The following is a 54,636-nucleotide window of genomic DNA, read 5'->3' as shown; positions in this document are numbered from 1 at the left end:
AATGCTGCAACTAATGCCTGTGATATGGCAATTGGAATTGGATGTAGTGTTACAATCCTAGAGGTTAATCAAGAAAGAATTGCATATTTAAGAAAGCAATACGCAACAGAAGAAGTAAATATAATTGAATCTAATACTGAAAATCTAGAGCGAACGATTAAAGAAGCAGATTTATTTATTTCAACAATTTTAATACCAGGATCTCGCCCTCCTAAAATTGTTAAAGAGTATATGGTTCAATCTATGAAGCCAGGAAGTGTCATTGTGGATATTGCAATAGATCAAGGTGGTACGGTAGAGACAGTCGATCATTATACAACTCATGATAATCCTATATTTATTAAGCATGATGTAATCCATTATGCAGTACCAAATATGCCTGGTGCTACTCCACGTACTTCAACTATGGCCTTAGCAAATGGAAATATTGAGTATTTACTAGAAATAGCTAAAAATGGATTGGAGAATGCAATCCAAAATAAATCGGCTTTGGCGACGGGGGTAAATATTTACAAGGGTACAATAACTTATGAGAATTTAGGTACAACACTAGAATTAGATTATAAGCCATTGAAAGAAGTGTTAATATGAGTAATGAGATTTTACCACTTAACATTGGGAATATAAAAAAAGCACAAGAAATTTTAGATGGAAATGCTAGAAAAACGCCTTTGGTTAAATCTTTCTATTTAACCAGTAAAACCGGTGGAGAAATTTATTTGAAGTTAGAAAACATGCAGTTAACGGGTTCATTCAAGTTTCGTGGTGCATTTAATAAAATTTCCCAACTAACAAATGAAGAAAAAGAACGTGGTGTAATCGCTTGTTCAGCTGGAAATCATGCACAGGGTGTTGCATTATCTTCTCATTTACTCAAAATTAAAAGCAAAATTGTGATGCCAACCTCTGCACCGCAAGCTAAAGTGGATGCGACGAGAGGATATGGTTCTGAAGTTATTTTATACGGTGATACATTTGATGATGCAAAAGCGAAATGTGAAGAAATTATAAAAGAAACAGGCGAAACATACCTACATCCATATGATGATGTAGAAGTAATGGCTGGCCAAGGGACAATTGGCTTAGATATTCTAGATGATATGTGGGATGTTGATACTGTTATTGTTCCTATTGGTGGAGGAGGAATTATTTCAGGAATTGCTGTAGCACTGAAATCATTTAATCCTTCCATTAATATTATTGGGGTTCAAGCAGATAATGTTCATGGAATGAAAGCTTCTTATGATGCTGGAAAAATTGTAGAACACTATGAAGCACCAACAATAGCGGATGGTTGTGCAGTTAAAATACCAGGGAATTTAACCTTTGAAATTGTAAAAAACCTAGTAGATGAAATTGTAACTGTATCGGAAGAAGAATTAGAAGTAGCGATGAAAGACTTATTGCAACGCGGAAAGGCTGTTGTAGAAGGTGCGGGAGCATTAGCAACAGCCGCTCTTCTTGCAGGCAAAGTTGATAAATATGTACAGGGTAAAAAAGTAGTAGCGGTTATTTCAGGTGGCAATGTGGATTTAAAACGTATTTCAAGTGTATGTGAGCATTTCTTTGTTGCCAATGAAGTAAAATAACGATTGATGAATGTATATAATAAGTTGATATTGCTAAAAAAGAGCTAGGATGAAACATCTTAGTTCTTTTTTGTAATATCAGGATACTATTGAGACAGAGTTTGTTTAAAAACAAACTCTTATACAAGGGGTACCGCCACACATCCATCAACTTAAGGATTTGGTGCAGGTTTAAAATAAAGTTTGGTTAAAAAATCATTCTAAACCCATAATTTCAATGCATATAAAAAGCCATTGTTTTAAACAGTAATTGAACAAAACGATGGCTCTCTTTTATTTTCCAGAACTGTTTTTTATAAAAAGTCTGATTAATTTAATTTTCCTTATACCACTAACGCTCCATTTAGTTTAATAAGAATGAATGGATTTAAACTTTCTTCCAATAAAGTTAGCAGGTACGGGGTTGAGTTCTACTTCTCTTGACCAAACAGAGAGTTGACCAATGTGGTGAATCTCATGAGCAATTATATGGTGTAATATTTCCTCAACAGTATATTTATCTTCATCCCAAGCAACACATACAGCTTTCTCTTTTAATTCATCTAAATTTTTTTTGAGAAATTCAGCTATTTTATTCTGGAATCTATCTGAAAGAGATTTAACCCTCTCAAGTGTATCATAATCAGCAAATTCAACTACTATGTCTTCTTTACCTTGAATACCACGAACCCAACTATATTCAACATCAATAATGTGAAAAAGGGTATATAAAATACTTCCTACTCCTCCAGTTCGCTCTTTTATCAACTCTTCATTTGATAGTTGATTACACCATTCAAACCATTCGTCTCTTACTTGCCAGTTATATTTAAAAAAATTTATCAATGTAAACACTCCCCTATATAATTGTTTATAGCAATAAGAATTAGCTTTTGTCACTAAAACCCCTCTTTTTATTGAAGTAACCTGCCCTGTTAGTTCAATAAAACAAGCTCTAGATAAGTAATCTCGAGCAAAAGCGTTGCACCTTATTAAAACAACACGTCTTTTTTAAACTTCGTGACTTTATTCCAAATCCGTATATAGACTATTTTTGGAGTTAAAAGCACGTTACTATTCTCTTATATTAATGAGAAAGGGTGACGTACTTTTTATGAATATCCACCAAAAACAAGAGTTATCTTTATTTGCCGAAGAGTTATATCAATATATGTCTCCCGCTACACTTAATCAATTAGCTATAGAAGCAGGCGGGATGAAACGAAAACGTAAGTGCCATGGGCACCATTTCTTATCTTTGTGTGTATGGTTAAATCAACAAGTCGCTACTACCTCTCTTACTCAACTTTGTAGTCAGTTAGAAACCTCAACAGGAATTTTATTAAGTCCAGAGGGACTTAATCGACGCTTTAACTCAGCCTCTGTAGCTTTCTTTCGAACTGCATTTACTATACTTCTACAAGCTAAAATTGGAGGTTTATCTAAGATTTCTCATTCTCTTTCAGCTTACTTTGAGCGCATTCGCATCCTTGATTCTACAACCTTCCAAGTTCCAAATCGATTCGCAGCTACTTATCCTGGTGCTGGAGGATGCAGTCATAAAGCTGGTGTGAAAATTCAACTAGAGTATGACTTGTTGAGTGGGGAATTTTCTGATGTGGAAATTGAGCCAGGAAAACGAAGTGATCAGGCATATAGTGCGACTCGAACAGGTATGGCACAAAAGAATGAACTATATATTCGTGACTTAGGATATTTTCGTTTACAAGGCTTTAAGTCTATTCAAGACAAGCAAGGATATTATTTATCACGTCTTAAGTTACCAACTAAAATATACAGAAAAGAGTTCGAAACAGTTGTATTTAAAACAAAGCCCACTCAATTGAGACCGGTATATATACAAATTCATTTGGAAGACATCATGACACAATTACAACCTGGCCAAGTGTATGAATTACATGATGTTTATGTAGGGAGTAAAGACAAACTACCTACTCGCATTGTGGTCTATAGATGTACCGAGGAGCAAAAACAGAAACGCCTACGTGACCGAGCTATTCGCGAAAAGAAAAAAGGAATTACTTATACAGAGCGTACGAAGCTTTTACAAGGTATTACGGTATATATGACAAACATTCCTACGGAATGGGTACCAAAAGAGAAAATCTATGATTTATATTCACTACGTTGGCAAATTGAACTGTTATTTAAAATATGGAAATCTTGGTTTCAAATTCATCGTTGTAAATCTATTAAACAAGAACGATTAGAATGTCACCTTTATGGGTAACTCATTAGTATTCTATTATGTTCTTCTACCATGTTTAAAATGCGAGAACTCCTGTTACGGAAGAAACAGAAAGAGCTAAGTGAATATAAAGCGATGTACATAATTAAGGATTATTTTTCACTTTTTTACCAAGCATTACACAAAAACACCCAAGAATTATCAAAGGTTCTCCTTCGTCTGTTTAACCTCCTACAGCACAACGGACGAAAATCTCATCGATATGAGAAAAAGACAGTCTTTGATATTTTGGGTGTTGTGTATGAGTATACCACTTCTACTCATCATGTAACATAGTAAAAAATTGAAGCCCGTCAGGTTTTATTTGATATGCCCACTTTTATAAAATCTATAAAAGATAATAAAAAGCTATATGGAAAGACCACATTTTGTATAAAAATATACCTTAAATTGATGGATGTGGCGGTACCCCACATCCATCAACTTAAGGATTTAGACTATTTTTGAAGTTAAAAGCACGTTACTATTTTCTTATGTTAATGAGAAAGGGTGACGTGCTTTTTATGAATATGCATCAAAAACAAGAGTTATCTTTATTTGCCGAAGAGCTATATCGATATATGTCTCCCGCTACACTTAATCAATTAGCTATAGAAGCAGGCGGAATGAAACGAAAACGCAAGTGCCACGGGCACCATTTCTTATCTTTGTGTGTATGGTTAAATCAACAAATCGCTACTACCTCTCTTACTCAACTTTGTAGTCAATTAGAAACTTCAACAGGAATTTTATTAAGTCCGGAGGGACTTAATCGACGATTTAATTCGGATTCTGTAGCCTTCTTTCGCACTGTATTTACTACACTTCTACAAGCTAAAATTGGAGGAGTATCTAAGATTTCTCATTCTCTTTCTTCTTATTTTGAGCGGATTCTCGTCCTTGATTCTACAACCTTCCAAGTTCCAGATCGATTCGCAACTACTTATCCTGGTGCCGGAGGGTGTAGTCATACAGCTGGTGTGAAAATCCAACTAGAGTATGACTTGTTGAGTGGAAAATTTTCTGATGTGGAAATTGAACCAGGAAAACGAAGTGATCAGGCATATAGTGCGACTCGAACAGGCATGGCACAAAAGAATGAACTATATATTCGTGACTTAGGATATTTTCGTCTACAAGACTTTAAGTCTATTCAAGATAAGCAAGGATATTATTTATCACGTCTAAAGTTACCCACTAAAATATATAGAAAAGAATTTGAAACAGTAGTATTTAAAACAAAACCCGCTCAATTAAAACCCGTATATATACAAATTCATTTGGAAGACATCATGAAACAATTGCAGCCTGGCCAAGTGTATGAATTACATGATGTATATGTAGGGAGTAAAGACAAACTGCCTACTCGAATTGTAGTTTATAGATGTACCGAGGAGCAAAAACAGAAACGTCTACGTGATCGAGCTATTCGCGAAAAGAAAAAAGGAATTACATATACAGAGCGTACAAAACTTTTACAAGGTATTACGGTATATATGACAAACATTCCTACGGAATGGGTACCAAAAGAGAAAATTTATGATCTATATTCACTGCGTTGGCAAATTGAGCTGTTATTTAAAATATGGAAATCTTGGTTTCAAATTCATCGTTGTAAATCTATTAAACAAGAACGATTAGAATGTCACCTTTATGGACAACTCATTAGTATCCTATTATGTTCTTCTACTATGTTTAAAATGCGAGAACTCCTGTTACGTAAGAAACAGAAAGAGCTAAGTGAATATAAAGCGATGTACATAATTAAGGATTATTTTTTACTTTTTTACCAAGCATTACACAAAAACACCCAAGAATTATCAAAGGTTCTCCTTCGTCTGTTTAACCTCCTACAGCACAACGGACGAAAATCTCATCGATATGAGAAAAAGACAGTCTTTGATATTTTGGGTGTTGTTTATGAGTATACCACTTCTACTCATCAGGTAGCATAGTAAAAAAATTGAAGCCCGTCAGGGTTTATTTGATATGCCTACTTTTATAAAATCTATAAAAGATAATAAAAAACTATATAGAAAGACCGCATTTTGTATAAAAATATACCTTAAGTTGATGGATGTGTGGCGGTACCCCTACAATTAAATTTAAGAAGGTATTGCAAGGTTAATAATTTATCTACAATGAGTTATTAATGTGGATTTAGCCCATTTTTTACATGTAGCGGGTTATTTTTTGATTGTTGTCGTACTTCGATTTGAATTACAGTGAGTAGCATTCATCCAAAAAACACCCCTGATTTCCTATAAATAATGGAGGTCATCAGCGGTGTTTATTGGTGTATAAAACTTCAACATTATTAATAAGTCTTCTTTTAAAATATAAATGGTTAAATATATGAAGAAACTTCGATTGTTATATCATCTTTTATTTTTGAAATACAGGTGCTATTTTATCAATGCGGTTTGTCCAAATTCCACCTGTATAATCGTCAGGAAGACGTTTTATATCTTCAAGCGAGTCAAATCCACTTGAAAATCCAAATCCATTTCCTCCTACAACAATAACTCGAGTATCAGCTTTATCCATTCGATTAAGAAAACGATTTGGCCATCCCCAAAGCCAAGGAGCTACTTTGTCTGGTATATGTAACTCCCCATGTTTCAGGCTTGAAGGCGTGTAACCAGTCCACCCTAACGCCATATAAGTAAGAAGATCCTTTTTCATGGTTGCTTTAGACATTAATCGTAAACTAGGGATGCGCTCTTTTATCGCAGCAATTGGTTTATCGCCAACATATACAGTTAGTTGATTAAGGCGCTTCGCTGGTAATTTCTTGAGGTAAGTAGCCAATTGGATTCCTTCATTTTCATCATCACTTTTAATATGAATAAGAAAAGAACGGTCTGGAAAATGGGTAAGTACTTCATCAAGTGTTGGCATAAGATTATGCCCTTTGCCACGAAACGGGAATGTTTTACCCCCATCAGCTGTATAACCGTAACCAATATCAAGTGCTTGTAGTTCTTTTGTTGTAAAATCTCTTGTAACACCTTTACCATTAGTACGGCAATCAAGAGTCCAGTCATGAAAAATAACAAAATTATTATCTTTAGTTGGTTGAACATCAAACTCTACTAGATTAGCTCCAGCTTTAAATGCCGCTTCCATAGATGGAATTGTATTTTCTAAATAAGAATGTTCAGGTTTATTTATACGTTTAGCTGTACATGTATCACCCTCAATCCCTTCCATGCTAAATGTTTGCGAAAGCCCTCGGTGAGCAAGAAGAAGAGGAGTCCTATCGGCCCTCTCAGCAAAAAAAGAACTATTATTTACATAAACAAATACGAATAGGATAAGAATTATCAAAGTCGTTTTACGTTTTAGTAACCTTTTTATTTTATTCATTGTATGCTCCTCTTAATTATTAGTTGAAATGCTGTAGACAATGTTCGTCATTTAAATACTGGTAGATGTTACAACCTATTTTATTTTACTGCAATGGATAGGATTGGTAATTGAAGGTTAGTAATTATATATCAATATAACTCTTCAGCGAATAAAGATAATTCTTTTTTATCCAGATTCTACATCCTTAAGTTAATGGATGTGTGGTGGGCTCCTATAGGGGCGTAAAGTACTCAAAACTATGAACGTTTCCGCAACATTCCCCTTTTCCTCTTTCGAATAAAATTTATAGGAAGATATAATAAAAGTATAACGATATAAGGGGCGTCTTTTATGAGAAAAGAGAAAAGACAAAGGCTAATTAAACAAGCGGTGAGAGAGTATGAAATAGATACACAAGAAAAGTTAGTAGAGCTGTTAGCAAAAAAGGGGGAAATTGTAACACAAGCTACTATTTCGCGAGATATTCGCGAATTAAATATAATAAAGACAGTTTCTTCAAACGGTTTAACTATATATAAAAACTTCACAGGAGATAATATACAAACTGATATGATGTTAAAGAAAAAGCTGGGAGAAGTTGTCGTAAAGATTGATTATATAAATCAATTAACTATTATTAAAACTTTACCGGGTAATGCACATGTTATAGGGGTGTTATTAGACTCTGTAGACTGGAAAGAAAAAGTAGGGTGTATTTGTGGGAATGATACATGTCTTGTAATTTCAAAATCACAATCAGATAGGGAGATTCTAGAAGAGAGATTAAAATTAATTATGTAGATAAAAAAACTACTAATACAGGATTTTATTTTGGTACAGAAATAAAGCAGCTTTTCCGGAGCCTTGGTAATAAATTAAACTTTTAATTGGGATACTTTACGGTATATTGAAATTAATTGTCTTCTTAGTTGTTGAAGATACTTAATATAGAAATGATGTTGGAGTATCGAGAAAAATAATTAATTCCAAATAAGAATTTTTAACGTAAGTTAGCTAAAATTTGAAAGTGAGTACAATTAATCGAAATTGCTAGTTATAAGAGAGGGTAAAAGTATCTTGTAAAGTAATGCATATAACATAGAAAGATATAAGAGATAGGTGAAATTTATGAATACAAGACAAAAAGAAATTTTATTTCTACTATTATCTGAATCTAACGACTATTCATTAGTACAAGACCTTGCCGATAAGGTGAATTGCTCTGAAAAAACAATTCGTAATGACTTTAAAATAATTGAGGAGCACCTTACGAATTATTCAAGTGCGATTCTTGTTAGGAAACCAGGATTAGGTGTGTACTTAGAGATTGAGGAATATGAAAAGGTGGACTTGTTTAATAAACTTTATTGTATTAATAATCGCACAAAGTATGAATCAGATGAAGAAAGAATTCTACAAATTGCATACAACTTATTAATGAATGTAAAGGCAGTTACTGCACAGGAAATGGCATCCCAACATTTTGTAAGTCGAACGACTATAAAAAAAGATCTAGATAGAATTGAAAAATGGTTACATCATTTTGATTTAACCATTGTTTCAAAACAGCGAGTTGGACTTATTATTGATGGAATTGAAAAGAAAAAAAGAAGAGCATTGGCTAGATTATCAGATTTGATTCGTAATTCTGATCTTACGAATCAATTTATTAAAGAACAATTTCAATATCATGAGGTTGAATTTGTTACGAATGAATTGAAAGCGTTACAAAAGCGAAATGCAGTGTTTTTTACAGATGATACATTTGAAAGTTTATTAGTGCATACATTGCTCATGGTACGGAGAATGAAACTTAAACAACCTATTTTAAATGCTGAAAAGGAAATTAAAATACTGAAAGAAACAAAAGAATATATATGGACATTGGAATTTTTAAAACAGTTGGAATGGGTTTTTTCAGTTCATTTTACAGAAGAAGAAGTTACGTATTTAACAGCCCATATTTTAGGTGGGAAAATCCGTTATAAAGATAAACCAATGCAGGATAGCACACTTACTGAAAGTAATCCAATTCTTTCTATAGTTATACAGCAATTAGTTAAACGTATGTCACAGTTATATGAAATTGATTTCAGTAAAGACAAAATTTTAATTGAAGGGTTAACGATTCATTTATATACCGCATTGAATCGCTTAAGCTATGATCTTTCTGTCTCTAATCCGATGTTACACGATATAAAGAGAATGTATCCCTATGTGTTTAATGTATTGATACAAGTATTAGAAGAGATAAATGAATCTCTAAATATATATATTCCAGAAGAAGAAGCGGCTTATCTTACTCTACACTTCGAAGCATCTGTTGAACGGTTAAATCACCAGGAAAAATCTAAAAATGTAATTATTGTTTGTCATATGGGCATTGGCATGTCGCAGTTGTTACGTACAAAAATTGAGCGTAAATTTCGTCATATCCATGTTATGGACTGTATTTCAAAAGCTGATTTACAAAGTTATATAATGAAACATCGTGATGTGGATCTCGTTATTTCAACTACTAGTCTTTCAAGACTAAACATTCCTCATATAGTAGTATCCCCATTATTAGAGGGGCCAGAAGAAAAGAAGCTAGGGGACTTTATACAAAATTATGATGAGCCAAGTTATAAAGAACAAAAAGATTTTGTTATGTTCAATTATACATCTCCATTTTTAGTGTTTTTACAACAGGATATACAGCACCCATATGAGCTAATTGAAAAGTTAGCGTATGCTTTGCATAGTAAGGGGTATGTAGATAAAGAGTATGCAGAAAATGCAATCATAAGAGAAAAAATGTCAGCAACAACGATTGGGGCAGGAATCGCAATTCCCCATGGCAACCCAAAATTTATTCAAGAATCAGTAATTGCAATTGCTACATTAAAGGAACCAATTGATTGGGGAGAAGAGAAGGTATCACTTGTATTTATGCTAGCAGTTAAAAGTGATGGACAAGAGGTAACGAAACAATTGTTTCAGGAACTATCCTTTATAAGTGAGCAACCATCCTTTATTCAAAAGCTTACGAAAGAAACAAACGTAATGAAATTTTTGTCCTTTTTACATAATTAACCGAAAAGTGGAGAATCAAATAACCCGTTTTTCGCTTGGGTAAAAGGTTTATTTTTCCGGAAGTTACGGTAAAAAATGAAACTTTTGACGTCGTAATATTAATTTATAGTAAGTGTAGGCGCTTAGTAAAAAGTGTGAGGAGGATTAAGAATGAAATTGTTAGCGGTTACATCATGTCCAAATGGGATTGCCCATACTTATATGGCAGCTGAAAATTTGCAAAAAACAGCGGATAAATTAGGAGTCCAAATGAAAATTGAAACCCAAGGTGGAATAGGGGTAGAAAATGAGTTGACGGAACAAGATATTCGCGAAGCAGACGGCATTATTATAGCTGCAGATAGAGTCGTAAATAAAGATAGATTTGTAGGGAAAAAATTGTTGGTTGTTGGGGTACAAGATGGTATTCGTAAACCAGGAGAATTAATTCAGAAAATAATCAGCGGGAATGTACCTCTTTATCATTCACAGTCAAAAATAGTAGAAAGTAACCAACAGGAAAGAAAGCAAAATCCGATATATCGTCATTTAATGAATGGTGTATCTTTTATGGTCCCATTTATCGTAGTCGGGGGATTATTAATTGCAATTGCGTTAACACTTGGGGGAGAAAAAACACCTGGGGGTTTAGTGATTCCGGAGGGTTCTTTCTGGAAAACTATTGAACAAATTGGTGGTGCATCATTTACGTTCATGGTTCCAATACTAGCTGGATATATTTCATATAGTATAGCGGATAAGCCTGGACTTGTTCCTGGTATGATTGGTGGATATATTGCAGCAACAGGAAGCTTTTACGGAAGTGAAAGTGGTGCTGGTTTTCTTGGTGGTATTATCGCTGGTTTCTTAGCTGGTTACATAGCGTTAGGAATCAAAAAATTAAAAGTTCCAAAAGCGATTCAACCAATTATGCCGATTATTATTATTCCGGTATTTACTTCTCTTATTGTAGGTTTAGCATTTGTATTTATTATTGGTGCCCCTGTCGCACAAGTTTTCGTATCATTAACAGCTTGGTTAGCAGGTATGCAAGGGTCAAGTTCAATTCTCTTAGCATTAATTTTAGGGGCAATGATTTCATTTGATATGGGTGGTCCGGTCAATAAAGTAGCATTCTTATTTGGTTCAGCAATGATTGGAGAAGGAAACTATGAAATTATGGGTCCAATTGCTGCAGCAATTTGTATTCCACCAATCGGGATGGGACTTGCTACTTTCATAGGTAAGGGGAAATTCCAAGATTCAGAGAGAGAAATGGGTAAAGCATCATTCACAATGGGGCTATTTGGTATTACGGAAGGTGCGATTCCCTTTGCAGCCCAAGATCCACTTCGTGTTATTCCAAGTATAATGGCGGGTTCAATGACAGGTGCGGCAATTGCTATGATTGGTCATGTAGGAGACAGAGTGGCACATGGTGGTCCGATAGTTGCTGTATTAGGGGCAGTAGATAATGTATTTATGTTTTTTGTGGCTGTAATAGTAGGTTCTGCTGTGACAGCTGTTTTAGTAAATGTACTGAAAAAAGACATTTCAAAGATAGAAAAACAAGAAATTGAACAAATAAAAGAAGTATCAGCAACAATAGAAGTACAACAAATGGAGCAAGAAGCACAAAGCAAAAGTTCACAAGTAGAAAAGATGAAAATTAATAAGCTAACAGATATTATAAATTTAGAATTAATTGAAACGGATTTAAAAGGAGAAACACGAGATGACATTATTGATGAGATGATTCAAAAATTAAAGCATGTAGGTGCATTGCATTCAGTGACAGAATTTAAACAAGCTATTATGAATCGTGAACAAGAAAGTACTACAGGGATTGGTGTAAACATTGCTATTCCGCATGGAAAATCAGATGCGGTTAGGGAACCGAGCGTGGTATTTGGAATTAAACAATCAGGGATAGATTGGAAGAGCCTTGATGGAACTGAAGCGAAATTAATATTTATGATTGCCGTACCAAAAGAAAATGAGGGAAATCAACATTTAAAAATCCTTCAAATGCTTTCTCGAAAACTAATGGATGACAGTTATAGAGAGCGGTTATTATCCATCCAAACAAAAGAAGAAGCATACAAGCTACTAGGTGAAATTATATAGAACGGAGGATTATAATTATGACGGAACCATTATTTTTTGCACCTGTTTTTAAAGAAAGAATTTGGGGTGGAACACATTTAACTTCTTTTGGATATGAGATTCCATCAAATCAAACTGGAGAGTGTTGGGCTTTTGCTGCACATCAACATGGACAAAGTATTGTTAAGAACGGAAAGTATAAAGGACTATCCTTAGGTGAATTGTGGGAAAATCATCGAGATTTATTTGGAAATATGGAGGGGGAACGTTTCCCCCTTCTTACAAAAATTTTGGATGCCAATCAAGACCTATCTGTTCAAGTTCATCCCAACGATGAGTATGCTAGCGTGTATGAGAATGGAGAACTAGGAAAAACAGAGTGCTGGTATGTAATCGATTCCACTAAAGACGCAGAAATTATATATGGGCATCATGCGAAAACAAGAGAAGAATTAATGGCTATGATTGAACAGAAAGAGTGGAACCAACTGTTACATCGTGTGAAGGTGAAACCTGGAGATTTTTTCCATGTGCCGAGTGGAACTGTTCATGCAATTGGTAAAGGGATTTTAGTATTAGAAACACAACAAAACTCTGATACAACCTATAGATTGTATGATTATGATAGAAGAGATTCAGAAGGGAATTTACGTGATCTGCATCTTGAAAAGAGCATTGATGTAATAGAAACTCCATTTATATCAAATCAGTTAATGGTTAAACATGAAAAAGTAGATGATTTGAGTATAACTAGCTTTATCAAATGTCCATATTTTTCAGTGGCAAAATGGGAGTTAGATGGATTAACTAGTTTGGAACAACAAAAAGAATTCCTTCTTGTTAGTGTAATAAAGGGTGAAGGTGAGTTAATTAAAGAAGGGGAACACTATTCCTTTAAAAAAGGAGATCACTTTATAATACCTAATTGCTTTGGAAGATATGATTTGGTAGGTAACTCTATATGTATTGTTTCAGGCATATATTAAATTTTATAATTTTTATATAACTATTAACAAATGTATTGTTTAAACACAAATTAACCAGTTCTTGATTTTGAGGAGCTGGTTAATTTGTGTGAAGAGTATTGATTTTAAAATTTTTTTATTATCTGCAACATTTAGTATTTATTTTCTTGTTCTTTGTTACTTGAGCCATAATTTTTCAAAAAGGGTAAAGTTATGGTTCAAATCGTGACAGATGTATGCTACAACTTACATTTATAGAAAGACGTGAAAATAGGAATTAATTTCATGGCATATAAATATGATTATATAATGTACCTTCCATTGTGACCAATCCTCACCCATTAGTAAATATGAAAAATTAGATGTCAGATATGCATTTATTTAATTGTACATTAGAATATATAAAAATAACGCAAACTCCAAATGAACTTCACACTTGAATACAAAATGCGTTATATAATAACTTTAGAGCTTATTAATGCTACATTAATTTTTAACTATTAATATATATAAAATATAAAATTTTTATGCAGGATACTAGGGTAAATAACTTCTCATAAGTAAATAATAAAGGAGAATAACTATGACAATCACTGTACTGGAATCAGAAAAAACTAATATTACAGAAGAGGATGTTGAAATTTTAAAAATAATGGCGCATCCAATTCGTTTACGTATTGTAAACGAATTAAGCAAACATAATACTTTTAATGTTTCGCAGCTAACAAAAATTTTAGAGATACCCCAATCATCTGTTTCACAACATTTATCGAAAATGAAGGGTAAAGTACTAAAAGCTGAACGTAAAGGCTTAGAAATTTATTATTCCATTCGTAACAACAAAGCAACTCAAATTGTCGGCATACTTGGATATTAAGCCATATATACAATTGCGTAAAGATAGAGTAGTACCTGAAAAGGGTGCTACTCTTTTTGGATTCTATAAACACAACATGACAAATGTTACTTTTTTATAAAAGAACAAGAACAAACTAGGAATTATGTTTTCCTACATTGAATTTAAACGTATATGTCATTAAAAATAGATGCTAGACACTTGGATGCACATTGCTAAACCCAACACATCAAACCACTGGAGGGATACAATGTCTTATAGAACGATTCATACCGATTTTTGAAATGACTATACAAATGCTCGAGATGCCTTGTTAAATGAAGGAATCGTTGAAAGTGGCCATGTTCAATATGAAAGTCAAAAAGGGCTAATCATACGTCCTGCCTACGAAATAGAAGGAGAAATTTATTTTTTCTCGGGAATGAGAGCAGCGGGAAATACGATATACAGTGTACAATTACGCCCTTTTCATAAGCTAAAAGAGGCGGAATACATTCCACTAGAAGAAAAATCTTGTATCACTGTATAAATGAGAGAGATAGCTATCAGCTAGGAAGAGATGGAAGAATCTGAGCGATGTTAATTTTCTTCGTTCGTATGTTGATGGGCATAGGAAAGGATTTCACAAATATAAAATAAGATTGACAACGAAAGATTACAAGTGTAATATTCAGTTAAAGATTACACTTGTAATCCGAGGGAGGTGTAATTTAAATTAATGAAAGAATTACCTAAAATTTCAGAAGCGGAGTTAGAAGTAATGAAAGTACTGTGGTCAAAATCTCCACAAACAGCAAATGAAGTGATTGAAGAGTTGGAGAAGAAAATGGATTGGAAACCCAAAACGATTCGAACACTAATTAATCGATTAGTTCACAAAGAAGCAGTTACTTACCATCAAGATAAAGGGCGTATGTACGCTTATTATCCTTTGGTTTCGCAAGATAGTTATTTACAAGTAGAAACGAAATCTTTACTTAAACGTTTCTATGGTGCAGCATTTAAGCCCTTGCTGGTAAATTTCCTGAAAGAAGAAAAGCTGTCTTCAGAAGACATTAACGAACTTAAACGTATCCTGGATGAGAAGAGTGAGGAAAATCAGAGGAAGGATAGATTATAATGATAGAAATGTTTATTAATGTCTATCTTCCTCATTTTTTCGATTGGTTGATAGAAACCACTATTATGGCGAGCATATTAGTGGGCCTAATCTTATGTATCAAAGTCTTGTTTAGAGATAAGTTAACTCCACGTTGGCAATACATGCTATGGATTATATTAATAATAAGACTTGTATTACCTTGGTCGCCAGATAGTTCCTATAGTATCTATTCTGTTCTTACTTACAAGAATAATGATGCATTCATTTCTAGCCGAACCCCTGTAGCTATTTTTCCTTCAAAAGAACGCATGCAAAAATTGAAAGGTATAGACAATACAAAGGTTCTTACAAAAGAAGATACTTATACCTCAAGTTCAACACAAACTGATCAGGCAAACAAGACACAAACAGACAATAATGAAAAGCAGGATGATGGGACGGTTCCATTCTATACAATCTGTATATACATCTGGCTTACTGGCGTTATTCTTCTAAGCTTTGCTACATTTATTATGAACAGGCGTTTACTACTTTACATAAAAAAACAACCTGATATTACAGATGAGAAAATTATCCGGATTTTTGAAAAATGTAAGCAATCTATGTCTGTTCAACGAGATATCCCTCTACTTGTATCTGGAAAGGTTTCCAGTCCAACAGTGTTCGGATTTATTCGGCCCAAGTTGTTATTGTCAACTGTACATATGAAAGTATTAGATGAACAACAGTTACGATATATTTTCCATCATGAATTGGCTCACATCAAGCGAAGAGATGTCGGTGTGAACTGGCTTATGCATGGTTTACTCATTTTAAATTGGTTTAATCCCATTCTTTGGTATGCCTACTCATGTATGCGGGAAGATCAAGAACTAGCATGCGATGCATTAGCTCTTACATGTATAGATGCAGAGGAACAAATCGCGTATGGACATACTATTATTAGCCTTTTGGAACATTACTCAAGTTATTATCAAGTACCGAGTGTGGCAAATTTCAGTAAAAACAAAAGGATGTTAAAAAGGAGAATTCTAATGATTAAAAAATTCCAAAAAAAAATCGTATCGTTGGTCTGCTCTAGGAGTTGTGGCAATTATTGCAGTATCATCTGTATCCTTATTAAATGCCCGTGCCGATAAGCCGACTAGCCCTGAGAAACAACAAATAGAAGTGAAAAATAATATGAAAGAATTAAAAACACAAACCGATATTCCTATACATCAAATTGTAGAAAAAATGATTGGTACAAAAGAACAGGCAGAAGCAGAATTTTTTGTTTCAGAAGGAGAATATAATACTTTACTTACAGAAGTTGGAGTGGCGCAAAATCTGTTTACGAAAGAAGAATTTAAGCGATTTATTGATTTAGAAACAGAGGCATATACTTTGGGTAAAAAAGTAAAATTAGTAGGAAGTCCTGACAAGTTAGACCCAGAAGAGCAAAAGAAATATGAGAAAAATGATGAAGAAATAGGACCATTTAGACAGAAAATTTATTCACACTTTAATTTGACTAAAAAGGAAGCACAGGAATATCTTGATTTTCAAATTAAGACACCAACGTATGTAGTAAAAGGGTATAAACTAAGTGGAGAAGATGTTCAAACACCGTTGGCTATTAAAAAAATGGATCCCACTATTGTTTATGAATATCGAAATGAAGATTCCGCATATATGGTGTATCAATCTGCAGTTAGAGATCAAGGAGAAGATTCGCTGAAGGGGATAGTAGGGACTAGTGAAAAGATAACTAATTATGAATTAGTCGGGACAAAAATAAGTTTATCTGAAAATACAAAGGATAAATTTAAAGTAATGAAGATGATTGTTCCTGCAAAAGGAAAGAATAATACTTATCAAGTTACAATTCTTGCAGATAATTTAAGTAAAGAAGAATTAGAGAAAATTATGCTTTCCTGTTTAAAATAAAAAATAGAGTCTCAGAATCCCGTTCCTGAGACTCTATTTTTTATTTCAGTTTGGGGTAGCACCACATCACTATCAAGGGTTCTGGTGCAAAAAATATAACACTTGTGCAATGAATCTGTAAATCTTGGACATACTGATACTATTACTCTACAAAAGGGTGTGTGATCAGTATGAAAAAGGAAACTTTGTTTAAATGGAAGCACTATCAGCCAGATATTATTCTATTAACTGTACGTTGGTACCTACGGTACAATCTTAGTTTTCGTGATTTGGTAGAAATGATGGAGGAAAGAGGACTATCCTTGGCTCATACAACGATTATGCGGTGGGTCCATCAATATGGGCCGGAGTTAGATAAGCGAATTCGACGTCATCTCAAACAAACGAATGACTCCTGGAGAGTAGATGAAACGTACATAAAAGTAAAAGGACAATGGATGTACCTATATCGTGCCGTTGATTCTGAAGGGAACACGATTGATTTTTATCTCAGTAAATCTAGAAATCATAAGGCTGCAAAGCGATTCTTCAAGAAGGCTTTGCGGTCTTTTCATGTTTCAAAACCTCGTGCAATTACAGTTGATAAAAATCCCGCCTATCCCATTGCTATCAGCGGGTTGAAGAAAGAGAAAAAAATGCCGTTAGGCATTCAAATCAGGCAGATAAAATATCTAAATAACATCGTAGAGCAAGACCATCGTTTCATTAAAAAACGTATACGCTCTATGTTAGGACTTAAATCTTTTCGCACAGTTACATTTATTCTTGCAGGAGTAGAAGCCATGCATATGATACAAAAAGAACAGATTGATTTACGGGATCAGTCTGTTCAAAATCAAAAACAATTCATTCATCAATGTTTTTTGGAATGTATCCTTTATTTGCACCAGAACCAAAAATAAGGTGTAAGTGTTAAAGATATGTTCTAGTGGAGAAGAAGTAATGGTATGGATTTGGTAGCTAAATCAGTTTGATTTTTAAGGGAGAATAACGAGCTGATCAAAGCTTTTTAATGAATTCAATTTCATTATTTAATAATAATGGACGAGTTAAGTGGGAAGAGTTTTCTTCAACCTGAGTAGAATTTTTTGCACCAGGAATAGCAACTGAAACAGCAGGGTGACTTAAAACATAACGTAAAGCAACTTGCGCTAAACTTCGATTTGATCGTACAAGTGAACGTAATTTCTCTACTTTGTTTAAGCTATCTTTAAACCACTGTTCTTTTGGCCAATCTTTTCTTAAATCATCGTCTGGAAATTGAGTTTCATGATTAAATTTCCCAGTTAAAATTCCCATCTTAAGTGGACCTCTTATCACAGCACCTAAATTATGTTTTTCAATATAAGGAAGGATGTCTTTTTCAGGTTCTTTATTTAAAATACTATAATCAAATTGCACAACATCTAAATCATTATCTTGATTAAAATGTTTGATATAATCTAAATCATTAGCAGAAACACCAACGGCTCTCACTTTTCCAGATTTTTTTAAGGTTTGGAAAGCTTGTAGAAAGGCTTCTGTTTCTTCAGGTTTATCCCACCAAATATGACAAAAGTAAACATCTATATAATCCGTTTTTAGCCGTAGTAAACTAGCCTCAAATGCATCAATGATCTTTTGAGGATCTCCATAAACAGCCGGTTGATTTGGGTCATAATGATGACCAATTAATCCACCTTTTGTAGAAAGAATGATATCCTGTCTGCGATTATTTATAGCTTTTGCAACTAGTGTTTCACTATGACCTAATCCATAAACATCAGCAGTGTCAATAAAATTGACCCCTAGGTCAATTGCTTTCTCAATTGCATCAATGGATTCATTATCTTTTACTGCACCCCATTCATCTCCACCAATTGCCCAAGAACCGAATCCTATCTCTGAAACTATTAATCCCGTGTTACCTAATAATCTATATTCCATTATGTACGGACTCCTCCTTTACAGTTTATGTTATTAGAAGTATATATAGTGACCAGTTGGAATATTCTTGAATTTGTTTTCGGAGAATAAATTAGGCAATTTACTTTAATAAATATATGCAAGAATACTGTATAAAAAGAAATTAGAATTATTAGTGAAATGGTTTTTTATGCTTAAATTGAATAAAAGTATGAATTGATACAGTATAAATATGAGTTTTATTCATAATTTTAATAACTATGCAATAAGTGAAATAAATGTTGAATTTAGTCGTAAAATATAGATTTACAAATTGCAGAATATGTACATATAGTTGTAACTGTAAATATTATCCGTTTTTAAATATTTATAAAAGGAGAAATTCATATGAAAGAAATACAAAAGAAATATGAAATTGTAGAGGAATTGGATGTAACAGTAGGCCAAGAAGCATTATGGATAGCTCATCAAATGGAAATAGAAAAAGGAATGAACAATGAACCGATTATAATAAAGTTAAAAGGAAATCTTCAAATAGAGGTTTTAAAGAAAACGCTTACTACGATAGTGCAATCACATCCTGCGCTACGTACAATATTTAAGAAGAGGGATGAAAAAATAAAACAATTAATTCAAAAGAATGTAGAATTTGATATACCAATTAAGGATTTAACTGCTTTTAAAAACACAGAACAAAAATCTATTTTAAAAAATTTCTTAGAATCTATAGTGAATGAGAAATTTAGTTTAGAAGAGGGGCCTTTGTTTAAATTCCACATAATTAAACTCAGTGAAGATACATTTATTTTACATTTAATGTTTCATCACATTATTTACGATGGATGGAGTTTAGGAGTTTTCATCCGACAATTATCCAATACGTATGGTGAATTACTTCAAGGGAAGTCGAATGTAGAATTTGAATCTCCTTATAAGAACCTCGTAAAGCATGAGGAGAGTTTTATTGATAGTGCAATATATAAAGAGGGATTATCGTATTGGAAAGATTATTTACAAGGTGAATTAACTCCTACAGAGTTTCCTATTGATTTTGATAAAATGAATGAAAAAAGATATACAGATAAAAATATAAGTAAGAATATTAATTCGGATTTATTTTATCAAATACAATGTTTTGCTAAAAAAAATAATATAAGTATTTATCGAGTAATGTTAAGTACTTATTGTACCTTACTTCATCAAATGACAAATGCTGAAGAGATAATCGTTGGTATTCCAATTAATACTAGACCATATACAGAAGAACGAAATACTTTTGGTTACTTTGTTAATACATTACCTATACGTATAACAATAGAAAAGGGAGAGACATTTAAGGGGATACTTAATAAAGTTAATAAATCTATTCATCTAGCTATTACGTATAAATATAATTCTTACTCACATATAGTAAAAGATTTAAATCTAAATACGAATACAAATACAAATCATAATATGGTATATTCCACAGCATTTAATACGATGAAGATACCGGAATTAAAAATTCCTGATATTGAGTCAACAGTTTTAACAGATTGTAAAAGAGTAAATCCTTTTAATATGACTTGGAGAATAATGCGATATGAAGGGGAAACAGAGAATAAAATTGAGGTTGACTATAACTCAGCATTATATAAACCAGAGAGTATTAGTGATTTAGTCGAAAGGTATATATATTTGTTACAAAAATTAATGAAGAATGTAAATGAACCTATTCATTCATTGGATTTGCTTTTAGAAAAAGATCATCGTCTATACAAAGAGATGAACTCAAATGCTCTTACATATCCTAATTTAAAAACATTAGATCAATTAATCGATCTACAAGCATTAAAATCGCCAAATCAAATAGCGATTTCAATGGGTGACAAATCCATTACCTATTATGAATTACAGCAAAGGTCCAATCAAATTGCGAATTATTTACGTGAAAATGATTTGAAAAAAGGACAACGTGTAAGTATTACAATGGAGAGAGAGATTGGTACCATTGTATGGATTCTAGGCATCTTAAAATCAGGTGGAGTTTATGTACCAATTGATCCAAAGTTTCCTGAAAAAAGAATAGAATACATCTTAAAAGATAGCGAAAGTCAAATGATTATTACGAAGAAAGAATATAGGGGATTGGTTGAACGGTTTTCGATTCATACAATTTATCTAGAAGATTTTCATTACGCTAATTCTATAGAAAATATTGCATCTACACATACCATAGAAGATGCAGCTTATATTATCTACACGTCAGGTTCAACAGGTTTGCCAAAAGGAGTCGTTGTACCACATAAAGGTGTAGTTAATTTATCATATTCAGTAATCAATACATTTCATTTAGGAAAAGAAGATGTGTTTTTACAATTTGCAACGATCATTTTTGACGCCTCCATTATGGAAATATTTCCGATTTTGCTATGTGGAGGAAGAATGCATTTAATTTCTGAAATCGAAAAACGTTCAGCAGAGGAATTTATAAATGTAAGTCAAAAGTATGGTATTACAAATGTGGTTTTACCAACTGCGTTTTTTAAATTAATAGCTGATATGCCAAAAGAAATGTTACTTAAATTAAATTCTGTAAAGCGTTTATTTGTGGGAGGGGAAACCTTACCTGCTGAATCAGTTCGTAAATGGCAAAGTAAATTAGGGTTAAAGATTCCAGTTCTTAATGCATATGGTCCTACTGAAACTACTGTATGTGCAACCATGTATGAAGTAAATGGTGAGATACAAAAAGAAATTTCTAATATCCCAATAGGTAAGCCAATTGCTAATAGTGAAGTTTTCGTGGTTAGTCCGTTCAATACATTATGTCCGTCAGGTGTAGTAGGTGAGTTATTTATTGGCGGTGATGGAGTTGCCAACGGATATTTAAATCAAAAGGAAAAAACAGAAGGGGCGTTTATTTCTCTCGATAAATCCTATAATCGTTATAAAAAGATGTATTGTACTGGGGATTTAGTCCGTCTTTTAGCAAATGGAAATTTAGAATTTATCGGAAGGAAAGATAACCAAGTAAAAATACGTGGGTACCGAATTGAGCCTGATGAAATCGAAGGAACATTATTTAAACATCCAGAAGTGAGGGATGCTGTAGTATTCACTTATCAAAACGACAAAATCGTTTGTTTTTATTTATCTAAAGACAATACAGAATTAAAACAAGAGGCATTAAAAACATTCTTAAGTGAAAGTTTACCAGATTTTATGATGCCAAATTATATATTTCACCTTGAAAGTTTTCCTGTATCACCAAGCGGGAAACTAGATAGAAAAAAATTAGAATTACAGATCCCATCTTTACTTGAAAACATGCAGAAACAATATGTTCCACCGATAAGTGAAACAGAAAAAAGATTGGCAAAAACATGGGCAGAGATTTTAAATTTAGGGAAATATAGAATCGGCAGAGATGATGACTTTTTTAAACTTGGGGGACATTCATTGATTGCTGTGCAAGTGTTAAATCAAATTCAAAAAGAGTTTCATCTAAAAATTGAAATTAGAGATATTTTTGAGCATACAACGATTGCTAGTCTATCTGCTTACATCGATAAATTAATGGCAGTAGATCATGATAGGGAAGAACAGGAGATGCAAGTATTAAAAGTTGAAGATAAGGAAAGTTATCAGTTATCAAGTGCTCAAAAAAGAATCTGGTTTTTAAATAAGTATAACGCTATTAATAGAGTATATGATACACCACTACACATATATATTGAGCCGAGTTTAAATAAGGATATTTTACAAGACTCCATAAGATTTTTAGTTGAACGACACGAGATGCTACGAACAGTGTTTATTGAAAGAAATGGAGAGCCTAGACAAGTCATTTTAAACTCAATAGCGATTGACCTGATTCACGATGAGATTGAACATATGTCTAAAAAAGAACAACAAGAATATATACGTACAACAATAAATCAAACGGATCATACACCATTTGATTTAGAAAAGGGCCCTGTTTTTAGGATTAGAATTTTTAATCTGAATAAGAAAAAGTCTTATTTATATATTAATTTACATCACATTATTACAGATGAGTGGAGTGTAAGGAATTTATTAGATGAATTAATGAAGGTATATAGTGCCTTTGCTAAACGTAGGAATCCTGAGTTGCCAACTATTTCTAATCGATATGTAGATTATGCAGAGTGGGAACAGGTGCAGTTAAATTTAGGTCGATGGGATACAGAAAAATCTTATTGGATGGCCGAACTTGCAGCACCTCTTCCTATATTAAATCTTCCTTTAGATTTTAGTAGGAATCGTCAAAGTACAAATAAAGGTACAGTATTTGAAATGAAGTTAGATAATGAAATGAAAGAGTCTTTGAAACAAGTATGTGAACAAGAGAATATTTCTATGTATATGCTATTTTTAGCAGCGTATATTCAATTGTTACATTATCTAACGGATCAAAAAGATATTATTGTAGGTACACCGGTTGTTGGAAGGAATCATCAAGAATTTGAAAAAATACAAGGATTTTTTGTAAATACCTTAGCGATCAGAACACAATTGAATGATGTGAAAAATTTAACACAGCTATTACAAGTAGTGAGAGAGAAATGTTTGAATTCATTCCAAAACCAATCGTACCCATTTGATAAAGTAATTGAGCAAATAAATCCTGATAGAAGCTTTGGGAATAACCCGATCTTTTCTACTATGTTTAGTTATCAGAAAGATATTCTGCAGCAACATGATGCGTATAAGCTTCAGTTGTTACCTAATAAACAAGATATTAGTAAGTTTGACATTTCTTTAGCTGTTGAAGAAGGATTGGATTATGTAGGGATTTCATTTGAGTATGATATTAATCTTTTCAAGGAAGAGTCAATTAACAGGTTTACTCAAAACTTACTTAATATACTGGACGCCTTTATTCATCAACGAACAGTAACATATGAAAATCTTTCATTCCTATCACAGGAAGAAGAATCTTTATATAAAAAGGTAAATCATACAGAAAGACCATATCCTTATTTTCAAAATATACAGGAGCAATTCTATATGCAAGTAGATAGACAACCCGAACGGATTGCTATAGCGACTGCAACGGAATCTTTGACATATAGACAATTAAATATGAGCTCTAATCAAGTAGCTCAACATTTACTCGAAAAAGGTATAAAAAGAGGTGATAAGGTAGCCATATTTTTAGATAGAAGTATGAATAGTATCGTTTCTATGCTTGGAATATTAAAAGCCGGTGCTGCCTATATACCAATTGATGTAAAATACCCTGAGGATAGAATAAATTATATAGTTCGTGACAGTGAGGCATGTAGAATTATAACGAGTAACAAATTTAAAAGTCATTTGAATGTAAGTGATTATAAGGTTTCAATAATAGAGGATATATATCGTACGACTATAAATGATGATGTGAAAATTTTAAATAAACCAGATGACTTGGCCTATGTAATTTATACTTCAGGCTCAACAGGAAAACCAAAAGGTACATTATTAACGCATAAAGGAGTATTAAATTTAGTTGAATGGAGAAATGAAGTATTTCAGATCTCTCCAAATGATAAAGTAACACAGTTTTATTCCCATAGTTTTGATTCTTCAGTATCAGAAATTTTTTCTACCTTGTTAAATGGGGCGGAACTATATGTATTAAGTGATGAACAGCGCTATTCAACTGTCGCATATGCTCAAGCCATTCAAGAAACTCAAGCAACTATTTCTGACTTACCAACAGTATTTTTCAATGAATTAGCGACTTCATTAACGAAACTGGATAGCGAAAAGATACGTTCTTTAAGATTTATAATAATGGGAGGGGAAGCTGCATCAACAAATGCTATTAGAAGTTGGCAAAATACTTTTAAACACCAAGTACAGCTGGTAAATGAGTATGGTCCTACTGAAGCAACCGTTTCAGTAATGTATTATTTCATACCAGTTTTAGAAGGCGACAATAATCTTTTAGGAAGCATACCAATTGGTATTCCTATTTCTAATACAAAGGTTCATATATTGAATTCATATATGCAACGTTGTCCGGTAGGGAGCATGGGCGAATTATATATTGAAAGTTTAGGATTGGCCCAAGGGTATTGGAATCAGGAAGAAAAAACAAAACAGGCATTTATTTCAAATCCATTTTCAGAAGACAATAGTAAAAGATTATATCGAACAGGTGATTTAGCAAGGTGGTTACCAAATGGAAATATAGAATTTATGGGGAGAAAAGATAAGCAGGTTAAAATTAGAGGGCACAGAATTGAATTAGGGGAAATAGAAGATGCAATATTACAACTTGAGGGGATAAGTCAGGCTGTAGTAACACAAACGGAAGATGGAATGTTACTGCAAGCTTATTATAAAACAGTGGACGGTATAGGGATAGAGAAAAGTAAGTTAGCTTTACATTTATCAAATGTATTGCCAGAATATATGGTCCCTAAATATTACTCTCATGTGTTAGAAATACCAATAACGGCGAACGGTAAAATTGATTTTGAAAAACTGCCAAAAATAGAGTTTGATCATAAGCAAAAAGATGAGTGTAAACTTAAACCTCAAACTAAAGTGCAAAAAAACATTGCAAAGGTATGGTCTGAAGTTCTAAACGTAAAATCTATAGGGTTAAAAGATGATTTCTTTAATTTGGGTGGACATTCTTTAAAAGTTATGCCGGCATTAGTCAAATTAAAACCGTTATACCCTAACTTGAAAATTCAAGATTTCTTTAAGTATAGAACAATAGAAAAATTAGCCTCTCATATTGAAGAGATGGAAGATATGTCGTTCAAGAAAGAGAAAAATATGAATGTAGCATGTATGGAAAATGAAACGAAAACGACTCCTGTTTATGAAACAACTAAATTAGAAGAATGTGAGTTAGATATGGTGAATTATCCAAAGACAGTTTTCCTTACAGGGGCAACAGGATATTTAGGAGCACATATTTTAGAACGGTTATTACAGTTACCATCTACAACTATTTACTGTTTAGTAAGAAAAAGTGAGGATCAAGTAATTGGTGCAAAGTTAAAAGAAAGAATGGAGTTTTATTTCGGTAAAGAAATCCTCCAAAAGTTGAAGGAGAGAGTAGAATTAATTGAAGGGGATTTATCTTTGATGAATCTAGGTCTAGATTCAAAGCAATTGGACCATTTAAAGAATAGGGTAGAGTCAATCATACATTGTGGTGGAGAAGTTAGACACTATGGAGAACGTGAGCATTTTCAAAAGGTAAATGTTCAGTCTACAAAATACTTATTGGAATTAGCTAACAACACAAATGCACGTTTTCATTATATATCGACTTTAAGTGTAGTAGGTCAGGCTGAAAGCGATCCAAAAGAATTTGAATTCTTTGAGTCTAATTTTGATAGAGGGCAAAATTTGGATAATCTGTACCTAGAAAGTAAGTTTCAAGGCGAGAAAATGGTCAGAGAAGCAATGGGAAAAGGAGTTCGTGCCACGATATACCGTGTGGGGAATTTAGTGGGTAACTCTAAAACAGGTAAATTTCAATACAATATTAATGAAAACGCATTTTATAGATTATTAAAAGGGATATGCCTATCTAGCATAGCTCCTGACGTCAATACGTATGTAGATTTAACGCCTGTAGACTATGGAAGTTTAGCTATAACTGAATTATCTTATAAGGCCAATACAGTAAATAAAACCATGCATATCTGTAATCCAATTCAGCTTAAATGGGACCAATTTATTAATAGTTTACAAGCTTTTGGATACGATATCCTGTTAATGAAACAAGAGAAGTATATAGAGAAGTTTTTTAATACGAATCTAACTACTGATGAACAGAAAGCTTTAGAGCTCATAATGCCTTTATTAGAATCTGTAGAAGAGCTATCAGTAGCTATACCATCTTGTTTATACACGCAAGGATATTTGAAGAATGTACATTGTTTAGAGCCAAATCAAGAGTATATCAATTTGTTATTAAATTATGCTATGAGTATAGAGTATTTACCATTAATTAAAGAACCAATACTGTTGTAGTATACTCTATCTATTTTGAGCAAAAGGGAAGAAGGGTTTCACTTCGAAACTTTTTATTTAAAAATCTTAATTATTTGAGTACAAAAAATAAAAGATTGTATAGCGAAGAAGTAATAATGAAAAAGAACCTGTTTTCCATGGAAAATAGGTTCTTTTTTGGGGTAAAGATAACTTAGGGGTACGGAAAAGATTCCTTCCCAATATGATTGGGATCGCACTATAGATAATATATAAATATACAATTATACATATTTATATTGAATATTTTTAATGACTTTAAAATCTAATATACAATTAAAAAGTTTTTAATGAATTGATAAGGAGATGCGAGTATGAAGAAAGTCATAGGACTTATAGTATCATTATTTTTATTATTCTCTACCTATGCACCAACCTTTACAGCAGCAGCTGAAGTTTTAAATAAAGTAGGCTGGGTGAAGGAAAATGAGAATTGGTACTATTATCAAAAAGATGGAAGTAAGCAAATAGATAACATTACTTTAGATGGAATAGAGTATTCCTTTTTTAAAGATGGGAGGCTATTCCAAGGGAGAAAACAGGTAGGAAAAGACGATTTATATTATAGTGAGCCTGGTAAATTAAAGACTGGATGGAGTTTTTCTGCAACTTCCTGGAGCTATTTAAAAGATGGGAAGTATGTAACAGGAACATTTACCTATCAAGGAAAACCATTTGAAATTAATAAGTACGGGGATATGGAAAAAGGATGGGGATGTCTTAGAGGTCATTTCAAAGCAGGGGTTATGGTATCAGGTTAAATATCAAGGAGAAGTCGGTTATGTTCGGATATTTGAATCTGTTGTAATTGGTGAATCACCAGTTCGTTCATGGGATGTAACAAAGGAAGCTACGAATTTGTCTCATTTTATGATAACGGAGTATCATAAAGATCCTGAAAAATATTTTCCACCCAATATTCAAAAGAAATTTGATAAACAACTAGATAGTAATTAGCTCTTCTTGCGAATGGATTAAAATGGATTGATTAATTAAAAGAAGCACTCTATTTAGACAATAAACAAGGATGGGTACAAGAAGAAGGAAAATGGACGTATTATAAAAAAGATGGGCAAAGAATAACAGGTTTCCAATCAATTGATGGAAAACATTATTATTTTGGTACCGATGGTTTTATGCAAACCGGATGGGTACATACAAATGGATACGATTATTATTTGGGAACCGATGGCGTGGTGCAAACTGGAATCCAACATATTGACGGAAAAACTTATTACTTTGGCCCGTTAGGTCCTGTACAATCTGGATTTACACATGTTGATGGGAAACCGTATTATTTTGATGCTTCTCATGAATCAAGAAATGGTTGGATGAAGCAAGAGTTTAATTGGTATTTGCTACAGCCTTCAGGTGCATTACAAACAGGAGATTTTACATATAAAGATAAGAAATTCTCCTTTAATCAAGATGGAGAAATGGTTAAAGGATGGGTTACATTAGAATCCCTTGTTAAAAAAGTATATCTTGAGCCAGATTTAAGAAAAGCATTACGTGCAAAACGTGTAAATAAGGGTGAAGTGATAGAAGTAACTGGGAAAGTCGGTTCTTGGTATGAGGTTAATTATCAAGGAGAAAAAGGATACGTACGTATTCATGATGCTATTATCTTTGATCAGGAAGCTAAAAGTCCAGATGCTCATATTCCATATAAAAAGTAAGAATTGAGGTTGAAAATGAACGTACAGAGAATACAAGCAGAATTTGAAAAGTTACACTATTGTGATGCATGGGTTACTAAATTAGTATGCGACTATTTTGGTGATGAGGTACACCTAACTTATAAGGATGAAAATGAAGACGTAGATTTTCAATTTAGCGGTTGCTATAGAATAGATTTCAAACATACCATGGGATATGTAAAAGAAAAGCCAATAAAAACATTTACATATGAACAGTTACCATATTTTATTCATGATATTGAAATCGGTGAAGTAGAAAAAGAGGGCTTGAAATTATATACCTGTAATATAATTATGCCTCCTATGGAATTAGAAATATGGTGTAAGGATATAAAAATTGAAAGATAAGTATTTGCAAAAGAAAAAATGCTAAGTAAATGCTATATTGTTGTAAAATAATTAAACGGACCTTAGATAAACATAAAACTGTGGAAATATTTAATTCCTGCGGTTTATATTATATCAATTTGATTTTCTTTCATATTGATTCTTTATATCTCAACTCGTTTCTGTATCTATGCAATATTATGAATTTCTTTTTAAACGCTATGCTTGGTATTATCAAGCATTTGATGTGGGGACAGGTGAAACGGTTGAATTTTAAGTTTAAAGATAAAAATAAATAAGGGGAATATGTTATGAAAGTAACTTGTTTATATAATACCGGAAATGCCCTATCTAAGATAACAGAGGAAACATTTAATTTAACCATTGAAAAAGAGTATATTGTTTATGGAATATGTAAATTACAAAGTGGTGAGTTAACATATTTAATCTTAGGAGAACGTGAAAATATACCATCATGGTATCCAGCAGAATTATTTAAAATATCTGATGCGTTACAACCTTTAGAATGGTATTGTGCAGAACACAAACAGGTTAACGATACAACTATAGATTATATATGGGGATATAAAGAGTTAGCCTTGGATGATACACATGCTCTGGGGTTAATAGAAAGAGAAAATAAAGATATGGAGCTATTTTTAAAGCGTAAAGCTGAGATTGACGAATTTGAGGAATTGTATAAATAAATTAAATTTATTTATGAAAAACGTAGGAATTAAATATTCCTACGTTTTTTGTTTATAACATGTAAATACCTGATTTTTATAAAGGTTAAAGGATCAAATGGAAAATTTTTAATTTATCCTGCATAAGCAGAATCATTTCTGTAATTCTACTTAATAGAATACTCCCCTGTATAGCATCATTATCGGGTCCTGATTCCATGAGATTGAAGTTAAGATATATTGAAAAGATCTTATTGAGATTTCTTGTCAATTTCTCATAAGTTTTCAGTTTATTCGGAAATTTAGCGGTTTTAATTTTACAGTTCAGTGAAATAGTGGGTTTGAAGATAATATAAAGTGTCTGTAAGACAATAGTTATGGGTATAAGATAAAAAATTGTATGTGCATATCAAAACATAACGGAAAATCAACAACATGAACGGAAGGGTAAACAGGATTGTAGTATATGTAATTCCTCTGGAATGGATTCACTTATAGATTCTCATCTAAACTAAAAAATTTCGCATATAACTTCATTTATGTTTAATGATTAAAAGCTCACCATAGATGATTTATAGAGAATGCAATTATAAATGCAAGAAAATCTAATTTAAAATTGAAAATCCGTTCTATTTTGGTTAGATATGGAATAAATGAATTTTATTTCTCAATATTCACTGTATGTCACTTTTTTGTTTTTTTCTATATGATATTGGAAAAAGTATGCTTAATTTTATGACATAAAACCCCTACAAAATTATTACTCTACAAATTAATTTCTTAAATAAAACTTCTTGTGAATATGTTACTAACTACATAAAGTGTAATATTAACAGAATTATTACCAAAGTATTAGGTTTTTAGAATAAAAATGAGTGCTCAAAATATCATTGAAATCCAGGAATAGAAATTGTAATTAAATTTTTTTGTTTTCTGTCAGGTATGTAAATCACTTTAGCTACTTTATGGGTAATTTCATGTGTTTTTTCTTTTGCTTAAGTTTATGAAATAGGAGTATTAGCGCTAAATATTGTAGCTAAGAGTATGTAAAGCATAGAAAATCCGAATTAAACAAAATAGGAGGAAAGTGAAAATGAAGCATCAAGATGATAGTAAAACTGGTTTGGAAATAGCGATTATTGGAATGGCAGGTAAATTTCCAGGTGCAAATGAAATAAACCAATTCTGGGATAACCTAAAAAATGGTGTTGATTCAATTTCTACATTTACTGAAGACGAGTTAATTAAAGAAGGTGTTAATTTAGATGTTTTACAACATCCTAATTTTGTGAAAGCAAAAGGGTATTTGGAGGAAGTAGAATATTTTGATGAATCCTTTTTTGCTTATACACCTAGAGAAGCGAAAATAATGGATCCTCAGATCCGTATGTTACAGGAAACAACATGGGAAGCATTAGAGATGGCAGGCTATAATCCATTTGATTATGAAGGATTAATAGGGTTATACGTAGGAGCATCTACTAATTTTAATTGGATGAAGCACACGCCATTATTAAACAGTGATAGTGTGGTTGAGTTTTCAGAGGCGGGTACTCTTTCCTATAAAGATGCAATTTCAACGCTTACATCCTATAAGTTGGGACTTAAGGGACCGAGTTTTACATTGTATACAGCTTGTTCTACATCCCTTTTGAGCATTCATCTTGCATGTAGATCATTGTTAACTGGAGAATGCTCTATTGCAGCTGCAGGTGGAGTATCTATAACGTATCCTAAAAAGAATGGTTATAAATATCATGAAGGAATGACAAGTTCACCTGATGGCAAAGTGCGTACTTTTGATGCAGAAGCCCAGGGTGCAGTTTTTAGTGATGGTGTAGGTATGGTAATACTAAAGAGATTAGAAGATGCGATTGCTGATGGAGATACGATATATGGTGTAATTAAAGGATCAGCGGCAAATAATGATGGAGGTCGAAAAGTAGGCTATACTGCTCCGAGTGTTGAGGGACAGGCTGAAGTAATACAAGCAGCACATAGTTTTGCTGAAGTTGATCCTTCTACTATTAGTTATGTAGAAACGCATGGGACAGCAACGCCATTAGGCGACTCTATTGAAGTAGAGGCTCTAAAGAGAGCGTTTCAAGATGTGGACAAGAAATCGTTTTGTGCAATTGGTTCTGTAAAGAGTAATGTAGGTCATTTAGATACAGCTGCAGGGGTAACGGGACTTATAAAGACAGTTTTATCTATGAGACATAAACAACTCCCGCCAACTTTAAATGTGAAGCGCCCTAACTCGAAAATTGATTTTATAGATAGCCCATTTTATATCAATACTGATTTGGTGAATTGGCAAAGTGAAGATAATAATCTTCTTCGAGCAGGTGTGAGTGCTTTCGGATATGGTGGAACTAACGTTCATATTGTATTAGAAGAAGCGCCTAAAGTTAAAAGTTCTGCCTCTACTAGAGAGAAAAAGTTAATGGTTCTTTCTGCTAGATCAAAAGAAGCTTTAAATAATGCTACAGTAAATTTGGTTCAATATCTGGAATCTAATAAAGATGTTGAATTAGCAGATGTAGCATACACATTGCAAACTGGCCGTCGATCATTTTCGTATAGAAGAGCGGTCTTATGTAAGGATATAGATAGCGCCATAGACAATTTAAAAACAGTTAAAGATTTTCACGTGAAAACGCAAGAAAATCCAGATTTGGTATTTGTGTTACCTAGCGAATACTCATCAATTATTGAGAATGTAAAAGAACTATACCAAAAGGAACCATTATTCTTAAAAGTATTTGAGCGTAATATGAATGATGCCCAAATGTATACTGGAAAAGCATTGAAAGAAGCATTCTTTAAAGGAACAGATGATAGCTTGGTTGAAGATTTAACCTTCTTCGTCTGCTTGCAATCGATTATTGATGTATTAATTGAATGTGATGTACGTCCTTATAACATTATTGGTACAGGCTTAGCTGGAATGGTTTCAGATATTTATAATAAATCTCTTAAGCCAGAAGATGTTCTGAATCAATTAGTTGAGAACTATACAGAATGGACGCATGGAGAAAAAGTAGAACTTCTAACACAAGTTAAGGATGTAGATCCTAATTCTGTGATTGTACATATTGGAGAGTTGTTAAATTCTGAAATTAATAATAATCAGATTATTCCACAAAACGACTTGTTAGAGGTATTGGGACAAGCGTGGGAGTTAGGGGTAGAAATTAATTGGAGTAAACTGTATGAAGAGGAATATAGATTACGTATTGCCTTACCAACTTATCCTTTTGAGAAAAAACGATATTGGATAGATCCAGTTGAACAGCAAAATATAACTAATAGTGAAGAAACATCGATAAAGAAACGTTCTAATATAGCTGAGTGGTTCTATACTCCAGGTTGGATGGAAAAAGAAATTGTAGATGTAACTAAAGAATCTACTAAAAGTTGGTTGTTATTTTTAGACAATGAGCATATAGGCTTAGCTCTTAAAGAAAAGCTTGAAAGAGATGGACATCGTGTTATAACAGTCGGTCTGGGTCCTTCATATAAAAAGATTAGTTTAAATGAATTTACAATATGCCCTACTGAACAAGAAGATTATTATCAGTTATTTAATGAGCTACAAAAACAAGAGTGTTTACCAGAGGAGATTATTCACCTATGGAATGTGGATAATAAGGATTTAGGTATCGAGACCTTAGATACTGGATTCTATTCATTAATATCACTTGCAAAGACAATTAGTAAATTTAATTTACTTTATCCTATCAATATAAATGTTATGACGAATAATATGCAAAAGGTAGTAGGAGACGAGTCTGTTATTGCAGAAAAATCTACTCTTTTGGCTCCTATAAAAGTATTTCCGCAAGAGTATCCAAATATTAGATGCCGTAGTGTAGATTTTATGTTGTCTGATAATGAAGAAGCATTAATATCAAACTTATATTCTGAAATTCAAACGGACATTATTGACACTGTAATAGCAATTCGAAATAACACTCGTTACATTCGAATCTATGAGCCTATACCTGATGAAAAAGTAAGTGAAATGCTAGTAATAAATGAAAATGAATTAGCTTCAAAAATTCCGAATATTCGAACGGAAGGGGTTTATTTAATTACTGGTGGAATGGGAGGAGTAGGCCTTAAATTAGCAGAATATTTGGCTCGTACAGTAAAGGCTAAACTAATATTAGTTAGTAGAACAGCTCTTCCTGATCGTGAAGAATGGGATCAGATTCTTCACGATCAGATTGAAAACAAACAATTATGTCAACGTATTAACCATATTCAGAAGTTGGAGTCATTGGGAGCAAAAGTAATGACAGCTGTTGCAGATGTTGCTGATGAAGAGCAGATGAGAAACGTGATTCATCAGGCCGAGGCTAATTTTGGTCACATAAATGGGGTAATTCATGCTGCAGGTGTCTTACGTGTTAAATCAGCTCAGTGTCCAATGGAAAAGATAAGTAGGATTGAATGTGAAGAGCAATTTCTTCCTAAAGTACATGGTGTGCTAGTTCTTGATAAGTTATTGAGTAATTATGATCTTGATTTTTGTTATCTTGTTTCATCACTTTCACCTATTTTGGGCGGATTAGGTTTTGTAGCCTATTCAGCAGCAAACCTTTACTTAGATAGTTTTTCAGACAAAGTGAGTAATACATCTAATAATCGATGGACCAGTATTAACTGGGGAGATTGGCAGTATACGGGAGCTCAACAGGTTAATAAAATATTCAATGCTCAAAGTATAGAAGCGCTTGAAATGACATCTGAGGAAGGGCAAAAAACATTCCAATGTGTGCTTGGTTTAAGTGGCTTAAATCAGGTGATTATTTCCTCAGGAGATTTAAATAAACGTTTTGATCAATGGATTAATCTGAATTCTCGCAAACGAATTTCTAAATTGGAAACTCAAACGAAAACGGGAGATAAGTTTAGAAACCAAGATGAAGTAGAGGAAATAATTATAGGAATTTGGAAAGAGTTTTACAGTGTTGATACTGTAAATGTAAATGAAAATTTCTTTGATCTTGGTGCAACTTCACTTCATATAATTCAAATTCATGAGAGATTAATTAATAGATTAGAAAAACAGATTTCAATCGGAGTTATGTTTGAATATCCAAGTATTCGTTCTTTAGCTAGGTACTTAAGTGGAGGTAAACAAAAGAATCAAGTTAAACATACAAAACGTTTTAATAGAAAAACGAAAGAAGATAACGATATTGCAATTATAGGAATAGATGGACGTTTTCCTGGAGCACAGAATGTAAATGAATTCTGGAATAATATAAAGTCTGGAACAGAGTCTATTCAATTTTTTACAGATGAAGAGTTAATTGAATCTGGTGTGAATCCTATGGAAGTAAAAAGCCCTAATTACGTTAAAGCGAAAGGGTATTTAGAGGGTACTGATAATTTTGATGCTCCATTCTTTGATTATACACCTCAAGATGCATCATTAATGGATCCACAACTACGAGTATTTCATGAATGTGCGTGGTCTGCCCTTGAACATGCTGGATATAATATTGAGACATATCCGGGCCTAATTGGTGTATATAGTGGGGCATCTCCTAACTTATATTGGCAAGTGTTATCTACTCTTTCAGAGGCAAATGAACCAGCTGGGCAATTTTTAATTTCATTACTTAACGACAAAGACTCGCTTAGTACTCAAATTTCTTACAAATTTAACCTTAAAGGACCAAGTATGAATATCTTTACGGGATGTTCAACATCATTGGTGGCTATTCATAATGCATGCCAAGCATTATTACAGGGGCATTGTGATATTGCTATAGCTGGGGGTATTACATTAACTCAACCTGAAAAAGCAGGTTATACCTACCAAGAAGGAATGCTGTTTTCTTCAGATGGCCATTGTCGTCCTTTTGATGAAAATGCAAATGGAATGCTTTTTGGAGACGGTGTTGGGATTGTTGTTCTGAAGCCTTTACAGGAAGCTATAAATGATGGGGATACTATACATGCAGTAATAAAAGGAACGGCGATTAATAATGATGGGAATCGGAAAATTGGTTACACTGCACCTAGTGTAGAGGGCCAAGTAGAAGTTATTAAAATGGCGCAACATGAAGCAAATGTAGAACCTGAGTCCATTTCCTATATTGAAACACACGGAACTGCTACTAAACTAGGAGATACCATTGAGATCAAGGCGCTTAGTGAAGTGTTTAACTCTAATGAAAAACAATCTGTACCAATTGGATCTGTTAAAGCAAATGTAGGCCATCTAAATGCAGCGTCTGGTGTTGCTGGTCTAATTAAAACGGTCTTTGCGATGAAAGATCAGGTTCTTCCGCCAAGTGTGAATTTCACAAAACCAAACACGCAAATTGGATTTGAAAAGACACCTTTTTATGTAAATCAACAATTAAATGAGTGGAAAGAGGATAATAAACCATTACGTGCAGGTGTTAGTTCATTTGGTATTGGTGGTACAAATGCACATATTATTTTGGAGGAGGCACCAAAGCTTGAAGCAACCTCAAATAGTAGACCATACCAGATGTTAATGATTTCGGCAAAATCGAAAGATGCTTTGGATCGTATGACTTTGAATTTAGGAAATTACCTTGAACAGAATCCTCATGTGAATTTGGCAGACGCTAGTTATACATTGCAAATTGGACGTAAGGAATTCAAGCATAGGAGAGCTTTAGTTTGTTCCAGTACCCAAGAGGGAATTGAACAATTAAACCAGCCAGAAGGAAGAAGAGTACAATATGCAAATGTAAAAGAGGAACATCCTAAAATTAACTTCCTGTTTTCTGGGAACGGATCGCAATATGTAAACATGGGGTTAGAATTATACGAACAAGAGGCAATTTTCCGTGAAGCTATGGATGAATGCTTTGCAATCCTTCAATCTGTTACGAATGTAAATATGAAAGAAGTGTTATACCCAACTTCTTTCAGTATTGATGAGGCAACGGAAAAATTGAAAAGAATGGAATTTAGTCAACCAATTCTTTTCGCGTTTGAATACTCAGTCGCGAAACTATTAATGGGTTGGGGAATTAAACCTGAAGCAATGATTGGATATTCATTTGGCGAATATGTGGCTGCTTGTTTAGCAGAAGTATTTACTTTGGAAGATGCATTTAAATTAGTTGTAAAAAGAGGTCAGCTAATGAGTAGTCTTCCTGCAGGGGTAATGCTTAGTGTTCCGCTTCCAGAAGAGGAATTAATTCATTTAATTAATTCTTTTGAAAAAGAATATCAACATACCATTTCTTTAGCGGTAGTTAATGGTCCAGCTTGTATAGTTTCTGGGACAGAAGAAGCAATTGTAGATTTTGAAAATGAATTAAAGAAAAAGCGTTTAATGTGTATGCGAGTAACAATAGAAGGAGCAGCACATTCACACGAACTGGATTCAATTCTGGACGAGTATGCTTCCTATGTGAGTACATTAACACTCAGGGAACCTAAAATACCTTATTTGTCAAACTTGACTGGTACTTGGATACGATCTGAAGAAGCAACAAACCCAGTTTATTGGGTAAAACATATGCGTGGAACTGTTCGATTCTCTGATGGAATTCAAGAATTGAATAGGGATAATACAAGTCTATTCATAGAGATTGGTCCTGGAAATGACCTTAGTAGGCTTACTAGTCGCCTCTTAGATTATGAAAATGGTAATGAAAGAATATTTAATACGATTCGATCTGTTCAACAAGATGTATCAGATATGTATTTCTTATTTAGCCACATCACTCGAATGTGGGTAACAGGTATTTCTATAGATTGGGAACAATTTTATAAAGATGAGAAGAGAAGACGTATCCCATTACCAATGTATTCTTTCAATAAAATATCTTATAAATTACAAGGTAATCCGTATGATCTAGGTCAAAAGCTTAATAGTAAGCAATCTAAAATTAGTAAGAATAACAATATTTCTGAATGGTTCTATACGCCGCAATGGAAAAGTTCTACATTGTTTGAACCAAACCATGATGTGAATGAGACATGGATTGTTTTTGTAGATCAAGAAGGGTTAGGTAATGAAATAGTTAAGGACTTATTAAATAAAGGACAGAGAGTAATTACAGTAGAACCTGGATTAAGTTTTAATAAGGAGAATAACAATCACTTCATTATAAATCCTGAAGAACGTACAGATTACGTTAAGTTATTGGATGAAGTACAAGAAATATGTGGTTTACCTACAAGAATAGTTCATATGTGGGGAATTACGGATGAGGAAAGACAAGCCTCAATTGAATATGTAAATTGTAAACAGAACTTAGGATTCTATTCAATTTTTTACTTAACTCAGGCACTAGGAGACAAGAATATCTCTGATTCAATCTCAATTCGAATTATTACAAATGGTGTTCAACAAGTGATTGGTGATGAAGAATTAATTCCAGAAAAATCAACTGTACTTGGAACGTCATTAGTTGTTCCGCAAGAGTATTCTTATCTTTCTTGTTCAAGTGTTGATGTTGTTTTACCTCTAAACAAAGAATGGAAGAGTAGGTTAATAAATCAATTAGTAGAGGAATGTCTTTCAAATACGAATGATAAGATGATTGCTTATCGAGGAAATAAAAGATTTGTTCAAACTTACGAGCCTTTACAACTAGAACAGCCAGCTAAAGAGAAACTGCCTTTACGAAAAAATGGAGTTTACCTTATTACAGGAGGACTCGGAGGTATTGGCACAATCCTTGCGAAACACTTGGCTCAAACTGTACAAGCCAACTTAGTTCTTCTTACACGTACAGGTCTGCCAAATCGTGATGAGTGGGATATGCATTTGAAGGAAAATACGATGTATTCGGACAGAATTCGTAAAGTTTTAGAGATAGAAGAAACGGGATCTAAAGTTTATGTACTTGCTGCTGATGTTACAGATCAATCACAACTATACGAAGCAATTCATAAGGCAGAACAAAAATTTGGAAAGATTAATGGTGTAATTCATGGTGCAGGTATTCTTGGTGGAAAGACTTTTAATTTGATTCAGGAACTTGAAAAAGAGGACTGTGAGGAACAATTTTCTGCAAAAATTTATGGTCTTCTCAATTTAGAAGAGTGCTTACGAAATAAAGATTTAGATTTTTGTGTTCTAATGTCTTCAATTTCAGCGGTCTTAGGTGGATTAGGTTATGTATCATATGCTGCTTCAAATATATACATGGATGTTTTTGCACAATATATAAATCGTTATTCCAACCTGCCTTGGATAAGTGTCAATTGGAGTGATTGGAAATACTGGGAAGATGAAGAAAAAGATATGCAGATAGGTGCAAGTGTACATGAATTATCTATGACACCTGAAGAAGGAGTTCAGGCCTTTAATATAGCACTGTCATGGAAACAAGGGGAAGTACTGATTCATTCTCCAGGGGAACTGCAAGCGCGTATTGATCAATGGGTGTTATTAAATTCTTTCAATGATGAGAAGGAAGAAGAATTAGATTCTACGTTATACCATTCTAGACCACAACTCTTGACTGAATATGTAGCACCTCGTAATGAGGTAGAAGAAAAGCTTTCAAAAATTTGGAGAAATATATTTAAAGTTTCAGAAGTTGGTGTTCATGATGATCTTCTGGAACTTGGTGGAGATTCACTTAAGGCTATTACTATTGTTTCAAAAATTCATAAAGAGTTTAATGTTGAAGTTCCTATTAAAGAACTCTTTACTCTATCAAATATTGAGAAACTAGCAAATTATATTTCAAGGGCAGATAAGAGTGAATTTGATGTTATTGTTCCAGCTGAACCTAAATCTCATTATCAGCTTTCTTCAGCTCAGAAGAGATTTTATGTATTACACCGATTGTATCCAGAAAGTACAGCTTATAATGATACTTCCGTTATTCTTTTGAATGGAAAATTAAACATTGAACGTTTAGAAAAGGCGTTCACTCAATTAATTAAGCGTCATGAGATATTTAGAACTACTATTGAAATGAAAAATGATAAACCGGTACAAATTATTCATGATCATGCTGATTTCCATATTACTCAAATTGAGGGCTTTGAATCTGAAGTGGAACAAATAATTAATGAGTTTATTTGCCCATTTAATTTTAATAATGCTCCATATTTCCGTGTAGGGTTAATTAGATTGGGAGAACAAAAACATATTTTAATTATTGATTTACATCATATAGTAACAGATGGAGTTTCCTATGATATTTTCGTTAGAGATCTATTTGCGCTTTACTCTGGAGAGAAATTACCAAGCTTAAAAATACAGTATAAGGATTACTCAGAATGGCAGCAGAGTGAAAAAGAAAAAGAAATTGCTCTCAAACATGAACAGTATTGGCTAGAGCAATTTAAAGATGGTGTACCTGTCTTGAATATGCCTACTGATTATACAAGACCTGAAATAGTAGATCTGAAAGGTAGTAAAATATCCTTTACTATTGATTCAAATGTTACCAAGAAAATTAAGCTTTTATTAGCAAAAGAAGAAACTACATTATATACGCTAATGCTCTCTGTATATAATATTTTGCTAGGTAAATATACTGGCCAAGAGGATGTTGTTATTGGTTCACCAATTACTGGTCGCCCACATGCGGATTTACAAGATATTATAGGAGTATTTGTAAACATGTTAGGGATAAGGAACTATCCAAGAGCTGAACAAAGGTTTACTCAATTCCTATTTGAAGTAAAAGAACAGGTCTTACAAGCATTTGAACATCAAAAATGTCAATATGAGGACCTGGTTAATCAATTAGGACTTCAAGGAACGTATAATAGGAACCCACTTTTCGATGTTTCATTTGTTATGCAAAATATGGATGAAGATCATATGTTTATCGATGGTTTAGAACTAAAGACATATGATCACGACTTTAAGCGCGCGCAAATGGATTTATTGCTAAGAGTGGTTGAATTGGAAGATAAAATTGAACTGACTATGGAATATGCAACCTCTTTATATACTAGGGACACGGTTCAAAAGTTATGTGAGCGTTATGTTGAGATTTTTGAACAAATTGTAGATCATCCTGAAATTTTATTAAAAGATATTTCATTTAAACAAGAAATTCAAGAACTGCAACCAGTTAAGGTATCAGTAGATTTTGGGGATTTTAACTTTTAATTGATTATTGTCAGGAGTGAGTAACTATGGTTGAACGAATAGCGAATAAAGATAAAGTAATTGCCGCAAATGAACGAATAAAGGAAAGAGAATTTTGGTTAGAAAACTTATCAGGGGAACTGGCTGACTGCCATTTCCCTTATGATTACCGGACATCAAACAAACAGGTGAATTTATCAAATGTTAGCATAAAACTAAAAGAGGAATTGTCTGAGAAGATTTTAAAGTTAGCAAATGGATCAGATCTTCAATTGCACATGATTCTTACTGCTGGACTTACTTTACTGTTAAATAAATATACTAGATTGCAAGATATATGCATTGGTACACCTGTTTTAAAACAAGACAGTGATACTAACCTTATTAATACTTTGTTAGTTTTAAGACATGGTCTTGAGGAACATATGACATTTAGACAAATTCTCCAGCAAATTAGTACAGTAATGGCTAATGCTTTAGAACATCAAAATTTCCCATTGGAAAGTTTACAACCGGTTTTGAGTAACTACCTTCCAGAGGGGCGTAATTATCCATTCCGTACTGCAATTTTGCTAGAGGAAATTCAAGATTTAAATTATTTAAGTGAGAGCAATGCTGAGATTATATTCTCTTTCCGTCAAGTAAATGGGTGTATAGAAGGTGGTATATATTTTAATGAGCATCTATACAAAACATCTACTGTTACGCGATTTGGTCATCATTTTATAGACTTGTTAGAGCAAGCTTTACTACAACCGAATACACCACATATAGAGTTAGATTGGGCTAGTGATAATGACGTAAGAGATTTAATTACATTTAATCAAACTGAGTTAGATTACCCGCATCATTTAACGGTAATACAGTTATTTGAAGAACAAGTCATGCATAATCCAAATAAGCTTGCTGTTTCTGATGACAAAAGAGAAATAACATACTCTCAATTAAAAGAAAAGGTAGATCTGGTTGCCAGTTCTCTACATAAAAAAGGAATTGGAAAAGGACACATTGTTGGCCTTATGATGAATCGATCAATTGATGCAGTAATTGCATTGCTAGGTATTTTAAAAAGTGGGGCTGCTTATTTACCTATTAACATATATTTGCCGTATAAACGGATAGAGGCAATGCTAAAAGAATGTAAATCTCCACTTTGTATAGTAAAACCAGAAGTTATTAGTGAAGATTTTACAAGGGAAATCCAGGATTGTAGTATGGTAAGTTTTAATGAACTACTTGAAACAGAATTGGTTAGTTTCCCTTCAGTAAGTACACCTTACGATTTGGCATATGTTATTTTTACTTCTGGAACAACAGGTAATCCTAAAGGAATTATGGTTGAAAATCGTAGTGTTGTAAATTTAATATTCGGGTTAAAAAATGAAATATATGATAAATATAGTTCCTCTATGCGAATCGGGTTAGTTTCACCTTTTGAGTTTGACGCTTCAGTACAAAACATGTTCGGTGCGCTTCTATTAGGAAATAGTTTATTTATAGTACCTGAGGAAGCAAGAACTGATGGGCAGGAGTTAATTAATTTTTATCAAGAAAAGCAAATAAATATTGCTGATGGAACGCCGATGCATCTTCGATTATTAACTAATTTTATAGATGAAGAGGTAGAATATTCATTTAAACATTTTATTATTGCTGGAGAGGAATTACCACCGAAATTAGCACAGAAGTTCCTTGGTTTATTTAATAAAAACTGCCGACCAAATTTAACAAATGCTTATGGACCTACAGAGACAACTGTAGATTCTACATGTTATCATGTTCAGCACGCTGAGTTAGAATTTATGAATCAATTACCAATAGGAAGACCTCTAGCTAATCAAAAAGTTTATATTATGGGTGATAATCAACAATTACAACCCGTTGGAATTCCTGGGGAATTGTGTATTTCAGGAGAAGGATTAGCAAGAGGTTATTTAAATCAACCTAAGTTAACTATGGAGAAATTTGTTCCTATACAAATCAACAAAGAGGGTTCTTCTATTATAGATGACAAGGTATATCGTACTGGAGATTTGGCACGCTGGTTACCAGATGGAAATCTTGAATATTTAGGCCGTATGGATGATCAAGTCAAAATTCGTGGATTACGAATTGAATTGGGAGAAATAGAAAAGCAGCTATTACGATATCCTGAAATTGGTGAAGCTATTGTAATTACACGTAAAAAAGAGGGAGAAGATGCTCCGGTTTTATGTGCATATGTTGTTATGAATTCTTCAGCTAAAGTAGAAGAGGTACGCCAATTCCTTAGAGAGTATTTACCTTTTTATATGATTCCTGCATACATCATCCCGATTGAGCAGTTTCCAATCTCATCAAACGGTAAAATAGATCGGAAAGCTCTTCCAGATCCAATTTGGGAGCAATCCACAGCTTTATTTATTGAACCATGTAATGAAATTGAACAAATGCTCTCTGAGATATGGAAAGTAGTACTTGGAATAGAGAAAATAGGTGTGAATGATAACTTTTTCGAATTAGGAGGTAATTCATTACAAATTACTTCTGTAGTTTCACACATATATAAACGTTTAGGTGTAGATGTACCTATACGTGAAATGTTTCAAAGGCCTACAATTATGCTATTAGCGGAGTATATAGAGAAATATGAAGGGAAGGAAAATTATTCTCAAATTGAGATCGTACCTGATAGAGAATTTTATCAAGCTTCTTCTTCACAAAAAAGATTATATATATTAAACCGCTTTGCTGGAATAGGAACTGCCTACAATATACCAGGTGCAATGTTAATAGAAGGTGAGTTTGATTTTATAAAGGCAGAACAATGTGTCAAAGAATTAGTAGAACGTCATGAATCATTAAGAACTTCATTCCAATTTATTAAAGGTGAACCAGTTCAATTTATTCATGATAGTTTAGATATTAGAATTGAACATTTATATAAATCTGATAGATCAACAATTGAAGAGCTAATACAGGAATTTGTTCGTCCTTTTCAGTTAGATAGGGCTCCACTTATGCGCGTCGGTTTAATGAAATTAGAATTCAATCAATATCTGTTACTATTTGATCTTCATCACATAATAGCAGATGGAGTATCTTTAGCGAAGTTAGAAAAAGAGTTTATAGATTTATATTCAGGCAAAACCTTAGAGCCTATTAAAATACAATACAAAGATTATGCCAATTGGCAAACCAACCGTTTACATGATGAAGGGCTGAAAGAAATTGAAGAGTATTGGGTAGAGAAGTTTAAAGGTGAGTTACCAATTCTTATGTTCCCAACCGATAAGCCACGTGGGCTAAATCAAACTTTTAAAGGTGATAGATTAGTATTCCATTTAACACCTGAACTTTCTAATAAATTAAAATCCTTTGCGGATGAAAGAGAAGCTACTTTATATATGGTACTTCTTTCGTCACTAAATATAGTATTGCATGTGTATACGCAACAGGAAGATATTATAGTAGGCTCTCCAATTGCAGGAAGAATTCATCATGATCTTGAGCCTCTCATAGGTATGTTTGTAAATACTCTACCTATGAGAAATCATCCTAAAGCGGAAAAGACGATAATTCAATTCTTAAATGAAGTAAAAGAAAATGCACTAGAAGCATTTCAATATCAAGAATACCCATTTGATGAGTTAGTAGATAAGTTAGACATGGCTTATCATACTAATCGAAATCCTGTATTTGATGTCATGTTAGTAATGCAGAATATCGGAAGAACATCAGAAAAAATAAAAGATATTACATTTAAATCATACGAAATTAAGCATCAAGCTTCAAAGGTAGATATGAGTATAGAAGTATTTCCGGAAGAAGAGGGTCTGCGATTAGAATTGGAATACGCGACAGGACTATATTATCCGCAAACTATAGAGCGATTTATGATGCATTTTATAAATACGCTAGAGTGGATGGTAGCTAATCCTGAAGCGAAAATTGAAGACGTTAATGTTTTAAGTAAAAGTGAATCCACAAGGATGTTAAATGAACTTAATAATACAAAATTAGATTTTACTCAGGGTAAATTAGTTCATCAATTTTTTGAGGATCAGGTTGAAAATAAACCAGAAGAAATCGCAGTTATTTCAAATGATATACCGTACAGTTATTCGTATATCAATAATCGAGCAAATCAGCTTGCTCGTATTCTTAGACAAAAAGGTGTAGATCAGGAAACTAAAATTGGTATCGTTGTGGAAAGATCCGTAGAAATGATTATAGCTATATTTGCTGCGCTAAAATCTGGAGCTGCATATGTACCAATTGATCCTGAATATCCAAAACGTCGAATGGAACATATTTTAGGGGATTGTAATCCTCAATTTGTACTTACAGAATCTAAATACGTAGGTGAAATTCCATTTGTAGGAGAGATTATTGATTTAAAGCAAGAAAATTTATACGTTGGTGATACAAGTAACCTGGAGGTTACTGGAAAACCAAATAACTTAGCTTATATTTTATATACCTCAGGTTCTACAGGTAGACCAAAAGGAGTCATGATTGAACATTGTAGTATTGTGAATTTCTTATTTTCAATGACTCATTTATATCCTATGGATGAATCAGATACGTATTTACTGAAGACGCCTTATATATTTGATGTATCTGTTTTAGAGTTGTTTGGGTGGACCATAGTAGGTAGTAAATTAGTAATAATGGAAAATGGGGAACATCGAAACCCAAGGGCAATTTTAAGAACTATAGATAAATATGATGTAAAATTATTAAATTTTGTACCGTCTATGTTTAGGGCATTCGTAAATACACTTAATAATGAAAATTGCCAGGTTTTAAATAAAGTAAAGTATATATTACTTGCGGGTGAAGCTTTGACACATGAGGTGGTTAATAAATTTAAAAAGCATCGACTATCGACTCAAATAGAAAATATGTATGGTCCTACTGAGGCGACGGTTATCGCAAGTACATTTTCACTTCAAGAAAGTGAAAACTATAATACTATTCCTATTGGAAAGCCTATTCCGAATGTAAGGCTTTATATACTTAATCAAAAACAGAGACTTCAGCCTATTGGCGCGGTAGGAGAGCTGTATATTGCGGGAGAAGGGCTTGCAAGAGGATATGTAAATCAAATGAGATTAACTGAAGAAAAGTTTTTACCAGACCCATTTGTAAAAGGGGAGAAAATGTACAGGACAGGAGATCTTTCACGCTGGTTACCTGATGGGAATATAGAATTCCTCGGTAGAAATGATGAACAATTAAAAATTAGAGGATATCGAATTGAGCCAGGGGAAATTTTAGATGCTTTATCTTCACATCATGCAATTAAAGAAGCAGTGATAGTAGACATTCAAGATGAAGATGGGCAGAAAAAACTTGTAGCTTATTTCGTAGCAAAATCACCTGTATCCATTTCTGATTTGAAATTGCATCTTGCGAAATTAGTTCCGAGTTATATGATACCTACTTTCTTTATTGAAGTTGAAAACATACCATTAACACCAAGTGGAAAGGTTGATCGACATTCCTTACCTTCACCTAGATCTTTACCTAAGAATGAGGAGGAGAGTATGATGTCTCCTAGTAATGAGTTAGAATCTCGTTTGGTTGAAATATGGAAAAGTATATTGAAGATTGAAGCTGTCGGTGTAGAGGATGATTTCTTTGACTTAGGAGGAAATTCTCTACTAGCTATTGAGCTTGATCTTGCTTTAGAAAACGAGAATCTTAATACGGACGACTTAGTCGCATATACAAAACGCAATATTAAACAACTAGCTGCTTATATAGCAGAAAAGAAAAATAATTAGTATTACTTCATATTGTAAACACGACTTTTAAGAGTTTAAATTTACACTTGCTATACTGTGGGATTAAAGGAGCTTTCCCTCTTAGCTTTCTAGAATGTTAGTGTTTATTCTGGTGACTATGAGTTAGGGAATTCTCCTCCCTATTATAGAATGATTAAAATAAAAAAGTGATTCGAGAAATAAGATTCTTTATATGAAATGCGTTAATAATAATTGATAGCTTTTTAAAGAATATATACATATCTCTGTCAACTTAGTATAGAGAAATAACCAAATTACAATAGTTTTTCCTGTTGGTAAAAATATAGAGGTGAGTAAATGGGAAATTATACTTCTTCAATCTTATATGATGTAGAGCCTTGTAAGAGTTCTGAACAGAATTGTATTGATGATGTAATTGCTACGTTAGCTAATTGGTTTAAGCGTAAACATTATTTAATGTACGCTAGATTATGGGATTTTGGTTTTTCTCCTGTCGATAATGGAAATCTAGGGGATGGTTTATATACAGAGTCTGGTTATTTTGTAAGTGATTTAGAAAAATATCATGGTATAAAAAGTACTATATTTGATACAGATTCATCCGATGAAGGATTTGAAATTATATTAGAACAATTATACTCGGGATTTCCTGTGGTGGTAACCATGAATGCATACTGGCTTCCTTGGGATGATAATTATCTAAAAAATCATATTGTTCATTCATTTGTTATTGTAGGATATGAGCCCGAAGAAGACTGTTTAATTATTACCGATCCATATTTTATGGTTAAAAATGCACAACTTTCAACAGAACTTTTTCATAAGGGTTATCAAAAAGTAAGTACTTTAAAAGTTACTGAGGATGAGATCACAGACATTCAATTGATTACAACTGATTTGTCAAATTGGATACAACATATAAAAGATGAAAAACATATTTTTTCACAAATGCACCTTTTTGCTACGAAACTAATAAGTAGGTTTGATTTAAATAAAGAGACAGATGGATATTTAGACTTTAATGATGTCCCGTTATTCTCACATTTAGGTCAAGTTGTAGATGGCCGAGTGAAGTTTTCAAAAATGCTTTCGTTTCTTGGTGAGCGTTATCACTCGGACTTCCAAACTATCGCTGAATCTATGAAGACAGCAGCTGCCAATTGGGGAGTAATTCGTGGATCATTGATAAAAATGCACTTAACAAAATCAGTAACTAAAGAAGGAATAGTAAACATTTCAGATAAAATTCACCATGCTGCAGAATACGAGCAAAATTTAGCTGAACAAATAATGACATTTCTTTTTTCTGTTATAGAAGGTAATACAAAGAATGTAATTATAGATTCTTCTCCATCGATGGAGACTACTAATTATGTAAAACCACTCGATGATATGGAGAGAAAGCTAGTTGATATATGGAAAGAAGTTATAGGTAATCCTTGTATTGGTGTGGAAGATAATTTTTTCGCACTTGGTGGTCATTCCCTTCATGCTACTGTAATCAACGCTAAAATATGGAAAGAATTTAACGTACAATTATCATTGGCAAATCTTTTTGAGTATCCAACAATAAGCACTTTAAGTCATTTTATTAAAAATTCAAAAGAAAATAGGTTGCAAGATATAGAAATAGTACCGGAATCTGAGGTATACCCGGTTTCATCGACTCAAAAAAGAATGATGTTATTACAAGAGATGGATGGGGCACAGATGACATACAATGTACCAAGTTGTTTTATTCTTAAAGGAACGGTGGACCGGAAAAGGATAGAATTAGTCTTTGAAAAGCTTATTAAACGCCATGAAATACTCAGAACACAGTTTGAGTGGCAGGGGGATCAGTTAGTACAGAGAGTATTAGAACAGGTAACATTTGAGCTAGAAATGATAAAGGGAGAGTATAAAAAATGGTTACAACCATTTAATCTTTCTAAGGTTCCGTTAATGCGGGCTGGACTAAAGGAGTTAAAAGATCATAGTTATTTACTTGTAATTGACCTTCATCACATCATAACAGATGGCGTGTCTTTAAGTATCTTTATGCATGATTTTAAGGCCCTATATGCTGGGGAAACATTGCCGGAAAATCGTTTGCAATATAAAGATTATGCTGTGTGGGAACAAAAATTATTATCTTCTAAAGAATTTGATATCCATGAGAAATACTGGGAAGAATTATTCTCAGGGGATATACCAGTTCTTGAATTACCATATGATCGAGGTCGACCACCTGTAAAGAGTTTTGAGGGTGAACAATATAATTTCCAAGTAAACAAGGAAATTACTCGAAAAATAAAAAAAATAGCACTAGAAACTGATACGACACCTTTTATGTTACTTATGGCTACCTTCACTATTTTTCTGTACAAGCATGGGGAACAAAAGGATGTCATTATAGGATCACCAGTTGCAGGTAGGTCGCATGCTGATCTGTTACCTCTTATGGGGCTGTTTGTAAATACAATTGCATTACGTTATCAAATAAATCCAGATCAATCTTTTATTAATCACTTGAAAAAAGTGAAAAACGATACGTTAGAAGCTTTCGAACATCAGGTGTATCCATTTGATCAGTTAGTGGAAAAATTAGATCTTTCTAGAGACTTAAGCCGAAGTGCTTTATTTGATGTCATGTTTGTATTACAAAATTCTGATGAAAAACATACAGTTGTGGATGGATTAGAAATTAGCACGGAAACAAACACAGATACACTAACAAGTAAGTTTGATTTAACTCTTATTGCTGAAGAAAATAAAGATATATATGAATTCACTTTTGAATATGCTACATCTTTATTTGATAAATCAACAATAGTAGAATTTGGACGGCGATTTAACCTTCTATTAGAAGAAATAACAATTCATCCTAATGTTAGTCTAAAAGATATTCAAATGTTAACAAGTGAGGAAAAAGAACTTGTTTTATCTGCGACTCAGGAGAAAGAAAAAATAAAAATAGAGACTGATTTTAATTGGGATATAGGTTAATTGATTTCCCAGGTCTCAGAAGGAGTAATTACATGGATAATCATGAAAAAATACGTCAATACATTAAAAAAAATCTTATTATTTTTAATGCAGAGGAAACTATTGTTGCTAATGATGAAAACATATTTGAAAAAGGTTATGTAAATTCGCTCTTTGCTATGCAAATGTTAAATTTCATAGAAACGGAGTTTGATATAGTAGTAGATAATGATGAACTTGATATTATAAACTTTTCTACTATTAATAATATGGTTGATCTAATTAACAAAAAGAAGAATGGGAATTTCACAGTATGAGTAATGCAGAAGAGATTCTGGGAGTAGTTGATGAGTTTGCGGAAAAGAAGCTTCGGCCTCGAGCAAGTGAGTTTGAAAGTAATGAAGAGCTTCCCTATGATGTGATACAAGAAATCTCAAGTTATGGTGTATTGGGTGCAACGATACCAAAAGAATATGGTGGGCTTTCTCTTGATTCTTTAGATTATGGTCGTCTTACTGAAATCATTGGTAAAGCTTGTAATTCGGTTCGTGAATTACTTACAGTTCATGTATCTTTAGTAGGGGAGTCAATTAAAAGGTGGGGGACTGAAGAGCAAAAGAGAAAATGGTTACCTGAGATGGCAAAGGGGAACCTATTATTTTCATTTGCCCTAACTGAGCCGGAGGTTGGTTCTGATGCAAAAGCGGTTGGAACTTCCTATAAACAAGTTAATGATCATTTTATTCTTAATGGGCACAAAAAATGGATTTCTTTTGCTGACATTGCGGATTGTTTTTTAGTTTTTGCGTCTAGTGAGGGAAAAGTTAGCGCTTTTATTGTTGAACGGTCAATGACGGGTGTTTCTACAAATAAAATGAGTAAACTGTTAGCAAGTAATTCCTCGCATATAGCTGAGATTCATTTGCAAGATGTAAAGGTACCAGCTGAAAATTTGTTAGGACCAATTGGGGGTGGATGGAGTTATGTAGTTAACACAGCCCTTGATCATGGTAGATATAGTATTGCCTGGGCGGGAGTAGCCATTGCTCAAGAAGCACTAGAAGCAATGGTAGCTTATTCAAGAAGAAGAAAACAAGGAAATAAATATATATGTGAATATGAAGCAATTCAAACAATTTTAGCAGAAGCAAGTGTAAATATAAAAGCAGCTCGTTCGTTATGCCAAGAGGCTGGGAAAAAGCGTCAGGATAGACATACTGATGCTGTAATTGAAACAACCATTGCAAAATATTTTGCCTCAAAGATGGCTATGAAGGTAGCCACAGACGCTGTCCAAGTGTTTGGTGGAAACGGGTTTTCAAGAGAATATCCTGTTGAGCGTTTATTTAGGGAAGCAAAGGTTTTAGAAATTATTGAAGGTACCTCGCAGGTACTTCAGCCAATTATTGCGCAGCATGCACTTCACACTTGTTCTCAAAAGGGAGGACTTTTAAGAATATGATTTATGAATTGGTAAAAGAAAAGGATGAATTCAAACAAATATCTCCACTTCTCGTTGAGTATAAGAACCATCCAATACTTAATGGTATAGCTCATGGTTACAATAAGGGACATATTTATGTGGATAATCCTAATAACCCTAGATGTGCACTTGTATGGGCAGAACAAGAAATTTTTTATTTATTAGGTGATCCTACAAGTAATTTTGTTTCAAGTCTACCAACTTTTATTAAAGAAGTAATTGCACCTGAGGCTCAGCAGATAGGGGATGACTTTTTTCAGGTTGAATTATTACCCGAATCAAAATGGAAACAGGTTGTCGAGGAACAATTGCAAATGTTTATTCCTAAACCTTACACTCGAGTAACATTTACTTTTGATCCGGAGTCTTATAATAAGTTATCTAAACCTAATATGCCTGATGAGGTAACGGTGGAACGTATTACAATCGACATGTTATCAGATAAAAAGTTCGCAATGGTACGGGATGATATTGTTGATTTTTGGGAGTCAACTCAGGATTTCATTCGAAATGGATTTGGTTATGTAGTAATGGTACATGAACAAGTTGTAACTAGCTGCTTATCGGTTTTTGCGACAGATACTGATGTGGAAATTGGAATTAACACTTATGATTTATTCCAGCGAGGTAAAGGGTATGCTTGGTTGGCTGCAAGAGCATTCTTGGATGACTGTTTAAAACAAGGAAGAACACCACATTGGAAGACAGAGGATTTTCGTATTCCATCTATTAAACTAGCGGGAAAAGTTGGATTCACAAATCTTCAAACCTATACAGCTTATGTGTTTCCTTATAACGAATTAGATAATTTCGTTTTTACCGCATACCATCAACTAAGATACTATTCAGATTTTAATAAAGCTAGTGAGTTTGTACAAAAAGCTCGTACTGTAGGAGATTTAAATGCATGGCATCACTTTTTACTTTCATGTGGTTATTCATTAATTGATAGAATCGATCTTTCGTTAAAGCATATGAATCTTGCACTGGATTTAGGATGGAATGATGTATCAGATATTCGCTATGTAGTTGATTTAGTGAATTTAAGAAAAACTGAAGAGGGACAAGCTTTATTAGATAGAGTTGAAGATAGCTTAAGATGAAAAAAAGGGAGATAAAAAAATGAATATTGTATTTATGTTTCCTGGCGTAGGATCCCATTATTCTGGAATGGGTAAGTACCTTTATGAAAACTTCCCTGTAGCACGTGAGATATTTGAAGAAGCAAGTGACACTCTAAAAATAGACATGGCTTCCCTTTGTATGGAGAAGATATACAAAGCTGACCTTGAAAAGTTACAAAATTCACAGACTGCGTTAGTAACAACTAGCATGGCAGCTTTTCGAGTTTTTGAACAGGAAATAGGCAATAAACCAGAGGTAATGATTGGATATTCTTTGGGAGAATATACAGCTCTATGTGCTTCTGGAGCAATTGCATTTTCAGATACCTTAAAATTAGTACAAGAACGTAGTACGATTTTGAGTAACTATGCATTGACTATAGATGGAACTATGGCATGGGTTAACAATCTTGCTCCAGAAATTGTTGAAGGTATTTGTTCAGAATTGTTAACCAAGGGACAGGAAGTATATATATCGGCTTATGACACTCCAAATAAAACATCAATTTCTGGTACAAACTCTGCGGTTCAGTTAGCTTGTGAAATGGTAGTAGAGCATGGGGGAATTGCAATCCCCCTTAAATTAAGTGGACCATTTCATTCTCCTATGATGCAACCTGCTGCTGAAAAATATAAGAGTGTACTAGAAAATATAGATATGAAACAGCCATTAGTACCTGTCATAGCGAATCATGATAGTTCAATGTATAAAGGTATAGAAAATATAAGAGAAAACCTTTACTTACAATTAATAAAGCCTGTGAAATGGTTGGACATGATTCACTATCTAATGAATCAAGGGTCTATGAAAGCTATTGAAATGGGACCAAAGGAAGTCTTGAAGTATCTTCTGCAAGCTATTAACCCTGCTATATCGACATGTAATTATGAAAGGGAGAAAGATATCCTAAGTACAAAAAATTCTTTTACATTACAAGAATCTGATTATGAAGAAGTTATATCAGGGTGTTTAACTGTAGTTGTAAGTACAAAAAATTATAATACAGATTTAAGTGATTATCAGAAAAAGGTAGTACTCCCATTTCAAAAGGTCCAAAGTCAATTGGAAGAAAAAATTAATTCGGGGTATTCAGTGGAGAAAAGTGATGTAGAAGAAGCAATCCAAATGATGAAAACAGCACTTACTGAAAAACAGATTAAAGAGAGAGAACAAAAACGTTACCTGCAAAGAGTTCTTCAATGTAAAAGTTTTTAGATATAAATTATAAATATATTAAGGGAGCGATGATGGATAAATGTTCAAGAAAATTGGTATTGTAGGTGCTGGAACAATGGGGATCGGCATGGCAGTAGATTTAGTGCTGCATGGTCTAGAAACGGTATTAATTGATGTTACAGAAGAGCAGTTAGAAATAGCGGAAGAGAAAATATTAGAGACAGTTCGCTTTGCTCCTCTAATTAATAAAGCATTTCCTAGAATGCATAAGGAAGAAGTACTTTCGTTAATAAGTAGCTCTACTAATCTTGATGAAGTGGCTGAATGTGATTATATAGTAGAAAATGTTCCAGAAAACTGGCAAATTAAAGAGCCGATCTATAGAAGATTAGATGAGATATGTAAAAAGGATACAATTTTCGGAGTCAATACGTCTTGTATCTCAATAACAAAAGTAGGAGGAGTAACAAAGCGTCCAGATAAAATAATAGGAATGCATTTTATGAATCCGGTATATATGAAACCATCTATAGAAGTTATTAGAGGATATTTAACTTCAGATGAAACGGTCACGAAGGCTCAAGCTTTCCTAAAACAATTAGATAAAGATGCAATAGTTGTTAATGATCAGACTGGTTTTGTTTCTAACCGTATCTCCCACTTATTCATGAATGAATCAGCTTGGGTTGTAATGGATGGTGTAGCAACACCTAAACAGGTAGACGATATATTTAAAAAATGCTTTGGACACACAATGGGTCCATTAGAAACAGCAGATTTAATTGGGTTAGATACAGTATTACATTCATTAAATGTACTTTATGAGGAATATCAAGATCCAAAGTTTAGATGTTGTCCATTACTTAAAAAGATGGTGGATGCAGGTGAATGTGGTAGAAAGAGTGGTAAAGGTTTTTACGCTTATTAAAATTAAAAATTACAAATAGGGGTGTATAAAATGCAAGATAAAAATTTAGAACAAATTATTCATATGTATATTCAAGATCATGTAGGTATTGAATTTAATGATGATACTGAGATTTTTGAAGAAGGATTAGTTAATTCTTTATTTGCAATCCAATTGATGACTTTTCTTGAAAAAGAATTTGCCATAAAGGTAACTATGGATGACTTAGATATGGATAACTATAAGTCTGTAAATTCTATTGGTAATTTTATAAGAAATAAGCAAATGGTTCGGTAATGGACATGAAACAATACTTAGAGCCATCTCAATATAAAATGTATCAGAAT

The 54,636-nt window shown here is 33.2% G+C and carries 25 protein-coding genes and 4 pseudogenes (1 of these 29 cut by a window edge); 26 read left to right on the top strand and 3 right to left on the bottom strand.

What is annotated here, in order from left to right:
- Positions 1-591, top strand: a pseudogene (locus MHH27_RS29745) (alanine dehydrogenase); the annotation flags it as partial.
- Positions 588-1,589, top strand: coding sequence for a bifunctional threonine ammonia-lyase/L-serine ammonia-lyase TdcB (gene tdcB, locus MHH27_RS29740; RefSeq protein ID WP_098566848.1), 1,002 nt, complete (start codon positions 588-590; stop codon positions 1,587-1,589). The pseudogene MHH27_RS29745 and the gene tdcB, both read left to right, overlap by 4 nt.
- A gap of 348 nt (positions 1,590-1,937) precedes the next feature.
- Here the strand turns inward: tdcB and MHH27_RS29735 are convergent, their stop codons facing one another.
- On the bottom strand, positions 1,938-2,414 hold the full coding sequence (locus MHH27_RS29735) for a DinB family protein (RefSeq protein WP_176520618.1): 477 nt from the start codon (positions 2,412-2,414) through the stop codon (positions 1,938-1,940).
- A gap of 268 nt (positions 2,415-2,682) precedes the next feature.
- Here MHH27_RS29735 and MHH27_RS29730 point away from each other — a divergent pair.
- Both MHH27_RS29730 and MHH27_RS29725 read left to right on the top strand, forming a co-directional pair.
- Positions 2,683-4,113 (top strand): annotated as a pseudogene (locus MHH27_RS29730) (IS4 family transposase).
- 227 nt (positions 4,114-4,340) lie between these two features.
- Positions 4,341-5,771, top strand: a complete 1,431-nt coding sequence (locus MHH27_RS29725) for an IS4 family transposase (RefSeq protein ID WP_097833444.1) — start codon at positions 4,341-4,343, stop codon at positions 5,769-5,771.
- A gap of 430 nt (positions 5,772-6,201) precedes the next feature.
- Here MHH27_RS29725 and MHH27_RS29720 read toward each other — a convergent pair whose 3' ends face one another.
- A complete protein-coding gene (locus tag MHH27_RS29720) occupies positions 6,202-7,185 on the bottom strand; it encodes a glycerophosphodiester phosphodiesterase family protein (protein WP_340945293.1) in 984 nt (327 codons plus the stop codon).
- A gap of 333 nt (positions 7,186-7,518) precedes the next feature.
- On the opposite strand from MHH27_RS29720, the gene MHH27_RS29715 reads away from it, so the two are divergent.
- From MHH27_RS29715 to MHH27_RS29680, 8 genes and pseudogenes are all read left to right on the top strand, one after another.
- Positions 7,519-7,968, top strand: a complete 450-nt coding sequence (locus tag MHH27_RS29715; protein ID WP_001224401.1) for an arginine repressor — start codon at positions 7,519-7,521, stop codon at positions 7,966-7,968.
- Between the two features lie 327 nt (positions 7,969-8,295).
- Positions 8,296-10,242 (top strand): BglG family transcription antiterminator, encoded by a 1,947-nt coding sequence (locus MHH27_RS29710; protein WP_098566992.1) that lies wholly within the window; start codon positions 8,296-8,298, stop codon positions 10,240-10,242.
- Between the two features lie 150 nt (positions 10,243-10,392).
- A complete protein-coding gene (locus MHH27_RS29705) occupies positions 10,393-12,348 on the top strand; it encodes a PTS fructose transporter subunit IIABC (RefSeq protein WP_305926211.1) in 1,956 nt (651 codons plus the stop codon).
- A 17-nt stretch (positions 12,349-12,365) separates the two neighbouring features.
- A complete protein-coding gene (manA, locus tag MHH27_RS29700) occupies positions 12,366-13,313 on the top strand; it encodes a mannose-6-phosphate isomerase, class I (protein WP_340945285.1) in 948 nt (315 codons plus the stop codon).
- Positions 13,314-13,875: 562 nt separating this feature from the next.
- A complete protein-coding gene (locus MHH27_RS29695) occupies positions 13,876-14,169 on the top strand; it encodes an ArsR/SmtB family transcription factor (RefSeq protein ID WP_098538126.1) in 294 nt (97 codons plus the stop codon).
- 697 nt (positions 14,170-14,866) lie between these two features.
- Positions 14,867-15,268 carry a BlaI/MecI/CopY family transcriptional regulator gene (locus tag MHH27_RS29690; RefSeq protein WP_000661428.1) on the top strand — a complete coding sequence of 134 codons (402 nt, stop codon included), beginning with the start codon at positions 14,867-14,869 and terminating at the stop codon, positions 15,266-15,268.
- Positions 15,268-17,179 (top strand): annotated as a pseudogene (locus MHH27_RS29685) (M56 family metallopeptidase). Before MHH27_RS29690 ends, MHH27_RS29685 begins: the two are co-directional and overlap by 1 nt.
- Before the next feature lie 170 nt (positions 17,180-17,349).
- Entirely contained in the window at positions 17,350-18,081 is a 732-nt protein-coding gene (locus MHH27_RS29680) for an IS6-like element IS240C family transposase (RefSeq protein WP_025967150.1), read from the top strand.
- A 97-nt stretch (positions 18,082-18,178) separates the two neighbouring features.
- Here MHH27_RS29680 and MHH27_RS29675 read toward each other — a convergent pair whose 3' ends face one another.
- Entirely contained in the window at positions 18,179-19,105 is a 927-nt protein-coding gene (locus MHH27_RS29675) for an aldo/keto reductase (protein WP_098235281.1), read from the bottom strand.
- A 366-nt stretch (positions 19,106-19,471) separates the two neighbouring features.
- On the opposite strand from MHH27_RS29675, the gene MHH27_RS29670 reads away from it, so the two are divergent.
- The 14 genes and pseudogenes from MHH27_RS29670 to MHH27_RS29605 all read left to right on the top strand — a co-directional run.
- Entirely contained in the window at positions 19,472-27,076 is a 7,605-nt protein-coding gene (locus MHH27_RS29670; protein WP_340945279.1) for a non-ribosomal peptide synthetase, read from the top strand.
- Positions 27,077-27,408: 332 nt separating this feature from the next.
- Positions 27,409-28,746 (top strand): annotated as a pseudogene (locus MHH27_RS29665) (S-layer protein); the annotation flags it as partial.
- A 42-nt stretch (positions 28,747-28,788) separates the two neighbouring features.
- Positions 28,789-29,142, top strand: coding sequence for a hypothetical protein (locus MHH27_RS29660; protein ID WP_340945277.1), 354 nt, complete (start codon positions 28,789-28,791; stop codon positions 29,140-29,142).
- Between the two features lie 290 nt (positions 29,143-29,432).
- Complete coding sequence (locus tag MHH27_RS29655; protein WP_098014597.1) at positions 29,433-29,828, top strand: hypothetical protein; 396 nt, start codon at positions 29,433-29,435, stop codon at positions 29,826-29,828.
- A gap of 1,072 nt (positions 29,829-30,900) precedes the next feature.
- A complete protein-coding gene (locus MHH27_RS29650; protein ID WP_340945273.1) occupies positions 30,901-40,899 on the top strand; it encodes an SDR family NAD(P)-dependent oxidoreductase in 9,999 nt (3,332 codons plus the stop codon).
- Between the two features lie 26 nt (positions 40,900-40,925).
- A complete protein-coding gene (locus tag MHH27_RS29645; protein ID WP_340945270.1) occupies positions 40,926-46,649 on the top strand; it encodes an amino acid adenylation domain-containing protein in 5,724 nt (1,907 codons plus the stop codon).
- 318 nt (positions 46,650-46,967) lie between these two features.
- On the top strand, positions 46,968-49,619 hold the full coding sequence (locus tag MHH27_RS29640; protein ID WP_340945267.1) for a condensation domain-containing protein: 2,652 nt from the start codon (positions 46,968-46,970) through the stop codon (positions 49,617-49,619).
- A gap of 32 nt (positions 49,620-49,651) precedes the next feature.
- The gene (locus tag MHH27_RS29635; RefSeq protein ID WP_000368640.1) at positions 49,652-49,915 is read left to right on the top strand and encodes an acyl carrier protein; all 264 of its coding nucleotides are present in this window, start codon (positions 49,652-49,654) and stop codon (positions 49,913-49,915) included.
- Positions 49,912-51,060, top strand: coding sequence for an acyl-CoA dehydrogenase family protein (locus MHH27_RS29630; RefSeq protein WP_000063355.1), 1,149 nt, complete (start codon positions 49,912-49,914; stop codon positions 51,058-51,060). The genes MHH27_RS29635 and MHH27_RS29630 overlap by 4 nt, the downstream gene beginning before the upstream one ends.
- Positions 51,057-52,184, top strand: a complete 1,128-nt coding sequence (locus MHH27_RS29625) for a GNAT family N-acetyltransferase (protein WP_340945263.1) — start codon at positions 51,057-51,059, stop codon at positions 52,182-52,184. Before MHH27_RS29630 ends, MHH27_RS29625 begins: the two co-directional genes overlap by 4 nt.
- Positions 52,185-52,203: 19 nt before the next feature.
- Positions 52,204-53,421 carry an ACP S-malonyltransferase gene (locus MHH27_RS29620; protein WP_098251265.1) on the top strand — a complete coding sequence of 406 codons (1,218 nt, stop codon included), beginning with the start codon at positions 52,204-52,206 and terminating at the stop codon, positions 53,419-53,421.
- 40 nt (positions 53,422-53,461) lie between these two features.
- Entirely contained in the window at positions 53,462-54,310 is an 849-nt protein-coding gene (locus MHH27_RS29615; protein WP_000473349.1) for a 3-hydroxyacyl-CoA dehydrogenase family protein, read from the top strand.
- 30 nt (positions 54,311-54,340) lie between these two features.
- On the top strand, positions 54,341-54,586 hold the full coding sequence (locus MHH27_RS29610) for an acyl carrier protein (protein ID WP_001152970.1): 246 nt from the start codon (positions 54,341-54,343) through the stop codon (positions 54,584-54,586).
- A protein-coding gene (locus MHH27_RS29605) for an acyl-CoA dehydrogenase family protein (protein WP_098014609.1) crosses the window boundary here: on the top strand, positions 54,586-54,636 show its start. It continues 1,143 nt past the right edge of the window; the window shows 51 of its 1,194 coding nt (coding positions 1-51); the start codon lies at positions 54,586-54,588; the stop codon falls past the right edge of the window. Before MHH27_RS29610 ends, MHH27_RS29605 begins: the two co-directional genes overlap by 1 nt.

It is taken from the genome of Bacillus sp. FSL L8-0152, from assembly GCF_038006365.1.
GTDB classification, from domain to species: Bacteria; Bacillota; Bacilli; order Bacillales; family Bacillaceae_G; genus Bacillus_A; species Bacillus_A cereus.
This window is presented reverse-complemented; position numbering and strand designations above follow the sequence as displayed.

Coding starts and splice junctions, on each gene's coding strand:
- tdcB (WP_098566848.1), top strand. CDS start 588: ATGAGTAATGAGATTTTACCACTTAACATTGGGAATATAAAAAAAGCA.
- MHH27_RS29725 (WP_097833444.1), top strand. CDS start 4,341: ATGAATATGCATCAAAAACAAGAGTTATCTTTATTTGCCGAAGAGCTA.
- MHH27_RS29720 (WP_340945293.1), bottom strand. CDS start 7,185: ATGAATAAAATAAAAAGGTTACTAAAACGTAAAACGACTTTGATAATT.
- MHH27_RS29715 (WP_001224401.1), top strand. CDS start 7,519: ATGAGAAAAGAGAAAAGACAAAGGCTAATTAAACAAGCGGTGAGAGAG.
- MHH27_RS29710 (WP_098566992.1), top strand. CDS start 8,296: ATGAATACAAGACAAAAAGAAATTTTATTTCTACTATTATCTGAATCT.
- MHH27_RS29705 (WP_305926211.1), top strand. CDS start 10,393: ATGAAATTGTTAGCGGTTACATCATGTCCAAATGGGATTGCCCATACT.
- manA (WP_340945285.1), top strand. CDS start 12,366: ATGACGGAACCATTATTTTTTGCACCTGTTTTTAAAGAAAGAATTTGG.
- MHH27_RS29695 (WP_098538126.1), top strand. CDS start 13,876: ATGACAATCACTGTACTGGAATCAGAAAAAACTAATATTACAGAAGAG.
- MHH27_RS29690 (WP_000661428.1), top strand. CDS start 14,867: ATGAAAGAATTACCTAAAATTTCAGAAGCGGAGTTAGAAGTAATGAAA.
- MHH27_RS29680 (WP_025967150.1), top strand. CDS start 17,350: ATGAAAAAGGAAACTTTGTTTAAATGGAAGCACTATCAGCCAGATATT.
- MHH27_RS29675 (WP_098235281.1), bottom strand. CDS start 19,105: ATGGAATATAGATTATTAGGTAACACGGGATTAATAGTTTCAGAGATA.
- MHH27_RS29670 (WP_340945279.1), top strand. CDS start 19,472: ATGAAAGAAATACAAAAGAAATATGAAATTGTAGAGGAATTGGATGTA.
- MHH27_RS29660 (WP_340945277.1), top strand. CDS start 28,789: ATGAACGTACAGAGAATACAAGCAGAATTTGAAAAGTTACACTATTGT.
- MHH27_RS29655 (WP_098014597.1), top strand. CDS start 29,433: ATGAAAGTAACTTGTTTATATAATACCGGAAATGCCCTATCTAAGATA.
- MHH27_RS29650 (WP_340945273.1), top strand. CDS start 30,901: ATGAAGCATCAAGATGATAGTAAAACTGGTTTGGAAATAGCGATTATT.
- MHH27_RS29645 (WP_340945270.1), top strand. CDS start 40,926: ATGGTTGAACGAATAGCGAATAAAGATAAAGTAATTGCCGCAAATGAA.
- MHH27_RS29640 (WP_340945267.1), top strand. CDS start 46,968: ATGGGAAATTATACTTCTTCAATCTTATATGATGTAGAGCCTTGTAAG.
- MHH27_RS29635 (WP_000368640.1), top strand. CDS start 49,652: ATGGATAATCATGAAAAAATACGTCAATACATTAAAAAAAATCTTATT.
- MHH27_RS29630 (WP_000063355.1), top strand. CDS start 49,912: ATGAGTAATGCAGAAGAGATTCTGGGAGTAGTTGATGAGTTTGCGGAA.
- MHH27_RS29625 (WP_340945263.1), top strand. CDS start 51,057: ATGATTTATGAATTGGTAAAAGAAAAGGATGAATTCAAACAAATATCT.
- MHH27_RS29620 (WP_098251265.1), top strand. CDS start 52,204: ATGAATATTGTATTTATGTTTCCTGGCGTAGGATCCCATTATTCTGGA.
- MHH27_RS29615 (WP_000473349.1), top strand. CDS start 53,462: ATGTTCAAGAAAATTGGTATTGTAGGTGCTGGAACAATGGGGATCGGC.
- MHH27_RS29610 (WP_001152970.1), top strand. CDS start 54,341: ATGCAAGATAAAAATTTAGAACAAATTATTCATATGTATATTCAAGAT.